50 protein-coding genes, 1 tRNA gene and 1 pseudogene (1 of these 52 only partly in view) are annotated in these 57,671 nt (G+C 62.9%); 19 read left to right on the top strand and 33 right to left on the bottom strand.

From position 1 onward, the window contains the following. Position 1: 1 nt before the first annotated feature. Together QCE73_RS17950 and QCE73_RS17955 are read right to left on the bottom strand one after the other, a co-directional pair. Positions 2–670 carry a haloacid dehalogenase type II gene (locus tag QCE73_RS17950; protein WP_062258951.1) on the bottom strand — a complete coding sequence of 223 codons (669 nt, stop codon included), beginning with the start codon at positions 668–670 and terminating at the stop codon, positions 2–4. Positions 671–878: 208 nt separating this feature from the next. After that, complete coding sequence (locus QCE73_RS17955) at positions 879–2,357, bottom strand: aldehyde dehydrogenase family protein (RefSeq protein WP_309883152.1); 1,479 nt, start codon at positions 2,355–2,357, stop codon at positions 879–881. A 247-nt stretch (positions 2,358–2,604) separates the two neighbouring features. Here QCE73_RS17955 and QCE73_RS17960 point away from each other — a divergent pair, with 247 nt between their 5' ends. Beyond that, entirely contained in the window at positions 2,605–3,477 is an 873-nt protein-coding gene (locus QCE73_RS17960) for a GNAT family N-acetyltransferase (RefSeq protein WP_309882727.1), read from the top strand. A 33-nt stretch (positions 3,478–3,510) separates the two neighbouring features. Here QCE73_RS17960 and QCE73_RS17965 read toward each other — a convergent pair whose 3' ends face one another. Together QCE73_RS17965 and QCE73_RS17970 are read right to left on the bottom strand one after the other, a co-directional pair. Beyond that, positions 3,511–5,088, bottom strand: a complete 1,578-nt coding sequence (locus tag QCE73_RS17965) for an ABC transporter substrate-binding protein (RefSeq protein ID WP_309882729.1) — start codon at positions 5,086–5,088, stop codon at positions 3,511–3,513. Positions 5,089–5,163: 75 nt separating this feature from the next. Further along, entirely contained in the window at positions 5,164–7,191 is a 2,028-nt protein-coding gene (locus QCE73_RS17970) for an FAD-dependent oxidoreductase (protein ID WP_309882731.1), read from the bottom strand. 95 nt (positions 7,192–7,286) lie between these two features. Between QCE73_RS17970 and QCE73_RS17975 the strand changes: the two genes are divergently transcribed. Continuing rightward, entirely contained in the window at positions 7,287–8,261 is a 975-nt protein-coding gene (locus tag QCE73_RS17975; RefSeq protein WP_309882733.1) for a LysR family transcriptional regulator, read from the top strand. Here QCE73_RS17975 and QCE73_RS17980 read toward each other — a convergent pair. Then, a complete protein-coding gene (locus QCE73_RS17980; protein ID WP_035503874.1) occupies positions 8,256–9,458 on the bottom strand; it encodes a mechanosensitive ion channel family protein in 1,203 nt (400 codons plus the stop codon). The genes QCE73_RS17975 and QCE73_RS17980 overlap by 6 nt on opposite strands. Before the next feature lie 145 nt (positions 9,459–9,603). On the opposite strand from QCE73_RS17980, the gene QCE73_RS17985 reads away from it, so the two are divergent. Beyond that, a tRNA-Leu gene (locus tag QCE73_RS17985) sits at positions 9,604–9,688 on the top strand. 151 nt (positions 9,689–9,839) lie between these two features. Here QCE73_RS17985 and QCE73_RS39430 read toward each other — a convergent pair. The 10 genes from QCE73_RS39430 to QCE73_RS18035 all read right to left on the bottom strand — a co-directional run bounded on the left by QCE73_RS39430 (position 9,840) and on the right by QCE73_RS18035 (position 19,193). Next, complete coding sequence (locus tag QCE73_RS39430; RefSeq protein WP_404989783.1) at positions 9,840–10,292, bottom strand: DUF805 domain-containing protein; 453 nt, start codon at positions 10,290–10,292, stop codon at positions 9,840–9,842. A 106-nt stretch (positions 10,293–10,398) separates the two neighbouring features. Continuing rightward, entirely contained in the window at positions 10,399–11,001 is a 603-nt protein-coding gene (locus QCE73_RS17995) for an HAD-IB family hydrolase (RefSeq protein WP_309882734.1), read from the bottom strand. Beyond that, positions 11,001–12,500 (bottom strand): protein kinase domain-containing protein, encoded by a 1,500-nt coding sequence (locus QCE73_RS18000; protein ID WP_309882735.1) that lies wholly within the window; start codon positions 12,498–12,500, stop codon positions 11,001–11,003. Before QCE73_RS18000 ends, QCE73_RS17995 begins: the two co-directional genes overlap by 1 nt. Positions 12,501–12,579: 79 nt before the next feature. Beyond that, positions 12,580–14,430, bottom strand: a complete 1,851-nt coding sequence (locus tag QCE73_RS18005; protein WP_309882737.1) for a protein phosphatase 2C domain-containing protein — start codon at positions 14,428–14,430, stop codon at positions 12,580–12,582. After that, positions 14,378–15,427 (bottom strand): TerY-C metal binding domain-containing protein, encoded by a 1,050-nt coding sequence (locus QCE73_RS18010; protein ID WP_309882738.1) that lies wholly within the window; start codon positions 15,425–15,427, stop codon positions 14,378–14,380. The genes QCE73_RS18005 and QCE73_RS18010 overlap by 53 nt, the downstream gene beginning before the upstream one ends. Before the next feature lie 102 nt (positions 15,428–15,529). Then, positions 15,530–16,168 carry a VWA domain-containing protein gene (locus tag QCE73_RS18015; protein WP_309882740.1) on the bottom strand — a complete coding sequence of 213 codons (639 nt, stop codon included), beginning with the start codon at positions 16,166–16,168 and terminating at the stop codon, positions 15,530–15,532. A gap of 21 nt (positions 16,169–16,189) precedes the next feature. Continuing rightward, a complete protein-coding gene (locus QCE73_RS18020) occupies positions 16,190–16,831 on the bottom strand; it encodes a TerD family protein (RefSeq protein ID WP_309882742.1) in 642 nt (213 codons plus the stop codon). A 12-nt stretch (positions 16,832–16,843) separates the two neighbouring features. Continuing rightward, positions 16,844–17,479: a VWA domain-containing protein gene (locus tag QCE73_RS18025; protein ID WP_309882743.1), complete on the bottom strand. Its 636-nt coding sequence runs from the start codon at positions 17,477–17,479 to the stop codon at positions 16,844–16,846. Positions 17,480–17,519: 40 nt separating this feature from the next. Continuing rightward, the gene (locus tag QCE73_RS18030; protein ID WP_309882745.1) at positions 17,520–18,098 is read right to left on the bottom strand and encodes a TerD family protein; all 579 of its coding nucleotides are present in this window, start codon (positions 18,096–18,098) and stop codon (positions 17,520–17,522) included. A gap of 45 nt (positions 18,099–18,143) precedes the next feature. Then, positions 18,144–19,193 carry a DUF475 domain-containing protein gene (locus tag QCE73_RS18035; protein WP_309882747.1) on the bottom strand — a complete coding sequence of 350 codons (1,050 nt, stop codon included), beginning with the start codon at positions 19,191–19,193 and terminating at the stop codon, positions 18,144–18,146. Between the two features lie 482 nt (positions 19,194–19,675). Here QCE73_RS18035 and QCE73_RS18040 point away from each other — a divergent pair, with 482 nt between their 5' ends. Both QCE73_RS18040 and QCE73_RS18045 read left to right on the top strand, forming a co-directional pair. Continuing rightward, positions 19,676–20,449, top strand: a complete 774-nt coding sequence (locus tag QCE73_RS18040) for a hypothetical protein (RefSeq protein ID WP_309882748.1) — start codon at positions 19,676–19,678, stop codon at positions 20,447–20,449. 11 nt (positions 20,450–20,460) lie between these two features. Then, the gene (locus tag QCE73_RS18045; protein WP_309882750.1) at positions 20,461–20,877 is read left to right on the top strand and encodes a DUF4279 domain-containing protein; all 417 of its coding nucleotides are present in this window, start codon (positions 20,461–20,463) and stop codon (positions 20,875–20,877) included. Between the two features lie 82 nt (positions 20,878–20,959). Here QCE73_RS18045 and QCE73_RS18050 read toward each other — a convergent pair whose 3' ends face one another. Beyond that, positions 20,960–21,961: a LysR family transcriptional regulator gene (locus QCE73_RS18050; RefSeq protein ID WP_309882752.1), complete on the bottom strand. Its 1,002-nt coding sequence runs from the start codon at positions 21,959–21,961 to the stop codon at positions 20,960–20,962. 110 nt (positions 21,962–22,071) lie between these two features. Between QCE73_RS18050 and QCE73_RS18055 the strand changes: the two genes are divergently transcribed. Then, positions 22,072–23,424, top strand: a complete 1,353-nt coding sequence (locus QCE73_RS18055) for an NAD(P)/FAD-dependent oxidoreductase (RefSeq protein WP_309882754.1) — start codon at positions 22,072–22,074, stop codon at positions 23,422–23,424. A 17-nt stretch (positions 23,425–23,441) separates the two neighbouring features. Here QCE73_RS18055 and QCE73_RS18060 read toward each other — a convergent pair whose 3' ends face one another. Next, the gene (locus QCE73_RS18060; RefSeq protein ID WP_309882755.1) at positions 23,442–23,690 is read right to left on the bottom strand and encodes an adhesin; all 249 of its coding nucleotides are present in this window, start codon (positions 23,688–23,690) and stop codon (positions 23,442–23,444) included. 350 nt (positions 23,691–24,040) lie between these two features. Here QCE73_RS18060 and QCE73_RS18065 point away from each other — a divergent pair, with 350 nt between their 5' ends. Then, positions 24,041–25,573: an NADH-quinone oxidoreductase subunit M gene (locus tag QCE73_RS18065; protein ID WP_309882756.1), complete on the top strand. Its 1,533-nt coding sequence runs from the start codon at positions 24,041–24,043 to the stop codon at positions 25,571–25,573. Between the two features lie 5 nt (positions 25,574–25,578). Here the strand turns inward: QCE73_RS18065 and QCE73_RS18070 are convergent, their stop codons facing one another. Further along, on the bottom strand, positions 25,579–26,982 hold the full coding sequence (locus QCE73_RS18070) for an ATP-binding protein (protein ID WP_309882758.1): 1,404 nt from the start codon (positions 26,980–26,982) through the stop codon (positions 25,579–25,581). Further along, the gene (locus QCE73_RS18075) at positions 26,979–28,640 is read right to left on the bottom strand and encodes an FAD-dependent oxidoreductase (protein ID WP_309882760.1); all 1,662 of its coding nucleotides are present in this window, start codon (positions 28,638–28,640) and stop codon (positions 26,979–26,981) included. Before QCE73_RS18075 ends, QCE73_RS18070 begins: the two co-directional genes overlap by 4 nt. Before the next feature lie 296 nt (positions 28,641–28,936). On the opposite strand from QCE73_RS18075, the gene QCE73_RS18080 reads away from it, so the two are divergent. Then, entirely contained in the window at positions 28,937–30,241 is a 1,305-nt protein-coding gene (locus tag QCE73_RS18080; protein ID WP_035503884.1) for a dicarboxylate/amino acid:cation symporter, read from the top strand. Between the two features lie 12 nt (positions 30,242–30,253). After that, positions 30,254–31,201 carry an amino acid ABC transporter substrate-binding protein gene (locus tag QCE73_RS18085; protein WP_309882762.1) on the top strand — a complete coding sequence of 316 codons (948 nt, stop codon included), beginning with the start codon at positions 30,254–30,256 and terminating at the stop codon, positions 31,199–31,201. 10 nt (positions 31,202–31,211) lie between these two features. On the opposite strand, the gene QCE73_RS18090 is transcribed toward QCE73_RS18085, so the two are convergent. From QCE73_RS18090 to QCE73_RS18125, 8 genes and pseudogenes are all read right to left on the bottom strand, one after another. Continuing rightward, positions 31,212–32,864 (bottom strand): response regulator, encoded by a 1,653-nt coding sequence (locus tag QCE73_RS18090; protein ID WP_309882764.1) that lies wholly within the window; start codon positions 32,862–32,864, stop codon positions 31,212–31,214. Positions 32,865–32,977: 113 nt separating this feature from the next. After that, positions 32,978–34,501, bottom strand: a complete 1,524-nt coding sequence (locus tag QCE73_RS18095; protein WP_309882765.1) for a diguanylate cyclase — start codon at positions 34,499–34,501, stop codon at positions 32,978–32,980. A 151-nt stretch (positions 34,502–34,652) separates the two neighbouring features. Then, positions 34,653–34,907, bottom strand: coding sequence for a hypothetical protein (locus QCE73_RS18100; protein WP_309882767.1), 255 nt, complete (start codon positions 34,905–34,907; stop codon positions 34,653–34,655). 13 nt (positions 34,908–34,920) lie between these two features. After that, entirely contained in the window at positions 34,921–35,856 is a 936-nt protein-coding gene (locus QCE73_RS18105; RefSeq protein WP_309882769.1) for an FAD-binding protein, read from the bottom strand. Further along, positions 35,856–36,605: an electron transfer flavoprotein subunit beta/FixA family protein gene (locus tag QCE73_RS18110; protein WP_404989790.1), complete on the bottom strand. Its 750-nt coding sequence runs from the start codon at positions 36,603–36,605 to the stop codon at positions 35,856–35,858. The genes QCE73_RS18105 and QCE73_RS18110 overlap by 1 nt, the downstream gene beginning before the upstream one ends. A gap of 35 nt (positions 36,606–36,640) precedes the next feature. Beyond that, positions 36,641–37,780 (bottom strand): acyl-CoA dehydrogenase family protein, encoded by a 1,140-nt coding sequence (locus tag QCE73_RS18115; protein WP_309882772.1) that lies wholly within the window; start codon positions 37,778–37,780, stop codon positions 36,641–36,643. Between the two features lie 12 nt (positions 37,781–37,792). Then, the gene (locus tag QCE73_RS18120) at positions 37,793–38,971 is read right to left on the bottom strand and encodes an acyl-CoA dehydrogenase family protein (RefSeq protein ID WP_309882775.1); all 1,179 of its coding nucleotides are present in this window, start codon (positions 38,969–38,971) and stop codon (positions 37,793–37,795) included. Between the two features lie 38 nt (positions 38,972–39,009). Then, positions 39,010–40,733, bottom strand: a pseudogene (locus QCE73_RS18125) (enoyl-CoA hydratase-related protein). A gap of 113 nt (positions 40,734–40,846) precedes the next feature. Between QCE73_RS18125 and QCE73_RS18130 the strand changes: the two are divergent. Beyond that, positions 40,847–41,752, top strand: a complete 906-nt coding sequence (locus tag QCE73_RS18130) for a LysR family transcriptional regulator (protein WP_309882777.1) — start codon at positions 40,847–40,849, stop codon at positions 41,750–41,752. A 24-nt stretch (positions 41,753–41,776) separates the two neighbouring features. On the opposite strand, the gene QCE73_RS18135 is transcribed toward QCE73_RS18130, so the two are convergent. Next, on the bottom strand, positions 41,777–42,685 hold the full coding sequence (locus tag QCE73_RS18135; RefSeq protein ID WP_309882779.1) for a DMT family transporter: 909 nt from the start codon (positions 42,683–42,685) through the stop codon (positions 41,777–41,779). 86 nt (positions 42,686–42,771) lie between these two features. Between QCE73_RS18135 and QCE73_RS18140 the strand changes: the two genes are divergently transcribed. Continuing rightward, entirely contained in the window at positions 42,772–43,641 is an 870-nt protein-coding gene (locus QCE73_RS18140) for a LysR substrate-binding domain-containing protein (protein ID WP_309882781.1), read from the top strand. Here the strand turns inward: QCE73_RS18140 and QCE73_RS18145 are convergent. Both QCE73_RS18145 and QCE73_RS18150 read right to left on the bottom strand, forming a co-directional pair. Continuing rightward, positions 43,633–44,619: an FkbO/Hyg5 family chorismatase gene (locus QCE73_RS18145; protein WP_309882783.1), complete on the bottom strand. Its 987-nt coding sequence runs from the start codon at positions 44,617–44,619 to the stop codon at positions 43,633–43,635. The genes QCE73_RS18140 and QCE73_RS18145 overlap by 9 nt on opposite strands. Before the next feature lie 3 nt (positions 44,620–44,622). Continuing rightward, the gene (locus QCE73_RS18150) at positions 44,623–44,886 is read right to left on the bottom strand and encodes a hypothetical protein (protein WP_035510257.1); all 264 of its coding nucleotides are present in this window, start codon (positions 44,884–44,886) and stop codon (positions 44,623–44,625) included. Positions 44,887–45,058: 172 nt separating this feature from the next. On the opposite strand from QCE73_RS18150, the gene QCE73_RS18155 reads away from it, so the two are divergent. After that, positions 45,059–47,245, top strand: coding sequence for a response regulator (locus tag QCE73_RS18155; RefSeq protein ID WP_309882785.1), 2,187 nt, complete (start codon positions 45,059–45,061; stop codon positions 47,243–47,245). Positions 47,246–47,251: 6 nt separating this feature from the next. Here QCE73_RS18155 and QCE73_RS18160 read toward each other — a convergent pair whose 3' ends face one another. Beyond that, positions 47,252–47,845 carry a nitroreductase family protein gene (locus tag QCE73_RS18160; protein ID WP_309882787.1) on the bottom strand — a complete coding sequence of 198 codons (594 nt, stop codon included), beginning with the start codon at positions 47,843–47,845 and terminating at the stop codon, positions 47,252–47,254. 24 nt (positions 47,846–47,869) lie between these two features. Next, on the bottom strand, positions 47,870–49,234 hold the full coding sequence (locus QCE73_RS18165; protein WP_309882789.1) for an LLM class flavin-dependent oxidoreductase: 1,365 nt from the start codon (positions 49,232–49,234) through the stop codon (positions 47,870–47,872). Between QCE73_RS18165 and QCE73_RS18170 the strand changes: the two genes are divergently transcribed. From QCE73_RS18170 to QCE73_RS18200, 7 genes are all read left to right on the top strand, one after another. After that, positions 49,202–49,396, top strand: a complete 195-nt coding sequence (locus QCE73_RS18170; RefSeq protein ID WP_309883164.1) for a hypothetical protein — start codon at positions 49,202–49,204, stop codon at positions 49,394–49,396. The genes QCE73_RS18165 and QCE73_RS18170 overlap by 33 nt on opposite strands. A 144-nt stretch (positions 49,397–49,540) precedes the next feature. Then, complete coding sequence (locus QCE73_RS18175; RefSeq protein WP_309882791.1) at positions 49,541–51,205, top strand: rhodanese-like domain-containing protein; 1,665 nt, start codon at positions 49,541–49,543, stop codon at positions 51,203–51,205. Further along, the gene (locus QCE73_RS18180) at positions 51,202–52,398 is read left to right on the top strand and encodes an LLM class flavin-dependent oxidoreductase (protein WP_309882793.1); all 1,197 of its coding nucleotides are present in this window, start codon (positions 51,202–51,204) and stop codon (positions 52,396–52,398) included. Before QCE73_RS18175 ends, QCE73_RS18180 begins: the two co-directional genes overlap by 4 nt. Next, positions 52,395–53,726 (top strand): LLM class flavin-dependent oxidoreductase, encoded by a 1,332-nt coding sequence (locus tag QCE73_RS18185; RefSeq protein ID WP_309882795.1) that lies wholly within the window; start codon positions 52,395–52,397, stop codon positions 53,724–53,726. The genes QCE73_RS18180 and QCE73_RS18185 overlap by 4 nt, the downstream gene beginning before the upstream one ends. A gap of 1 nt (position 53,727) precedes the next feature. Continuing rightward, entirely contained in the window at positions 53,728–54,930 is a 1,203-nt protein-coding gene (locus tag QCE73_RS18190) for an SfnB family sulfur acquisition oxidoreductase (protein WP_309882797.1), read from the top strand. A 404-nt stretch (positions 54,931–55,334) separates the two neighbouring features. Further along, entirely contained in the window at positions 55,335–55,532 is a 198-nt protein-coding gene (locus tag QCE73_RS18195) for a DUF262 domain-containing protein (RefSeq protein ID WP_309882799.1), read from the top strand. 29 nt (positions 55,533–55,561) lie between these two features. After that, the gene (locus tag QCE73_RS18200; RefSeq protein WP_309882801.1) at positions 55,562–57,574 is read left to right on the top strand and encodes an RNA-binding domain-containing protein; all 2,013 of its coding nucleotides are present in this window, start codon (positions 55,562–55,564) and stop codon (positions 57,572–57,574) included. Positions 57,575–57,615: 41 nt separating this feature from the next. Here the strand turns inward: QCE73_RS18200 and QCE73_RS18205 are convergent, their stop codons facing one another. After that, on the bottom strand, positions 57,616–57,671 hold the 3' end of the coding sequence (locus QCE73_RS18205) for an ABC transporter substrate-binding protein (RefSeq protein WP_309882803.1). 973 nt of this gene lie beyond the right edge of the window; the window shows 56 of its 1,029 coding nt (coding positions 974–1,029); its start codon lies beyond the right edge, outside the window — the gene reads right to left on this strand; its stop codon occupies positions 57,616–57,618.

Consider the following 57,671-nt stretch of genomic DNA (forward strand, 5'->3'; position numbering starts at 1 on the left):
TTTACAGACCGAGTTGCGTGGCGAGATCGCCGATGGTGTCCACTTCGTAATACTCGTAGTACGGCGTGCCCGGCTCATGGCCGCGCTTCACGAACGCCTTGTGCTTGATGCCCATGTCGTGCGCGGTCATCAGGTCGTAACGCAGGCTCGACGACACGTGCAGCACGTCTTCCGGATTGCAGTTCAACTGGTCGAACATGTATTCGAAGCCCTGCATGCGCGGCTTGTACGACTGCGCCTGCTGCGCCGTGAACACGCGATGGAACGGCGCGCCGAGCTTGTCGACGTTGCTCTGGATCTGATCGTTCGATGCGTTCGACAGAATCACGAGCTTGTATTTCGTGGCAAGCCGCGAAAGGCCTTCCGGCACGTCCGGATGCGGGCCCCACGTCGGCACGGCGAGGTAATACTTTTCGGCTTCGGCTTCGTTGAATTCGACGTTCATGCGCTCGCATGCGCGGCGCACCGAGTTGACGATCACGTCGCGATACGGCTTCCACGCGCCAAGCACTTCGTCGCGGCGATAGCCCGCGAAGAACTTGACGAATTGTTCGAGGTCGTCGCCCTGCAGACGGTCGGCGTACATCTCGCGGGCCATATCGGCCATGCGGAATTTCGTCAGCGTGCCGTAGCAGTCGAACGTGATGTACTTCGGCTCGAAATCGATCATGGTGTCAGTCCTGTCGTGTGATGAACCCGTCCGGGAGTTCAGTGGTGAAAACAAGCAACAGCGATGTGTTGAGGAAAATTTAAACAGTGCAAAAATGACTGAGGGCGTCGAATGCGTGCCTCGCGGCGATACAAGTCATGCGTTTTGAGGCATCGCCGCAGCAGAAAATGCGGCGTTGTTTTCGCACGATCGTGCGTCTTGCGTGCGCCTATCCTTCCGTATCGATCAGCACGCTCTTGAAGCGCAGATTGGCTTCATAAGCCTGCCGCCCGAGATCCTTGCCGATGCCCGAGCGCTTGTAGCCGCCCGTCGGCAGCACGAAGTCGCTCGTGCGGCCATAGCGGTTCACCCATACGGTGCCCGCCTCGATGTTGCGCACCATCCGCAGCGCCCGGCCGATATCCGCCGTATGCACGCCGGCGGCAAGGCCGTATTCCGGATGCGCCGCGAGTTCGAGCGCTTCTTCTTCCGTGTCGAACGACTGCACGGTAAGCACCGGGCCGAAGATTTCGCTGCGCACGGCGTCGTTGTCCTGCGTGACATCGCACAGCAGGGTTGGCGAATAGAACGCGCCGGGCGTCGCCGCATCCGCGCGCCTGCCGCCGCAACGCAGGCTCGCGCCGCCCGCGATGCCGCGCTGAACGATCGCATCGATGCGCTGCGCCTGCGGCTCGGAGATGATCGGCGGCAAGGTCGTGCCCGCCGCCCATGTCGCGCCCGCCCTGAGTTCGCCGAAGGCCTGCGCGATGCGATCGGTCAGTTCGCCGGCGATTGCGCGCTGCACGAGCAGCCGCGAACCCGCGACGCACACTTGTCCGGCGTTGCCCGTGATCGAACCCGCGATGCGCCGCGCCACTTCATCGATCCGCGGGGCATCGGCGAACACGATCTGCGGGCTCTTGCCGCCCAGTTCCAGCGTGACCGGCTTCGTGCCGGATTCCGCGCACGCGGCCATGATCGCGGCGCCGGTGCGCGTCGATCCGGTGAAGGTCACCTTGCCGATGCGCGGATGACGCACGAGCGCGTCGCCGGTCGTGCGGCCATCGCCCTGAACGACGTTGAAGATGCCCGGCGGCACGCCCGCTTCCAGCGCCAGTTCGGCGAGACGCAGCGCAGAAAACGGCGTCATCTCCGAAGGCTTCAGAACCACCGCGTTGCCCGCCGCGAGCGCGGGCGCGGTCTTCCATATGCCCATCACGAGCGGAAAATTCCACGGTGCGATTGCACCGATCACGCCATACGGCTCGGCGATCGTCATGCCCAGATGCCGGTGATCGGTCGCCGCGACATCGCCGCCGATCTTGTCGGCGAACTCCGCATAGAAGCGGATGCTTTCGGCGGTGAACGGCACGTCCCAGTTGTACGCGTCGCGCACCGGTCGCGTCGAGCCGAGCGCTTCGAGCGGCGCGAGATTGGCTGCATCGGCGACGACGAGATCGGCGAACCGGCGCAGCACCCGCGCACGTTCGCGCGGCGCGCGGCGCGCCCAGTCGCTATGCCTGAACGCGCTGTAGGCGTTCTGCACGGCGTAGTCGATCATCGCTTCATCGGCGACGGGCACCGATGCATACACGACGCCATCCGACGGCCGCGCGACCTCGATACGCGACGCGCCCGCATCGATCAATTCGCCGCCGATGAAATGCCCGCTCCTGATAACGATGCTGGCAGGATCGAACCGGTCCATATGCGTGAGTCCTCCTCCGTGATGCTGCGTTGACATGGCTTCATCGTAGGTCCGGAGCGCCGGCATATTTCGCCGACAAAATTGCCGATTCAGCACAGCACGCGCGTTCTTGCGGCGATAACTCGCGGTTTTGCGTTGCACCACATGCACGGCCCCATGCACCGCGCGGGACAGGAAGATCGTCCTAGCCATGCGCGCTGCGCAGTGTCAAAGTCACGGTAAATGTCTTCAAGGTCAGGAGGCCGGCGTGCCCGACTCGAACAATAACGATGTGGTCGAATACCGGGCTTTCACGCTCGACGACATTCCCGCGGCGCACGCACTGTCGGCGTCCGTCAAATGGCGGCATCGCGCGGACGACTGGCGCTTCGCGGCGCGTCTCGGCAATGGCTTCGCCGCCGTCGACGAGGCGGGCGCGCTCGTCGGCACGGCGCTCGCGTTTCAGTTCGGCGCGCATGCCGCGACGCTCGGCATGTTCATCGTGTCGCCGGAACGTCAGCGGCGGGGCATCGGGCGCGGGCTGCTCGACCGGCTGATCGCGACGCTCGGCGCGCGCACGCTGCTGATCCACGCATCGAACGAAGGCAGGCCGCTGTGCGAGCAAAAAGGCTTCACGCGCATCGACACGACTCATCAGCATCAGGGCGCGGCGTTCCAGCCGCCGCTGGTCTCGCTGCCGCCGGGCGAACGGCTGCGTCCGATCGGCGCGAAGGACACGCCGCGTCTCGCCGGACTGGCCTCGCGTGCGAGCGGGCTGGATCGCACGGCGCTGCTGCCGCAATTGCTCGACGTCGCGAGCGGCATCGCACTCGATCGCGATGGCGAACTCATCGGCTTCGCGCTCTTCCGGCGTTTCGGCGACGGCCACGTGATCGGTCCGGTGATCGCGCCGGAATCGCCGGACCAGAGCCGCGCCAAGGCGTTGATCAGCTACTGGCTCGCGCTGAACGCGGGCATGTTCGTGCGCATCGACACGCCCTTGCGATACGGGCTTTCGTCGTGGCTCGAAGGGCTCGGGCTGCCGCTCGTCGATACCATCGAGCAGATGGCGAAGAACGGTGCGCCATCCACCGATGCCGCGCTCGCGCAGTTCGCGCTGACGAACCAGGCGGTGTGGTAGCGGCTTGCGCGTGGACATCGGCGAAACCGATGTTCACGCCTTCGCGAGCCACGCGAACTCGGCGAAGCGATAACCCATCACGCGCCCCGACGGCGTGCCCTTCAAGCCGCGCAGGTTCGAGCTTTGCGCGTCGATGAAGTTGATGAACGCGGGGATCACGAGACTGTTCTTCTCGTAGATGATGCCCTGCATGTCGCCGTACATCTGCTTGCGCTTCGCTTCGTCGCGCTCGCGGCGCGCCTGCACCAGCAACTGATCGAACTGTTCGTTCTTCCATCCCGATTCGTTCCAGTTCGCATTCGAACGGAAGAACTGCGTGTACAGCAGATCGAGGGTCGGGCGCGGCAGGATCGAGCCGTAGGTCATCGGGTACTTCATCCAGTAGGTCGTCCAGTAGCCATCGGCGGGCACGCGGCGCACGTTGATATCGACGCCCGCCTGCTTGGCGGCCTGCTGGACCATCATGGCGGAGTCGAGCGCGGTCTCGACCGACGGCGGCGCGATGATCTCCGCGCGCGCGCCCGGCGTGCCCGCCTTCTTGAAGTGGAACTGCGCCTTGTCCGGATCGAAGGTGCGTTGCGGCAAACCCTTCATGAAGTACGGATGCCACTCCGGCACCGGATGATCGTTCGCGAGCGTGCCGTGACCGCGCAGCATCACGTTCACGATGCGCTGCCGGTCGTGCAGATACTTGATGCCCTCGTTGAAGTCCGTGCTCTTCGTAGGCAGCATGTCCTGCCGCAATGCGAGGTCCGAATAAAGCTGCGACGGGCTTTCGAGCACCGTGACCTTGCCCGTCTGCTTCACGCGATCGACATCGCGTGCGGGCAGTGGCGAGATGAGCTGCACGTCGCCCGCGAGCAGCGCATTGGTGCGCGCCGCATCGTCGCCGATGCCGATGATCTCCACTTCGTCGAGATACGGAAGCCCCGGCTTCCAGAAGTTCGGATTGCGCGCGCCAATGCAGCGCTGCGCCGGCGTGAACTCCTTGCATGTGAACGGACCCGTGCCGTTGCCTTTGGAGAAGTCCGTCGTGTTCGCGGCGACGATCACGAGATGCGGAATCGCGAGCAGCGCGGGAAGATCGACGTTCGGCTCGGCCAACGTGATCTCGACCTTCAGCGGGCCGGCCGCCTTGACGGTGCTGATGCCATCCACGATCGACTTCGCCTTCGATGCCGTCGCCGGGTCCTTGTGGCGCATCAGCGAGAACACGACATCGTCGGAGGTGAAGGGCTTGCCGTCGTGGAAATGCACGTTGGGCCGAAGCGTGACGGTCCACTTCACGAAGTCGTCGGATTCGAGCTTTTCCGCGAGCGCGTTCTGCGTCTTGAAGTCGGCGTCGAGTTCGGTGAGGCCGCTATAGAACATGTATGCGCGCGAATAGTCGCCGGTATGCGTGCCCTTCGCGGGATCGAGCGAATCCATCAGCGACTGGTTCGCCAGCGCCACGCGAATGCGTCCGCCGCGTTGTGGCGCAGGTTCCGTCGCGGCGAATGCGAGCGTCGATGCGCCCGGCAGGATGAGCGTTGCCGCGCCCGCGGCGGCCAGCGTCTTCATCGCCCTGCGGCGGCCAGGATCGGCGACTACGAGTTCCTTCGGCAATATCATGGTCAGCCTCGCTCGGTCATGTCGTTATGGCGGATGTTATGGCGGATGTTATGGCGAATACGATGCAACGGGCTTTCACAGCGCCTGACATAGCCTGTAGGCGTCGTAGATGGCCGTGTGAATGTCGCGCGACGCGCTGGCGTCGCCGATGCGGTAAAGACGGAACTGTCCTTCTTCGCCCTCTTGCGCTTGGGGCTGCGGCTTGCCCGTGGCGAATGCTTCGAGATCGGTGTAGCCGTCGTTGACGGAATACATGCGCGCCGCTTCGAAAAGATCATCGACCGCGAGCATGCCGCGCTCGACCACGACATGATCCGCTTCCACCTCCACGAGATCGTTCGTCAGGTGATGACGGAACACGGCGCGGCGCTTGCCGCTATCGGCCGCGCTCACTTCGATCAGCTCGATGTTCGTGCGCACGGGCACGTCCCAGCGCGCGATATTGCGCATCCACACCTGATCGTCGCCGCGTCCGCCGGTTTCCTGCGCCGGCATGCTGTCGATGAGCGCGAGCGATACATCGAGGCCCGCATCGACATAACGCTCCGCACACAGATACGCGTTGTGCCGGCCGGTGCCGTCGTACACGAGCACGCTGCCTGCGCGCGGCGGCGTTTCAGTGAGCGCATCGAACACCGACTTGCATAACTCGCCGCCCGGCAACGCATCGAGATTCGGCAGACCGCCTGTCGCGATGATGACGACATCCGCGCCATGATCGAGCACGTCGCTCAATTCGGCATAGTAGTTGTAGCGCACATCGACGCCGAGCTTTTCGAGCTGCGACACGCGCCAGTCGACAATGCCGATGAGATCGCGCCGCCAGCTTCCCGTCGCGGCCAGCAGCATCTGTCCGCCCGCCGTCGAGTTCGCTTCGAGCACGGTGACATGATGACCGCGCGTCGCGCTGACGCGTGCGGCTTCGAGGCCCGCCGGTCCCGCGCCGACGATGAGCACGCGCTTCTTCTGCGCGGCTTCGGGCAGGTCATGCGTGAGATACGTCTCGCGCGATGTCGCCGGATTATGGATGCACGTCGCGCGGAAGTTGCGGCAGAACGATGCACCGACGCAAGGCCGCGCCTCATCCTCCCTGCCTGCTTCGACGAGCTTCACGAGATGCGGCTCCGCGATATGCGCGCGCGTCATGCCGACCATGTCGAGCAGACCTTCGCGGATCGCATAGCGCGCGGTGGCGAGATCGGCGATCTTCGCTGCGTGAAACACGGGCAGATCGACCGCGCGCTTGAACGCGGCGGCTTTCGGCAGCCACGGCGCAGACGGCACGAACATCCCCGGCATGGAATTGACCGCGAGCGACATCTTCGTGTCCATGCGCCCGAACGTCACGTTGAAGAAATCGAATAGACCCGTGCCCTGCAGAATGCGCGACATCTCCAGCCCTTCCTCGAAGCTGCATCCGTCTTCGAGCGCGAAGCGAAAGCCGACGATGAAGTCATCGCCCACCTGCTTGCGAATCTCCTCGTGAACCTCGATCGCGAAGCGCACGCGATTCGCTGTCGAGCCGCCGTATTTGTCGGTGCGCAGATTCACGGTCGGGTCCATGAACTGACCGATGAGATGACCGCCCGCATGTGTTTCGATGCCGTCGAGCCCGCCATCTCGGCAACGCTTCGCCGCGATGCCGAAGTCGCGGATCACGCGTTTGATGTCCGCGTCGTGGATCGCCTGCGGCATGGCGCGGTGCAGCGTTTCGCGCACGGGCGACGGCGCGATCATCGGCAGCCAGGGCTCCGTGTACGCATCGCCGCGCCGCCCGAGATGCGTGATCTGGCACATCAGCGCCGCGCCGTGCGTATGGATGCGATCGGAGAAGCGCCGCAGATGCGGCACCACGGCATCGGTTCCGACGTTGATCTGCTGGAACGTGTTCGGACTGTCGATGCTGACGTTCGACGACCCGCCGAACATCGTCAGCGCGATACCCCCTTTCGCCTTTTCCTCGTGATACCGTTGATAGACCTCCTGCGGGAATTCGTCGCGCGTCAGACGGCTTGCGTGACTCGTGCTCATCACACGGTTCCTGAGCACGAGATGCTTGAGGGTGAACGGCTGAAGCAACGGGTCCGACGAAGCAGTAGTCATGGCCTGCGAGATGAAGTGACGTCGGACTCAAGGTAAGGAGGTCAATATGCGCCGTCAAATTACAAATCGATGCATGCCCCATAACATGGTGTTGTATGAGTCTGCGACTTCCTTCGCTTCAGGCACTGCTCGTATTCGAAACATCCGCGCGGTTGTTGAGCTTCACCAAGGCAGCCGGCGAACTCAACGTGACGCCCGTCGCGGTGAGCCGCATGGTGGCGCGGCTTGAAGACGCGCTCGGTTTCAAACTCTTCGAGCGCACGAAGCTAGGGCTAACCCTGACCGATCGCGGTGCAACATTGCAGCACGCCGTCGCCTCCGGCTTCGGGCAGATCGGCGATACCATCGAGGAACTCAAGCGCGATCACGCGCAAGGCGAGATCGTCACGCTATCGCTCGCAAGCGGTTTCGCCGCGTTGTGGCTGCTGCCGCGTTATGCCGATTTCCGCCGTGCGTTTCCCTGCATCAATCTGCGCTTGCAGGTGATGGCAGGACGCCTGTACGGACCGCTCGAAGATGCGGACCTCGGCATACGCCTGCATGGTCCGGGTTCGGACAAGGACCCGCTTTTGCTGTGTCCGGAGATCATCGTTCCTGTCTGTAGTCCGAACTATCTTGCCGAGTCGGGCCAACTCGATGCGCCGAGGAGCGCCGAAGGACACGCCTACATTCATCTCGACGTGACCACGCTCTCATGGGCGGATTTTCATCGGGCGACGGGGCTGTCCGACAGAGGCATCGGCGAAGCGGTGCATCACACGGACCCCGGACTCGCGGTGCAATGCGCGATGCTCGGCCAGGGCGTCGTGCTCGGCTGGCTTCTCGCGATCGCGGCGCCGCTCAACGAGGGCAAGGTGATTCCCGCGTGGGATCGCTATATCGAAACGGGCTGCAATTACGTGCTCGAATATCGATCGTCGACGCCTTCGGAGAGCACGCGCGCGGTGGCGCGATGGCTCATCGACGAGATGAAGAAGGAACTCGACGACGCGCGGCGCGTGCTCGCTCCGTTGAAGGCGGTCCCGAAAAATCGTGTCGAGCCCGCGTCGCCGGTCCCGTCGCCATCATGAGGCCGCAGGCGCCGCGCGATCGCGCTGCCAGCAGCGCAGGCCGAAGAGGGGCACGACGCCATATGCATGATCTAGCATGTCCGACTGCAGACTCTCGTATCGCTCCCAACGTATCTCGTCGATGAACACGCAGATCTCCAGCGCAACGATGGGCATCGCCGACTGCACGTGTCGAATCACGAGCGGCATGTCACGGCGCACGGCCGGATGCTCGCGGAAATATCCGCTGAGATAGAGCCTGTATAAACCGAGATTCGTGCGGCGCTCGCCTTCGGGCAACGCGAGCGGCCGTTCGATGGCTTCGCGCAGACGCGCGAGCAAGGCATCGTCGGGAAAACGGATCGTGTCGGCGTCGAAGTGAATCGCGTGGCGCAGACGTCGCGCGCCGGACGCGATCATGCCGCGCCAGTTCTTCACGCTGTTGGTCAGTAGGAGCTGGCTCGGCAGCATGACGATCGTGTTGTCGAAGTTACGCACCTTGATCGTGTTCAACGCGATATCGACCACGATGCCATCGGCGACATAGCCCGGCACTTCGATCCAGTCGCCGACACGCAGCATGTCGTAAGCCGCGAGCTGAATGCTGGCGACGAAGCCGAGGAGCGAGTCGCGGAAGATGATGATGAGCAGCGCGGTGATGGCCGAAAGCCCGGTGAGCAGATAAAGCGGCGAGCGCTCCAGCACCAGCGACACCACCGCGATCAGCGCGACCAGATACACGACGATGGTCGCGATTTGCAGAAAGCTCTTGATCGGCCGCTCGCTCGCGGAGGGGAAATGGCTGTAGCGCTCGTCGATGCTGTCACGCAACGCGAGCGCCGCGCGCACGAGCGTGTAGACCATGTAACAGGCGGCAAGGATGGCCAATGGCCGCCCGAGCGCGGGGATGATCGGGAACGTGAGGCCGGAGAGCAGCGGCGCCGATGCATAGACGATTGCCGCGGGCACGAGCGGCGCGAGCCGGTGAAACACCCGATGACGCTCCGCCGCGATCAGCCACTTGCGGCCTTCCTTGCGTGCGAGCCGGCTGACGATCAGAAGCATGATTGAGCGCGTCACGTAATAGCAGATCACGCTCGCCAGCAGGATCGCCAGCAGCAGCGCGGCCACCAGCAGAGTCGCGACGAGCCAACTCTCGGTGGCGACGTGGACTTGCCAGTCCGGTCCGACTTCGATACGCAAGGTGTTGCCGAACATGGACGCTCCCGATGTGGGCGAAGCGAGAGGATTATTCAGGCGAATCGGACGTGACGCTTGCTCTGTGTGGTTATTGTAGTAGTGGTGCCGGGATGAAAAGGCACTTCGCAATTTTTGAATTTCCCGCTACAATTCGGTCCCCTTTGCCCAGGTGGCGGAATTGGTAGACGCACTATCTTGAGGGGGTAGCGCCGCGAGGCGTGCGGGTTCGAGTCCCGCCCTGGGCACCAAATCATATTCCGGAAACGCCGGGCCGACCGGCCAGGCTCGGAACCTTTTCGATGGCGGCAGACTGTTTTTGCTTGCCACGCCAGCCCGGATAACGCCATCCGCGCGTCCCTCCCCCAGACTACTCCCGGCCGTTTGCCGCCGCCAGAAGCCTCAGCCCCGCTTCGGATCCTGACCGTAATTGTTGCTGCCCTTCTGGCCGTCTTGCACCAAAAAAACGAGGTTCACGAGAGGCAGAAGCAGCCACCAGCCGCTGCGCCCCGTATCGTGCAGCCGCCGCACGCCTGCTGCGATGCTGGGAAGAACAAAGGCGAGGTTGAGAAGCGTGCTCGGTGCGTCGCCCAGACCCAGCAGCCCTTCGATGAACCCGACGACAAACGTGAAGATGCTCACGAACAACGCGAAGAACCAATACTCCTTGCGTCGCGCGCGACCGCCGAACACGGCGTACTTCTTGAGAGCCGCGACAAACCAGCCAAAACCGCTCTTCTCGAATGATACGTCCTTGACGACCTGCGTCGATAACTGCGGCGCGCCGCAATTGGGACAACTCGGCGCAGTCTGGTGAAGCTGCTTCCCGCAGCCAACGCAACTCATCATGTTCATCTCACTTCTCCCTCGAATTGGCGTCGCCGCCCGTTATTTGAATTGGATTGCCCGCGAGGGATACGCTCCGATCATCGTCCGCCGCGGATAAAACCCCATTGCCTGCCTATTTGCGGAAGGGCTTGTAGAACCGATGCATCGCCTGCTGCAACATCTCGGCATCGCCGGCGCTGTCGCCGTATGCATAGACTTCGAAGTCTGCGAGCGGCTTGCCGAGTAACGCTTCGACGCGATTCACCTTCTCGACCGCGCGGCAATTCAGGCCTTTCATGCGCCCGGTCGCCCGCGCGCCGTCGCATTCGATTTGCGTGCAGAGCAGATCATCGAAGCCGAGCCCCTTTGCGATGTGCTCCAGATAGAGATCGAGCGATGCGCTGACCATGATGAGCCGATGCCCGCGCTCCCGATGCCAGCGAATTCGCTCCAGCGCGCCCGGCCGATACCACTTCGTTACATCGATCGCATGGTCGCGTCCGGCCGATTCGAGGCGCGCCCAATCGGCTCGGGCGAAAAGACGGGCGAGCAGGCGCTCCTTGAACCGGTCTCTCGTCGACAGTCCCGAGCAGACCTGTAGCGCCTGCAGGCCGAGCGAAGCGAACGCGAGGTTCACGCGGGCCTTCCCGAACGCCTTGAACAGGTACGGCGCGAACGTGTCCCGGGTGGTGATGGTGCCGTCGAAGTCGAAGATCGCGAGGGTCTGCGTCGTCATCAGGCTTCGACCATCTGAACGACGGCAAGCCGGCCGCCATCGCCTCTAGCAAGAAGGATCCGCTGGCCTTCCTTGAGCTCGAGCTTTGCGCCGATCGGGATATCGGCGTTGGCTGTCACGTCGCGAAGGCCGGGCAGCCGTTCGTTGACGAGCCACCACTTGTTCTGATGGAACACGAAGTAACCCACGCGTGGCTTCTGATCGTCGCTCAAGCGTTCGTTCGGCACGATGAGACTATTCGCGTGCCAAAGGAACAGCGATTGGTTGGTCCAGACCATCAGGCGATGATTGTCCGGACGATAATTGCCTTCCTTTCGCGACGAGTACAGGTTCAGAATCGGCAGCTTGCCCTTAAAGGGCGTGTTGCAGAAGGGGCATTTCGGCTTCGTCGAATTGTCGAAGACGTACCACTTCTGTTCGCAAGCGGCGTTCTGACATGGCTGAATCAGATCGACGGTCTTGACCAGTGCGCCTTCCCAGTCGCCCGCGGATGGACGCTTCGACGGATCGTGGAGGCCATCCACGAAGGCGGCCTTGAAGCAACTGGCGAGATAAGGTCCGGTGATCGTGTAGGGAAGCTTCTCGGTATCGGCCCAGGGCAATTCGGTGGGCCTCATGTTCTTCACCCGAATGCGGTTGCTCGCATCGGTCGGATGTTCCACGAACAACGCGCGTTCGCCCATGGTGAGCGACTCGTCGCGCTGTTCGTCCTGCGTGTCATGCACCTTGCCGCCAAGTAGCGGATGACGGTATAGCAGGTACATGTAGATCAGCACGGCGAGCGCGTGCTGATCCGTCTCGCGTCGTGGCAGGCTGCGTTTCGGATCGTCTTTCGCGAGGTGCGTGGTCTTGACGACTTCAGGCGCGATGAAGTCCTTCGTGCCGACGACGTCGGGTGGATATTTTCCGGGCACGACGAGACCATCGAGGTCGATCACGCATGCACTGCCTCGCGTGGGATTGACGAGCACGTTCTTATACGAAAGGTCGGAATGTGCAAGGCCCGCCATGTGAAGCCGACGTATCGCCCGCGCCATCAGCACACACATTTTGAGGTGTGTCAGCCAGTCCCCGAGCTCCCGTGGATCGAGGTGGCGGTTCCTCAGATTCGCCGCCGCGAACCACTTCCCTTCCTTTTCCTTGCCCTTTATGGAAAACGCGTCGTCGTTCTTCGAACCGTGTTCGAAATAAAACTGCTTGTCGTAGGCTGGAGCAACTATGCCCAGTTTCCCGTCGTGTTCCAGCACTGACGTCGGCCAGCACAGCAGGTTCTTCCAGTACTCGCCGCCGACATTATTGAAGATGCCTTCACGATACTTGCCGGCAATCATCTGCAAACGATCCTTCGCCTGCGCGTCCTGCTTTCCGCGATAAAAAGCGACTACGTACGACTTATCCGGCGAAAAGTAGACGTCCTTGATAGCGCCCGAGCCGATGATCTTGTCGACGAACTCCACGTCCTTTCCGTCAAGCGTCTTGCATTTGACGACCTTGCTCATTCCCATCCCCACAATGTTTTCTCAGCGCGCCGGCCGCCGCGGCGCGGCATTCCAGGCGATACGGGCATCCTTGCGCGTTTCACCACAGCATGGCGATCGTGCGATCGTCGTGATGTCCCTGTTTGAAGAAGTGCAGCCACTCGGCTAGGGCCCCGGACGGATCTTCCTCCCTCAGCAGAGGTGCGAGTTCTTTCCACAGCGCGTTCCATTTCGAAGGATCGGCAAGTCCGTTGTCGGTTTCGAAGTACGGGTCCGACACACCATCCGTCAACAAGATGACCGACGATATGTTCTGGTGACGTCCGATGCTCACCCGCTTGGCGAATCCATCCGCCAGCGTCGCGCGTTCGAGGAAGCGCGTCTGCCCGGCGAATTCACCGCCATCCGGCGTCCCCATCGGCTTGACGGTACCCGGTGGCGGCGCGTAAGCGACGATGGCACCATCGCCTATCCAGAAGGTGGCCAGAAACGTGTTGTCGCCGTCGCGCCTGATAGCTGCCGCGAGTAACGTGGTCGCGAAACTCCGGACCGACGCGCCGCGCGCGCCCGCTTCGTTCTCGATAGCCTCCACCGCCCGCAACGCCATGCGATGGAAGCTGTAGTAAAACTCCTCGAAGATCGTGTTGATGTTGGCCGGGTTGGCGTCCCAGCCGTCGACGAGCGTACCGACCTTCGTACCGAACTCGCCATCGAGGCCGTCGACCAGAAAGCGGCCAGCGGTTTCAACGGCAATGCGCGATCCTTCGCGCGAAAACTCGGCGCTGCCCGCCCCGTCAGCGACGATGAGCACGGCCCAGCCGTTGTCCTGCGTCGCCGCGACGAAGAAATCGTCGTCGCGGAAGGTGCCGCCGTGTTCGTGCGAGCGGCCTCGCCGGCTCGCCGCGGCTATATCGAAGGAACCCGCGCGGATCAGTTGGTGATCCAGATGCTTCTTCGGATACGGCAGCGAGCTATCCGGCTCCGTCACTTTCCACAGCGAGCGTGGATCGGGATTCGACGTCAGCCGGCATTCGCCAGACCGTACGCTGAGGAATCCCGGGAAACGCCATTGCAAGTTCAGCCCGTACTCGCCGGACAGCGTGGGTACGCCACTGGCCATTTGCGTCGCCGGGTCGAAGCTGAGCCCGAATTTCTCGGGGAACGTGAGATCGACAATTTCCAGCTCCCGTCCCCATGCGTCTCTGCCCTTGATGCGCGCCGCGTACTCCGCGCCGACGTTGCAGTTGGGCAAGACGAAGGTTGGCTGCGAGGCGGAAGTGGGTGTGGGTGTGGGTGCAGCACGAGAGATCGACATTACCGGTGCACTCGTCGCGAAAGACGCATCGCTGGTCGCGCTGTCGTCCGCGCGAGCGACGGGCGATTCGACCGGACGCTGTTCGCCGAGCGGGGAAGCAGTCGTGACTTCGGCGGTCTGGTCGGTCTGTGTCTGCGTCTGTGGCAGTTCGGCGGGCACCCATGGCAACGAGCCGATCTGCACGACGTTATTCGAATCGGTTGCAGGCGAAGCGGGCACAGAAGCAGTGGATTGCGTCGGTGCAAGATCGTTGACAGAGGGAGCGGGAGATGCCGGCGTCGCCTGTTGCAATACGAGGCTCTGCTGCGGCACGACCATGATGTTTTGCGGACGCGCAGTCACGGCATCGGGATAAGACGTCTTGATCAATTCACGCAGATCCCCGACGAACTTACGCAAGAGTTCGAACACGTCATCCGATCCGGCGAACCGCTCGAGCTCGCCGTCCTGAAGTCCAGTTAGCTGAAAGATCTGGTGCTTGCTGTCGTTGCTGAAAAGCCCCTCGACGAGACTCTGCAGAACGGGTCCATAGCTGGCTCTCAGTTCAGCCACGCTCAGCCCTGCTGTTTCTATGCTCATCTGCTCACCCCTGTCCACGCAACACATCGAAACCGCCATCGTCTTCAGACGACGCATACCCGAACACGACATTTTTCGCGCACCACGGACAGCGCGCTTCACCCGGCCCGCCGACGCACAACAATTTTCTGCACGCGCACGCGGCAAAAGCCGTCGCATTGCCGCAATGCGGACAGCTCGGCGAGCCGTACAGCATGGACGTGTTGACTTCGGCCTCGGCGCTTTCCGTGCCGGACCACTGGAAGTAGTCCTCGCCGATCGGATAGCAGCCGCTCAGCCGATATCCCGACACGTCGAACGCAAAGGCACGCGTGTTCACGGCGCCCGATTCCCGGTCGTACTTGACCAGATACGGCGCTCGACTCTTCTGGCAACGCCCAACCAGCGTCACGCAGGCATCGTCGGCGGCGGGCACGGCCTCTTTCACTATCTGCAGAATCTTTTCGTCGAGGATGGGCACGGCGTCGGACTGCACGCCATCGCCGGCGCTCTTGCTGTGCGCCATCACCGACGACGAGACCCACTTCACGAACTTCGAGAAGGCCTCTACTTGCGCGTCATCGAACAGCAGCACGTGCTCGGTTAGTTCCCTGAGCACCGACAAGTCCGCATTCGCGCCGATACCCACCGCGATCAGCGTCGCGCGGTGCGCATAGTCGGCGTTCCAGCGCGAGATCGCGGCCCGGAACCGGTCGGTGGGACGGCCATCGGTGAAGAGATAGACGATCGGTTTCCAATCGCCTTTTCTGTCGGCGGTCGTGCGCACCACCGAGCGGCCCATCTCGTCCATGAGCGCCGTCAGGGCTGCGCCCAACGCCGTGCCGCCGCCCAGCGGAAGCTTCGGCGGATAAAACGACACCACTTCGACGAGCGGCACGATGGTCTTCGCCACGCCGGCGAAGGCAAGCACCGAGACATGCACGGTTTCGAGCGCGTGCGGATCGGTCCGCAGGTTCCGCACGATGGATTGCAGGCCGGACTCCATTTTTGCAATCTTGTCCCCCGCCATGGATTCCGAACAATCCAGAACGAAGAACACGGGTAATCGGCGCATCGAAGCTCTCCTGAATATAAGGGTGTTTTCAATGGCGAATCACGAACGGCCTACGCCCCACGACACGCAGTCGCGAGCGGCATCGGACGTCCGTGGCTGCGATCAGAGAACGAGTTGAACTTCGGGCGGCGGCGGTGGAAGCGATACCTGCCCGGACATTCCAGCGCTGCTCGAACCCGCCGAGACCGAAGCCGACACCCACTGGAAGAAAGCGGAAAACGCAGACGCGTCCATCGTGTCGAGCAGGACGACGCGATCGGTCAGTTCTCGCAGCACGTCCTGTTTCGCCTTAGGCCCCGCCGCGCACGCGATGATCGAACCGAAGTTGCGCGACTTGATCACCGGAACGGCCTGACGGAACGCGTGGAGGTCTGACGGACTGCCATCGGTCATGACGAAGAGCAGAGGCCTCCAGTCGCCCTTGCTCGCGGCGGTCGTCCTCTTCACATCGCGATTGACACGCTCGATCAGCAATTCGAGCGCTGCGCCCATGAATGTGGCGCCAGCGTCGGGAGCCGTGATTTCGCCGAGGCTCACCTGATCCAGCGGCGTGAGCGGCAGATACTCGCGAGCCTCGATGTCGAAGGTGATGATGGAGACGTGAACGCTCTCCAGCGCGAAGGGATCTTGCCGAAGCGCGCCGATCATCGCCTGCATCCCGACATTCACCGAGAGAATGGGCTCGCCGCGCATGGAACCGGACGTGTCGAGAAGGATGTAGACAGGAAGCCGCCTGCTCATGATGTCGCTCGCCGGTTACGCTCAGAGATACTTCTTCAGCCAGGTCACGAACGTGTCGGACTGGTCGGGGCTGCCGATCGCAACGAACTTCCAGCCGTTCGTCTCGCGCTTGAGTTCTGCGAACAGCATGGAGCGGCAGTCGCTGAAAGCCGCGCCGCCCGAGAGGTCGAAGCGCACCATCTCCTTGCTCTTGCCGTCTTCCGCGCGGATATACGCGTTGCGCACCTTGTCGAAGCTCTGCTCGCGCTTCGCGCCTTCATAGATCTGGACGACGAAGACGATCTTTTCGTACACATCGGGCAGATCGTTCAGCTTGACGATGATCTGCTCGTCGTCGCCATTGCCTGAACCCGTGCGATTGTCGCCGGTCAGCCAGATGGTGCCCGTCCTGTGATGCAAGCTGTTGAAAAACACCACATCCCCGCCGACGAGCGTCGGACGGCCTTCCTTCAGTTCGCCCAGATGATGGACCTTGCCGTCTTTCTGGCAAAGGAATGCGATGACATCGAGGTCGTATTCCTCCGCCTTCTTTCCGAACAGACTGCCGAGAAAACCGGTGCTGCTTTCGTTGATATCCCAGCCGAGCCCGATGGTGACCATCGACAGATCGTATTCGTTCTTCTTCAGGCTGACGCCCTGGCCTTTTTTTAGAGTGACTGCCATTTGATGATCCCGTTACAGCACCACGTTGACTTCCGGCGGCGGCGGCGGAAGATCGCCGAGACCGCTGACTTCCTTGCGCTGGTCGACCTTCTGGCTGCCCGTCGACACCGACGCCGACACCCACTTGAAGAACGCCTTGATCGTGCTCGAATCCGCCGTGTCCAGTGCGACGACGACTTCAGTGATCTGCTTGAGGACGGCTGTGTCCGCGCCCTGCCCCGCCGCGCACGCGACGATCACGCCCGTGCGAACCTTGCGCAGCTTGTCCAGACCGCGCGCCCAGTCATCGGTCGGAACGCCGTCGGTCATGATGAAGACGAGCGGCTTCCAGTCGCCCTTGACTTCGGCGGTGGTCTTGTTCACTTCCGCATCGATACGGACGGCCAGCAACGCGAGCGCGTCGCCCAGCGCGGTCGTCCCGCTTGCCGCGAGGTTAGGCGTCTGGAAAGCGGACAACTCGGTCAGCGGTACGGCCTGGCGCGCCGAGCTATCGAAGGTGATCACCGAAAGATGCGCCGTTTCGAGCGCGTACGGATCCTGGCGCAGCGTCGAGACCAGAATCTGCACGCCGTTCTTGAGGGCCTCGATGGGCTCGCCGCTCATGGAACCCGACGTGTCCAGCAGCAAATAGACAGGGAGTCTTCTCATATCTTCCTAGTATTCTTTGATCTTTTGCCGGCGATTGCGATTACGCGACCTGCACGCCGAACTGCCCGCACAGCGCTTCGAGACCGCCCGCGTAGCCCTGGCCGATGGCCTTGAATTTCCATTCGTCGTTGTAGCGATACACCTCGCCGAAGATCATCGCGGTTTCGGTGCTGTAGTCTTCCGACAGATCGAAGCGGGCGATTTCGACGTCGTTATCGAGATTCACGATGCGCATGAATGCGCCCGACACCTGGCCGAAGTTCTGACGGCGCGCCTCGGCTTCGTCGATGGTCACGCACACGACGATGCGCTTCACGTGATTCGGGACGAGCGTGAGGTCGATCTGCAGCGCTTCGTCGTCGCCCGCGCCCGCGCCGGTGCGGTCATCGCCGGTGTGCTCGACGGACCCGCAATGCGAGCTCAGCTGGTTGTAGAAGATGAAGTCTTCATCGCTGCGCACTTTGCCGCTTTCGGCGACCATGAATGCGCTGGCGTCGAGATCGTAGTCGTCGCCGTCCGTCACGCGGGCTTCCCAGCCAAGACCGACGAGAATGCGCGACAGCGAAGGCGCGGACTTCGACAGCGAGATGTTCCCGCCTTTGGATAAAGAAACTGCCATGACTCTTCCTTGCGACAAAAACGAGGAGGTTGAAGGGTGAGCGCGTCAGTTCGCTTCGGCGTTCGGACGTGAGTTGTTCTTACGGTGAATCAGCGACGACGCCATGGCCGCCACGATAAACGCCACGCCGATAAAACCGGTCACCACTTCGCTGACGTGCCAGACGATGCTGCCGAGCATGATGAGCGCGAGCGCGCCGATCGCGTAGTGCGCGCCGTGCTCGAGGAACACGTATTCATCGAGCGTGCCTTTCTCGACCAGATAGACAGTCAGCGAACGCACGAACATGGCGCCGACCGCGAGACCGAGCATGATGATCACCACATCGCGAGTGATGGCGAACGCGCCGATCACACCGTCGAACGAGAACGATGCATCGAGCACTTCGAGGTAGAGGAAACCCATGACGCCCGAACGCTTCGCGACGCGGCCTGCGGCGTCGGCCTGTTCGTCGTCTTCGAAAAAGACACCGAGGCTATCGACGAGCGCATACAGGAAGATGCCGCCGACGCCGCCGACCATGACGGAGATGCGCGACGCCGTATCGAGGGGAAAGAACGCTTGGATCAGCAGGAGGATGGCGAGCGCGAAGATGGTGCCCGTGGAGCCGAGCTTGCCAAGACCAGCGAGCTTCGCTTCCATCGCACCGAGCCAGTGAAGTTCTTTCTCGTCATCGAAAAGAAACGACGCGAAGACCAGAAAGAGAAAGATGCCGCCGAACGCCGCGATGCCGGTGTGAGCGCTCGCGAGATAGGCGGAGTACTGATCGGGCGCCTGCAGCGCCATTTGCGCGACGCTGAGCAGGCCCTGACCGGTTGCCACGGCGACGACGAGAATCGGGAACAGCAGGCGCATGCCGAACACCGCGACGAGAATGCCGACGGTCAGAAATAGCTGGCGCCACTTCGGGTCCATATCCTTCAGGATCGACGCATTGACCACTGCGTTGTCGAACGACAGGCTGATCTCCATCACGCCCAGCAACAACACCAGCGCGACGGCTGCAATGCCATTGCCTGTCGATGACTCTCCCCATAGGAAGCCTGAGATGAGGCAAATTAGAGTGAAGAGGATCGAATAACGAAAGTAACGCATTGGGAATACCTTGGATGTTTTTTTATGAGCCTACGAGTTGTCTCGTTGGCTACTTCTTATTTATGCGATTCGGTTCGCATAACTATGCATTATCTGCACGTGCACTCAAATTCTGCTCTGGGCATCAGATGAAGCGGCTTTACTATGCGCAGCGAACTAAGGAAATTTGTGACATTAACGCGCCGATATTGTTCGATGACTTGGCTTGGCGAGTTTATCTTTTAGCTATACTGAACACCTATACGCCATCATTTTAAGCGGATGGTTACATATAGAAAAGAGTTTGTAAATTGCACTTCCGCACGGGAACCCGAACGTTGGATCGATGCAACTAGCGACCATCTTTGACACTATCGAATTTCAGATCGTTTATAAGAAGTACTGAAAACGTTCGTATTCGCGCTATCTGGTTGGGATTTCAACCGTTTTCGCCAGCAGCAGCTACCAATATCCTCCCTCATACACAGAAAGAGAGGAAGAAGTTGATCCAAGAAATTCGGCTGACGAACCGGTCACTGACGCTGCGTCGGGGGCGCGACGTTCATTTCACCAACAGGGCCGAAGAGCAGCGCGCCGAAAAAAGCGGTCGAGAGTTTCTCGCTGGCTCGTTCGAATGGATGCGCGATCAGGCGTTCATGTCGAAGGTGAAAGAACTTCTGAGCATTGACGAGTCCAACCCCTCGAATGTGCGCTGGAGAGTGCAACGCGCCTTCGAACTGGGCGAAGTCGTGGCGATTCCGGATCCGTCGAGCAATGGGCTACATGGCGAACGCGACGACGATGCACCTAGGCCGCGCGTAGCCACCTTCACACCGTCGCAGCTCTTCAAGGGCGCCCCGCGCATGGCACGCACTGGCTCATACTATGACCGCCCGGTTCAACCACGACTCTTCGCTGACGATTGCATGGCGGCTTGGCTCGCAAAGCCCGGCGACTTGCTACCCGACGGCGGTAGCGGCGCGATACTGAAGAGCTTCGGTGACTCCGACCAGGGCGGCTCTTTGCTTGATGAAGCGCAGCCGTTCGACTATCAGCCCGATATACCGGATGGTGATTCAGAAGAACTGGCTGGGACAACGAACGAGCGATACGCGGCGAAAATGCTGGGCTATGACAGCTCTACTTTCCGCGAAATGATTCACAGATTCAAGAGGATCAACGGCGTCGGGCCAAAGGACGACCTTGAATTCGAAACGAACGGCGACGTGTCGCTCGATGGCGAATACATCGACAACTTCCACGACTATGGCAATTAACCGGGGCGACTATGACTAATCACGCGCTTGCGTCTGCGAGTTTCACGATTACAGGCGATCGCGTCACGCCGGATTGGTGGACACAGTACTTCGGCATACAGCCAGATGTGGCAGTAACAAAGGGAGAGCCGCTCAAGGACCGGACAGGACAAGGCCGCACGTTCGCACGGCGAACCGGGGTGTGGGGCATTGACAGCGAAAAGGCCGTTCGAAGCGATCAGTTGGCGCCCCATCTGCGTTATCTGGTCCGGGTTCTGAAACTGCCGCGATCTGATCTGAAAGCGCATATCGAAAGCGCCGGAGCAAAGGTGCGCTTTTTCTGCTATTGGGTGAACGAGGCAGGGGACCGCGTGCCCGATGTGCCCGACGATATCCGCACCATGATGGAGTCGCTGGGCGGAACCGTCGAGATTGACGAGTATCGGTAGGAAGAGCCTCGATTTCAGCGGCCGCCGTCGCGCAGGTCGTCTGCGTGTCGAATCGAGCGCGCGCTTCGATCTTCGATGCCAATCACACCTTCCGACGCGCACCACTCCCATCCCCAACTTCCATCTTCTTCCTCTCCCCCCGCCCCGAACGCGCCTTATGCATCTCCGGCGGCGCAGTCAACCCCGCCACCGCCGCTCCCGACTGCATCAAAAATTCCCTGAACGCATTGGCGACCTGAGGCAGACGCCGCTCCGACATATGCACCACATGCCACGCCCGCTCGATCGGCGTCGATGGCACGGGAAGCGTCGCGAGCAAGCCCGCCTGCATCTCCAGCGCGCACGCGTGCAGCGAAAGAAACGCGACGCCCAATCCCGCTTCGACGAGCTGCTTGATCGCTTCGTTGCTCGATAGCTCCGACGCCGCATGCAGCTTCAACCCCGCCTCCTTGAAAAGCCCCTCGATCGCGACGCGCGTGCCCGAGCCACGCTCCCTCACGAGCAGATTCGCCGATTCGAGATCGGGCAGGCTCAGGCGCTTCGCATGCATGAGCGGATGCGACGGCGCGGCGACGAACGCCATCGGATGCTTCGCGAATGCCGCCGCGTTCGTGCGCAATTCGCGCGGCTGCCGTCCCATGATCGCGAGATCGATTTCATTCGTCGCGAGCATGCGCACGATGTCATCGCGATTACCGATGCGGAACTGCAGCTTCACGCCGGGCCGTTCTTTCGTGAAGCGCACGAGCAACGGCGGCACGAGATACTCCGCCGTCGTGATCGCGCCGATGCGCAACGTGCCGCCCAGCTCGCCGCGCAGCGCCGCCACTTCCTCGCCCGCCTCGTTCCACAGACTCAGAATCTCGTTCGCATAACGCGCCATCACCTCGCCCGCGGCCGTGAGTTGCACTTCACGCCCCACTCTGCGCAAAAGCGGCGTGCCCGCCGCCTCGCCCAGCAGCGAAATTTGCAGCGATACCGCGGGCTGCGTGAGATGCAGCTCGTCGGCGGCGCCCGAGATGCTGCCCACGCGCGCAACGGTCTGCAGCGTGCGCAATTGCCGGAAGGTCGTCGTCTTTAACATTAGTAAAAACTTATGGGTCGGTGATAAATACTAAATAGCGCAAATTTTTTCGCGACCTTATATTTTTTCCAACGAGGTCGTCAAGCATCCAACAGCACTCCGGGAGATCCATGATGTTGAATCCTTATGCGCAACACCAGGTCGATTCGCCCCATCGCATCGTTATCGTGGGCGGCGGCGCCGCAGGGCTCGAGCTCGCGACGCGTCTCGGCAATGGCGTCGGCAAGCGCCGCCGCGCCGAAGTGATCCTCATCGACCGTTTCCCGACGCACTTCTGGAAGCCGCTCCTGCACGAAGTCGCTTCAGGCCAGATCGATGCGTCGAGCCATCAGATCGATTACGCCGCGCACGCGAAGTGGAATCACTTCCGCTTCGAGCAGGGCGCGCTCGCGAGCATCGATCGTGGCCGCCGCGAGATCGTCATCGACGAGACGACCGATATCGACGGACGTCCGCTCCTGCCGAAAAGAACGCTCGCATTCGATACGCTCGTGCTCGCGCTCGGCAGCGTGACCAATTTCTTCTCGATTCCCGGCGCGGAACAGCACGCGTTGACGCTGGAGACGGTGGAGCAGGCGGAGACGTTCAGGCGGCGTCTGCTGTCGAGCCTGCTGCGTTCGAGTCACGCACGGCAAGCAACGCCCGGCGCGGCCGCGACGCCCGTTTCCGTAACCGTGATCGGCGGTGGCGCGACCGGCGTCGAACTGGCCGCCGCGCTGCGCGGATCGGCGGAAATGCTGCGCGACTATCACCTCGCGTCGCTCGATCCGGCCAGCGATATCCGGATTCGTCTGCTGGAAGGGGCGCCGCGCGTGCTGCCCGCGCTGCCCGAGCGCATCTCGACGCGCGCTCAGGACGTGCTCGCCGGACTCGGCGTCGAGGTTCGGCTCGGCTGCCGGGTGCGCGCGGTGGACGCGAATGCCGTATCGACCGTGGATGGCGAAACGCTCGCCAGCGACATCACGATCTGGGCCGCGGGCGTGGAAGGGCCGCCCGTGTTGCGCACGCTCGACGGTTTGCCGCTGAACCGGCTCGGACAGGTCATCGTCGATGGAACGCTGCAGATCGAACCGGGTTCGGGCATCTACGCGATGGGCGACTGCGCCGCGTGCGCCGCATCGAAAGGGGAAGCGCTCGTGCCGCCGCGCGCGCAGGCCGCGTGGCAGCAGGCCGTCTATCTCGCCGATGCCCTCGCGCGCCGTCTCGACGATCGCGCCGTGCCGCTCTTCTCATATCGCGATCAGGGCACGCTCATTTCGTTCGGACGCGCGGGGGCGGCGGGCGCGCTGATGAGCGAACTGCTGCGGCAGCCGCTTTTCATCGACGGATGGTTCGCGGCCTCGTGCTACCGGCATCTGTATCGCCGGCACATCATGGGCCTCACGGGCGTCAAGCGAGCGGTGATGTACGCCGCGAGCCAATGGCTTCGCGAACGCGTGCGGCCGACGGTGAAGGTGAACTGACGCAGCGACGCGGATGCTTAGCGCATCGCCATTGCCTCGGCGGGCTGCGCGTGGCCCGATACGAGGCATTGCGATCTGAAAGCGTCGCGCTGGCTGCTCGCGGCGGCATGACTGAAACCCTTGCCCAGCGCATCGAATTCGACTTGCGCGGCGCTCTGGGCGCACGAGGCCGCGCCGATATCGCGGCCCTGCGCGTGGAGCATCGCGCGATCGGCGACGAGATATGCGACGAGCGCGAACACGACGGCCCTGAAAGCTTTTTTCATGCTTGTCTCCTTGCGTTCTAGGCTAAGGGCCAGCCGGCTCCGGGCAAATCAGGGCAACCCCGAACCGAACGTATGATTTATTCGATGCGACGGCCGCACGACCTGTCACCGGTAAAAATGTCAACGCCATCCGACGCAATGAATTTGATACGCCGCAATTCCCCAAAATCTTTTCTTTTCGGTTATGCTCGTTAACCCTTAGGAATACGCCCCAGCGTATTCGGGTTGCGCTTCCGGATCCAAACCTCCGCGCATCTCGTCCTGCCTTACATTCCACTGTCACCGCGCGTTTCCAGCGAGCACGTTCGTCGCGTGCTGGCCGTGCTTTGCGCCTGATTCAAGCCAAGCTTATGCATCTGCCGTCCGTTCTCAGCTTTCTCATCTGGATTCCCGTGGTGTCGGGCATCTTCGTGCTGACCTTCAGCGCGTCGGCCACGCTCTCGCGCGCCGCCGCGCTGTTCGGCGCGATCCTCGGCCTGCTGCCGGTCGTGCCGCTGCTGTCGCGTTTCGATGCGTCGTCGAGCGCGATGCAGTTCGTCGAGCGCGTCGAGTGGCTGCCGCAGTTCGGCATCTCGTACCATCTGGGCGTCGACGGCATTTCGCTGTGGTTCACGGTGCTCACGGCGGTGACGACGCTCATCATCTTCATCGCGTCGTGGCAGTCGGTCACGAAGCAGGTCGCGCAGTACTACGGCGCCTTTCTCGTGCTCTCGGGCTGCATGCAGGGCGTGTTCGCGTCGCTCGACGGCATGCTGTTCTTCGTGTTCTTCGAGGCGTCGCTGATTCCGCTGTATCTGCTGATCGGCACATGGGGCGGCGAGCGGCGCGTGTATGCGGCCATCCGCTTCTTCTTTTTCTCGCTGCTCGGCTCGCTCGCGATGCTGGCCGCGCTGATCTATCTCTGGACGCAGGCGCATACCTTCGATATCGACGCATGGCGTCATCTGAAGCTCGGCTTCACGCCGCAGATCGTCGTCTTCGTCTGTTTCCTCGCGGCTTTCTCGGTCAAGGTGCCGATGTTCCCGGTTCACACGTGGCTCCCCGACGTGAACTCGGAAGGCCCGACGGGCGCGGCGGTGCTGCTCGGCATGCTCAAGATCGGCGGCTACGGCATGTTGCGCTATGTATTGCCGATCGTGCCCGACGCCTCCCACTTCTTCGCCCCGGCGATGATCGCGCTGTCGCTCGTCGCCGTGATCTACGGCAGCCTCGTCGCGCTCGCACAGACGGACATGCGCAAGCTGCTCGCCTACTCAGCGGTCGCGCACATGGGTCTCGTGACGCTCGGCCTCTTCACCTTCGACCGCATGGGCACCGAAGGCGCGGTCGTGCAGATGCTGTCGTACGGCATCGTGTCCGGCGCGATGCTGCTGTGCACGGGCGTGCTCGTCGAGCGCACGAAAAACGGTTCGATCGATGCCTACGGCGGCGTCGCCAACACGATGCCCCGCTTCGCCGTCTGCGCGATGCTGTTCTCGATGGCCAATGTCGGCCTGCCCGGCACGTCGTGTTTCGTCGGCGAATTTCTGGTGCTGATGGGCGCCATCCGGCTGAACTTCTGGATCGGCGCGGCGGCGGCATCGTCGCTGATCCTGAGCGCGGCCTACACGCTGTGGATGGTCAAGCGCGTGATCTTCGGTGCGGTGAAGAACGAGCGTGTGGCCGGCCTGCGCGATCTCGGCAAACGCGAACTCGCGCTGTTCGGCGCGATGGCCGTGCTGGTGCTCGGGATCGGCGTACATCCGAAGACGTTCACGGACGCGATGGGTCCGTCCGTCGAGAACTTGATGTCGGCGGTGCAGGGCTCCACATTGCCCGACGATGCCAGCGCGCCTTCGTACAACGCGCGTCGTGAAGCGGTATCGGAACGCACGCCGGGCTGACGCCGTCAACCGGGCGCGGCATGCCGATGCACGAGCGGCAGCCGCACCTGGAACGTGGTCCCGCCTTCGTTCGCGACCACGGTGAGCCTGCCGTCATGCCGATGTACCACGGTCCGGTACGCGATGTGCAATCCAAGGCCGTTGCCCTTTCCGGGAGGCTTGGTCGTGAAAAACGGCTCGAAGAGCCGGGGCATGACATCCTCCGCGATGCCGGGTCCGGTATCCGAGATTTCGATCACCGCGCAGTTGCCTTCCCGATGCGAGCGGATCGTGAGTTCGCCGCTTTCGTCCATCGCATCGACGGCGTTGTCGATCAGATTGGTCCACACCTGATTCAGCTCGCTGCCGTACACCGGCACGGGCGGCAGCGCGCGATCGTAGTCGCGCGTGACGGTGACGCCATGCTTCAGACGATGCTGCATGATGGTCAACGTATCCTCGATCCCGTTGTGGATATCGACCACCTGCAACGGCGCCTGATCCATGTAGGAGTACGACTTCATCGCCTTCACGATTTCCGAGATGCGCCCCGCGCCGAGCCAGGTCTGCTCGGACAGAAAGCGCATTTCGAACGTCGCGGCGAGCCAGCCGATAGCCGCGCCGAATTGCTCGCGGCTCACGCGTGACGCAACGGCATCGAGTTCGTCCGGCGCGAAGCCGGCCGCCACGAGCCGCGGCGCGATCAGCCAGGGCTTCTCCAGTCCGTGCGACGAGAGCCACTGCGCGAAATGGTCTTCGGCTTCGCTTTGCCGCAATGCGCCCTGAGGCGTGGCATCGACGGCGGGCGGCGCGCGGCTCGCCCATTCATCGAGCGTATCCATGATGCCGGCGGGCAGCGCGCTGAGGACGAGCGCGCGTGTCGCCCGGTGCAGGCTGTCGAGCGCATCGCGCATGCCGTCCGCCGCGCGCGCCACGGCCGCCGCCGGATTGTTCAGCTCGTGCGCCAGCCCCGCCGACAGCCGGCCGAGCGCGGCAAGCTTCTCGCCGCTGAGAATGAACATGTCGTAGGCGCTGATGCGGCCGTACATCGACCGGAAAATCTGGCTGCTGAAGGACTCGCATTCGTTCATCAGCGTGCGCACGACGCTCTCTGTCAGCGAGACGAGATAGCAGTCGGTGCTTGCGGTGAAGGTCAGTGGCAGCGGCATCTGCGCGAGCAGCGACGCCTCCGCGATCGAAACCGGCGCGGCACGCGTGTCGTCGATCACCTGCCGGCCCGCGACACGCTTTTCCGTCAGCAGCTCGCCTTCGAGCAGGACGAAATGATGCGTGACCGTCTGCCCTTCGCGCATCAGAATCTCGCCGCGCTTCAGATGAAGCTCGCTCAGATTCGCGAGCAGCCATTGCTTGCGCCCGGCGGAGAGCCCGGCGAAGAGCGGCATATCGAAGAGCATCGATGGATCGCTCATGGATTCGCGAGATATTGATGAATGAAGTGCACGGCGATCGAGCCTTCGCCCACCGCGGCCGCGACGCGCTTGACGGAATCGGCGCGCACGTCGCCCGCCGCGAAGATGCCGGGCACGCTCGTTTCGAGCAGGAACGGATCGCGGCCGGGCTGCCATCCGGCGGGCGCGCGGCCGCCTTTGACGAGCGCGCGGCCCGTCAGCAGAAAACCGTGTTCGTCGCGTTCGACGACGCCGCGCAGCCATTCCGTGCACGGCGCCGCACCGATGAACACGAAGAGGCCGCTCGCCGGGACCGTTTCCGAACGCCCGGTCTGCACGTCGTGCAACGTGATCTCCGCGAGGTGGCCGTCGCCGCTCACGCTCTCGACTTCGGTATGCGGCCGCACGCGAATCGTCTCGGTCTCGTGAATCTGTTCGACGAGATAATGCGACATGCCCACGCTCAGCGATGGTCCGCGACAGAGAATCGTCACCGAGCGCGCGTACTTCGACAGGAACATCGCGCCCTGACCCGCCGAATTCGCGCCGCCCACGATGTAGAGATCCTGATTCGAGCAGGCGACCGCTTCGACCAGCGCCGCGCCGTAATACACGCCGGCGCCGGTGAGTTCCTGCACGCCGCGTGCTTCGAGCTTGCGGTATGACACGCCGCTCGCGACCATCAGCGCGAGACAGCTCACTTCCGATCCATCGGAGAGCCGGACGAACTTGTACGGCGGCTCGATGCGCAGCCCTACCGCGTGCTGCGTGAGGATCATCTCCGCGCCGAAGCGCCGCGCCTGTGCGAGCGCGCGCCGCGACAGGTCCGCGCCGCTCACGCCCGATGGAAAGCCGAGATAGTTGTCGATGTGCGAGCTCGTGCCCGCCTGCCCGCCGGGCGCATCGCATTCGATGATCGCGACATGCAGCCCTTCCGATGCGCCGTACACGGCCGCCGCCAGTCCCGCCGGCCCGCCGCCGACGATGACGAGGTCATAGAACGGCGTCGTCGAGCGCGTATGCAGTCCGACTTTCTCGGCGATCTGCGCGATCGTCGGGCGGCTCGTGACGGTGCCGTCCTCGAACACGACCACGGGCAACTGACGCTGACCGGGAGCGAGCGCGTTCAGGAGCGGATCGGCCTCGGCGTGCCGTTCGACGTCGAACCAGCGAAACGGAATGTGATTACGCGCCATGAAGTCGCGCAACTGATGCCCTTGCGGCGACCAGCGATGATCGAGAATCCTGATGCCCTGAAACGCCGAGCGCGAGGACGCGTGCCAGTCGGCGAGCAGATCGTCGAGCGCGGGATAAAAATTCTGCTCGGGCGGATGCCAGGGCTTGAGCAGATACTGATCGAGATGCACCGTGTTGATCGCGCGGATGGCGGCATCGGTGTCGGCGTAAGCGGTCAGCAGCACGCGCTTCGCTTCGGGAAACAGTTCGATGGCCTGTTCGAGGAACTCGATGCCGCTCATCTTCGGCATGCGCTGATCCGCGATGAACAGCGCCACGGAACGATTCTGCAGCCGCAAATGCTGCGCCGCTTCCAATGCCGCCGGACCCGAATTCATGCGCACGATCTGATAGTGCTCGCCATAGGCGACCTGCAGATCGCGCGCGACCGCGCCGGCCACGATCGGGTCGTCGTCCACGGCGAGTATCACGGGCTTGTCCATGATGGTTCGTGCGCCCATGCGTGCGGCGCGGCTTCCGTTGCAGACATTGTAGACGCTGCGGTGAGGAGCACCCGTAACGCGAAGCCACGTCCCCAATCACGCCGAAAGGCTTATGATAAGCACCTGCCGCCGTCCGCATCCACGCCCGCAAAACGTGGAAACGCGCCGCACTCGGCAAGGATCGAGAAGCACGCTAACATCTGATCATACGCGGACCGCACGCCCGCCTTGCATCGCCTGCTCCACCCGAAATTTGAAATGCAATCGTTCGATATGCAGTCAATGGAGGCCTGGACATGAAGAAGAATTCCGCCGCCGTCTGGATCCTGGTCGCGATGGTCATCGGCATCGGGGTCGGCTACATGATCTACACGAGCTTCCCCGACAAGAAGACCGCCACCGAAGTCGCCGGCTACATCGCGCTCGTGTCGGACGTCTTTCTGCGGCTCATCAAGATGCTGATCGGGCCGCTCGTGTTTTCCACGCTGGTCGTAGGCATCGCGCACATGGGCGATGCGGCCTCCGTCGGGCGTGTGTTCGCCAAGGCGCTGGGCTGGTTCATCACCGCGTCCCTCGTTTCCCTGCTGCTCGGCCTGCTGATGTCGAATCTGCTCAGACCCGGCGACAACCTGGGCTTGCCATTGCCCGACATCGGCGCATCGGCGAATCTCGCGACCTCGAAATTCACGCTGAAGGACTTCGTCGGCCACATGGTGCCGCGCTCGTTCGCCGAAGCGATGGCCAATAACGAGATCCTGCAGATCGTCGTTTTCTCGATGTTCTTCGGCGTCGCGCTCGCCGCGCTCGGCGATAAAGGCAAGGTCCTGCTCGCCGCGATCGATCAGCTCTCGCACGTGATGCTGAAGATCACCGGCTACGTGATGAAGCTTGCGCCGCTCGCCGTGCTCTCCGCGATGGCGGCCACCGTCGCGGTCAACGGGCTGACCATCCTGCTGAAGTTCGCCGTCTTCATGGCGGATTTCTATCTCAGCCTGTTTCTGCTGTGGGGCCTCCTGGTGCTCGCGGGCTTCGCGTTTCTGCGGCGCCGCGTCTTCAGGCTGCTGTCGCTCATCAAGGAAGCGTTCATGCTTTCGTTCGCGACCGCGAGTTCCGAAGCCGCGTATCCGAAGATCCTCGACGCGCTCGACCGCTTCGGCGTAAAGCGCAAGATCTCCAGCTTCGTGATGCCGATGGGCTACTCGTTCAACCTCGACGGCTCGATGATGTACTGCACCTTCGCGACGCTCTTCATCGCGCAGGCGTACAACATCCATCTGTCGCTCAGCACGCAGATCACGATGCTGCTGATCCTGATGCTGACGTCGAAGGGCATGGCCGGCGTGCCGCGCGCGTCGCTGGTCGTGATCGCGGCCACGCTCAATCACTTCAACATTCCCGAGGCGGGGCTGCTGCTGATCCTCGGCGTGGATACCTTCCTCGACATGGGCCGCTCCGCCACGAACGCGGTCGGCAATTCCATCGCGAGCGCGGTGGTCGCCAAGTGGGAAGGCGAGCTGTTGTCGGAACGGGACGCGGCAGCCAATGCGGCGCGCATCGAAGCCGAACAGGAAGCCTCGCTGGCGCATCCGGCGCAGGTCTGAAGGAGGCGAGCCATGAAGACGCAGCGCTTCTGGGCGGCGCTGGCTCTGGCCAGCCTGCTCGCCGTGGCCTTCGTCGCGCGCGCGGCCGACGACGTGCAGACGCCGCCGCCGAACAACGACGCCTACGCGCCCGCAACCTTGTCGGGCACGCTCGCGAAGGCGCGCGACACGGGCACGATCGCGCTCGGCTATCGCGAATCGTCGGTGCCGTTTTCCTATCTCAATGCGCGCAAGGAGCCGATCGGCTATTCCATCGAACTGTGCAAGGCGCTCGTCGCGGCGGTCGGCAACGCGGTCCACAAGACCCTGAAGATTCAGTGGGTGCCGGTGACGCCGGAGAATCGTATCGATGCAGTCGCCGATGGCCGCGTCGATCTCGAATGCGGCTCGACCACGAGCAACGTCGAGCGCCAAAAGCGCGTGGCCTTCTCGCCGATCTTCTTCGTGGCCGGCACCAAGGTGATGGTCAAAAAAGGCTCGCCGATCCGGTCGTTTCGCGATCTGGCGGGAAAGAAGGTCGCGGTGACGGCAGGCACCACCAACGAAAAGGCGCTGCGCGACATCGACAAAAAGTTCGGCCTCGGCATTCAGTTGCAGGTCGTGCCGGACCACGCGGAAGGCTTCGCGCGCGTGGCGAACGGTCAGGCCGATGCATTCGCCACCGACGACGTGCTGCTGTACGGCCTCATCGCGGAGAACGCGGCGAAGGGCGGCGCGTATCAGGTAGTCGGCGATTATCTGTCGTATGACCCGTACGGCATCATGTATCGCAAGAACGATCCGCAACTCGCGCAAGTGGTGAGGGACACGTTCCAGGAACTCGCGGCGGACGGCGAAATCGAGCGGCAGTACAAGCGCTGGTTCCTGCAACGTCTGCCGTCGGGCACGAGCCTCGACATGCCGATGAGCGCGCAGCTCGAAAGCATCATCGAGACGATGGCGGGCGGCGAGGCGCAGTGAGCGCGCGCCGCTATTCGTCCACGAGCTGGCGCACGCGCGCGGCGAGCGTTTCGATCGCGAACGGCTTGGTCAGCACCTGCATGCCGGGCTCCAGACGGCCGTTGCCGATCACCGAGTTTTCCGCGTAGCCGGTGATGAAAAGCACCTTCAGATCGGGACGCGTCTGCCGCGCGGCATCGGCCATCTGGCGGCCGTTCATGCCGCCGGGAAGCCCGACATCGCTGATGAGCAAATCGATCCTGACATTCGACTGCAACAGCTTCAGGCCCGCCACGCTGTCGGCGGCTTCGATCACCTGATAGCCGGCCTCTTCGAGGACATCGACGATCAGCATGCGCACGCTCGGTTCATCGTCGACGATCAGCACCGTTTCGCCCGCCTCCGCGCCCGAAATGGGCGACGCGGCGTGATCGGCGGCGTCGCCATCGACACCGCCATAGAAACGCGGCAGATAGATGCACACCGTCGTGCCCTGCCCGGCTTCCGAATAGATCCGCACCTGACCGCCCGATTGTCTCGCGAAGCCGTAGATCATCGAGAGACCGAGGCCGGTGCCCATGCCGATCGGCTTGGTGGTGAAGAACGGATCGAACGCCTTCGCGATCACGTCGGGGGTCATGCCGGTTCCGGTATCCGTCACGCATAGCGACAGGAACTGGCCTTCGGGCATGTCGTGGGTCTGGGCCGCGCGCCGGTCGATCCATCTGTTGGCGGTTTCGATCGTGATGCGCCCGCCGTCGGGCATCGCGTCTCTCGCATTGAGGCACAGGTTCAGGAGCGCGTTTTCGAGCTGCCCCGAATCGACCAGCGCGGGCCACAGACCCGCCGCGCCGACAGCCTCGACCCTGATGCCCGGCCCGGCCGTGCGCTGAATCAGATCGGTCATGCCGTTCACGAGCGCGTTGACATCCGTGGGCCGCGGATCGAGCGTTTGCCGCCGCGAAAACGCGAGCAGCCGGTGCGTCAGCGCCGCCGCGCGCCGCACCGCGCCTTGTGCCGCGACCACGTACTTGTCGACTTCGGCGATGCGTCCCTGGCTCAGCCGGATGCTCAGCAACTGCAGCGAGCCCGACACGCCCGCCAGCAGATTGTTGAAGTCGTGCGCGAGGCCGCCGGTGAGCTGGCCGACGGCTTCCATCTTCTGGGCCTGCCGCAGTTGCTCTTCCGCGCGCATCAGCTCCGCCGTGCGCTCCGCGACCCGCTGTTCGAGCGTTTCATTGAGCGAGCGCAGCGACGCGTCCGCGCGATCGCGTTCCTCCTCTGCATGCTTGCGCGCCGAGATATCGCGAAACAGCACCGATACCTGCCGCAGGCTTGCCGGTTCGACGCGCGCCGCCGACACCTCGATGTGCCGTCCCGCTGTCAGAAAGTAGCGCTCGAATCGGGTTGGGACGCCGGTGCGCAGCACGGTGCCGTAGAGTTCGATCCAGTGGTCGGCCTCGGTCGGATCGATCTCGCGCAGGGTTTTGCCCATTACGTCCGGAATGCCCGTGTGCCGCTCGTATCCCGAGTTCGCTTCGACGTGAACATAGTCGCTGAGCAGTCCATGCGGGCCGTCGAAGAACTCGATGATGCAGAAGCCATCGTCGATTGCGTTGAAGAGCGCGCGATAGCGCGCCACGGCGGAGAGACGATGTGCGTCGGAATCGGGGACTTGGGTCATCGGAGGAAATACGGTTGATCGCGCGGCGAGAGCTACGGCAACCCTAGCACACGGCGCACCCGATAAAAACGTCCGTGCGCGCGACGAACTTTCGTCCAGTCTTCCGCGGCGTTTCAGGCGGCGCTTGCCAGCATCACCCGATTGCGGCCGCGTGCCTTCGCGTCGTAGAGCGCCTCGTCGGCGGCGCGGATGAGCGCGCTCACGTCGTCATTGCGCTCGGGCCGCCAGCTCGCGAGGCCGATGCTCGCCGTGACGCGGCCGAACTCGCTGCCCGCGTGCTCGATCGACAGATCGCTGATGGCCGCGCGAATCTTCTCCGCGATTTTCGCGGCGCCATCGGCGGGGGTGTCGGGCAGCACGACGACGAATTCCTCGCCGCCATAGCGCGCCGCGGTGTCGCCGGGCCGCCGGATGTTGTCGCCGATGCAGCGCGCGACGGCGGCGAGCGCGTCGTCGCCGGCCTGATGGCCGTAGGCATCGTTGAACGCCTTGAAGCGATCGATATCGACGAACAGCAGGGAAAAGAGACTGCGCGTGCGACACGCCCTGCGCCATTCCTGATCGAGAATCTCGCCCAGCGTGCGGCGATTGTGCAACCCGGTCAGTCCATCGGTGCGCGCGAGCAATTGCAGTTCCGATTCCGCGCGCATGCGCCGTCTGAATTGCGCGGCGAGCACGAACGACAACGCGATGAAGCCGGCCGCGAGCACGCCCATCGTCGAACCGATGATGAGCGCGCGCCGCCGCCACGCCGCGTAGATGTCCTCTTCCCCTTCGGCCACCATGATGATCAGCGGCAGGCTCGGAAAGTTGCGGAAATAGTAGAGGCGGCGCCGGCCGTCGATCGACGATGTCTCCGTGAAACTGCCCTGCTCGGCCGCGCGGAAGTGCCTGAAGGTGTCGGCCTTGCTGATGTCGCGGCCGATCACGAGCGGGTCGAAGGGTTGACGCATGATCATCTCGCCGTCGCGATTGATCAACGACACGGCGCCGTGCGGTCCGAGCGAAAGCCCCGCGAAGAGATTGCGAAAGTATTCGAGGTTGATGGAGAGCATCGCGACGCCCGCGAACGAGCCGTCGGGATGCGACAGCCGGCGGCTGAGCGCGATGCTGGGCGCGCCGCCGCGCAGCCGCGATGTGTAAGGGCTGCTGAGATAAAGCCCGGTGTCGGGATTGTCGCGCTGCACCGTGAAGTAACGGCGGTCGGCAAAGTTACCTGCTCTGGGCGGCAGGCTGCCGGAATCGATGACGATTTTGCCGGTCTCGTCGAGCACGAGGATCGAGCCCAGATCGCGGGCGGTCGCGGCCCGGTCGAACAGCACGTCGTTGCGCAGGCGGGGCGGCAGGCTGATCACATCGTCGCGCTGTACGCCCTCGACGACCGCTTGCAGCGACAGCTCGTACAACTCGAAATTACGCTCGATATCGCGCTCGGCGAGCAGCGCCAGATTGCGCGACGTGTCGCGTGCGCGATCGAGCGCATCGACTCTGCCCTGATACAGAACCAGCGCGCAAAGCCCCATCATGACGAGCGCGATGAGCGTGCCGCACAGCACGATGACGTGCGGCGTCGATGTTCGCGCGCGCGGCGGCGGCTGCGCGTTGAGACTCGGGTTGTAGATTTTTTCGGTTGCCACTATTTGGGGGTCCCCGGAATCCTGCATCGCGAGTTTTTCTTTGCTCTGAACGGTCCTCGGTCAGCGAGCCAGGTCGTTATTCTCTCCTATTTGTCTGATTTGGGTATGGGGAAGGGATTTTGGACGCATCGCAATGCAAACCAACGCTGTCTCAACGACGCCCCTCCGCTCGCTTGAGCCTGCCGCTGTAATACCGCTCGCGCGAAACGCGGATCGCCGTGTCGAAGTCCGGTTCCGTTGCGAGATGCTTGTGATCCACGCTGACGAGCCATCCTTGCGCGGAACGGCACCAGCGGATTCGCCCTTCGTCATAGAGTTCGGAGAACCAGCGCCAGAGCGTGGCGTCCTCCTTGTCGGCGAGCTTGGCCGCGTCGCTTCGCACCTTGTCTTCAATGATCGCCAGCATGGTTGTCGTGGCCTCAGGCCAGTTCGTTCGCGAGTTCCGGTACGACCGTGAAGAGATCGCCGACGAGACCGTAATCGGCCACGCTGAAGATCGGCGCTTCCGGGTCTTTGTTGATCGCGACGATGACCTTCGAATCCTTCATGCCCGCGAGATGCTGAATCGCGCCCGAGATGCCGACAGCCACATACAGTTGCGGCGCGACGATCTTGCCGGTTTGACCGACCTGATAATCGTTCGGCACGTAGCCGGCATCGACTGCCGCGCGCGATGCGCCCAGCGCCGCATTGAGTTTGTCCGCGAGCGGTTCAAGCGTCTTCGTATAGTTCTCGCCGCTGCCCAGCCCACGTCCGCCCGACACGATGATATTTGCACTCGTCAGTTCCGGACGATCCAGCTTCGTCACTTCACGGCTCACGAACTGCGAGATGCCTGCGTCGGCTGCGGCTTCGATCTTTTCAACCGCAGCACTGCCGCCGTCTGCTGCAACCGGATCGAAGCCCGTCGCGCGAACGGTGATGACCTTGATCGGATCGCTCGATTGCACCGTCGCAATGGCGTTGCCCGCGTAGATCGGACGCTCGAAGGTATCGGCGCTATCGACGGCGGTGATATCGCTGATTTGCGCGACATCGAGATGCGCGGCGATACGCGGCGCGATGTTCTTACCGTAAGCCGTTGCCGGCGCGAAGATATGCGAATAGTCCTTCGCGATGTTCAGCACCGTGCCTTCGACATTCTCCGCGAGGCCGTCGGCGAGTTGAGGCGCATCGGCGAGCAGCACCTTTGCGACGCCCGCGATCTTCGCCGCCGCATCCGCCGCGCGCTGCGCGTTCGAACCTGCGATAAGCACATGCACATCGCCGCCGATCTTCAACGCAGCCGCAATCGTGTTCAACGTCGCTGCCTTGATCGACGCGTTATCGTGTTCCGCAATAACTAAAGTCGTCATCAGATTACCTTCGCTTCGTTCTTCAGTTTCTCGACCAGCGTCTTCACGTCCGGCACCGTAATGCCCGCGCTGCGCTTCGGCGGCTCGACAACTTTCAATGTCTTCAGACGCGGCGTAACGTCGACGCCCAGATCGGCGGGCTTCACCGTCGTCAAAGGCTTCTTCTTCGCCTTCATGATGTTCGGCAGCGTCACATAGCGCGGTTCGTTCAGGCGTAGGTCGGTGGTGACCACAGCGGGAAGCTTCAAAGAAAGCGTTTCCGCGCCGCCATCGACTTCACGCGAAACAGTCGCCTTGCCATCCGCGACTACGACCTTCGATGCGAACGTCGCCTGCGGCAAGCCAGCGAGCGCCGCAAGCATCTGACCGGTCTGATTCGAATCGTCGTCGATAGCCTGCTTGCCGAGGATGATCAAATCAGGCTTCTCCTGATCGACGAGCGCCTTCAACAACTTCGCGACGGCCAAAGGCTGCAAGTCCTCCGACGTTTCCACCAGCACAGCACGATCCGCGCCGATGGCCAGCGCGGTACGCAACGTCTCCTGACACTGCGTCACGCCGCACGACACCGCGATAACTTCCGTCGCAACGCCCGCTTCCTTCAACCGCACCGCTTCTTCGACAGCGATTTCATCGAACGGATTCATCGACATCTTCACGTTGGCGATATCGACGCCCGTGTTATCCGACTTCACCCGGACCTTCACGTTGTAATCGACCACACGCTTTACAGGCACAAGTATCTTCAAATCCATCTCCCGGTTCGTTTTTGCCTGACGCGCGCTCAAGCCAGCGAAGCGCGCCCAAGTTCGATACATCGAGCGAGATGATGATCTTCATCGCCCAGTTGATGATCGATCATCACGAGCCGCTTCGCGTAATGAGCGAGCGGCAGCTCCCACGTCATACCGATCCCGCCATGCATCTGAATGGACTCTTCCGCGACGCGCGCGCCGATGCGCCCGATCGAATACTTCGCCGCCGACAAGGCGCGTTCACGCGCAATGCCCGATTCACCGACCGCCGCCGCCGCATTGATCGCCGCCGAGCGCGCCTGCTCGATTTCGAGCAGAACATCGGCCATGCGATGCTGCAGCGCCTGAAACGCGCCGATGGGCACGCCGAACTGCTTACGCGTGCGCAGATATTCGAGCGTGTGTTCCTTCGCGACATCCATCGCGCCGACCGCTTCCGACACGAGCGCGACGAGTCCATAGCCGAGCGCATGCGTGAGCACCGCGTAGCCATCGCCTTCCGTACCGACGAGGGCATCGGCTTCGAGTCTGACGTTATCGAGCGACACCTCGGCGGCCCGTCCGCCATCGATCTTGCGATAGCCGCGCACATCGACGCCCGCTGCATCGCGCGGCACCACGAAGAGCGAAATGCCCGCTTCGTCATGATCGCCGCCCGATGTGCGCGCCGACACGAGCAACACATCCGCATGTTCGCCCTGCTGCACGACGCCCTTCGCGCCGTTCAGCACCCAGCCGTCGCCGAGCCGCGTGGCGCGTGTGCTCACGCGTGCACGTTCGTAGTGCGAGCCGGGTTCGTCGTGCGCGAACGCGGCGATCGTCGCGCCTTCGATCATCTTGGCGATGATCTCGCGCTGCATATCGCTGCCGGCATATGCGAGCGCACGTCCGACGATCAGCGCATCGAGAAACGGTTCGACGACGAGCCCTCGCCCAAGCGCCTCGAATACGATGCTCACATCGAAGCCATCGCCGCCGAAGCCGCCGGCCGCTTCATCGAAGAAGGCGCCGATGATGCCGAGCTCGCAAAACCGCAGCCACATATCGCGGCTATATCCTTCTTCGGAACGCGCGATCCTGTCTCGCGCATCGAACCGATATTGCTCGGCGATGAAGCGGTTCAGCGAATCCGCGAGCATCCGCCGGTCTTCCGTGTGCTGGAAATTCATCGTGCGACTCCTTTAAAGCCCGAGCATCATCTTCGAGATGATGTTCTTCTGTATTTCGTTGGAGCCGCCGAAGATCGACAGCTTGCGATTGTTGAAGTACTGCGCCGCCGCGTTGGACGCTTCATCGTCGCAATCGTCTTCGATGAATTGCTGCGCATACGGACCCATCGCGCGACGCATCAGCGACGAAATCTCCTGACGAATTTCCGTGCCGCGAATCTTGAGCATCGAGCTTTCCGCGCCCGGCACGCCGCCGCCCGCAACCGCCGCGAGCACGCGCAGATTCGTCGTCTTCATGTTCTCCAGATCGATCTCGACACGCGCGAGCCGCGCGGCGAATAACGGATCGTCGATGAGCGCGCGGCCATTGCCTTGCAGCTTGCTCGCCGCCGCCTTGAGCCGGCCCAGCGCCGCCACCGAGAAGCCCACGCCCGCGATGTTCGTGCGCTCGTACGTCAGCAGATACTTCGCATAGGTCCAGCCCTTGTTCTCCTCGCCGACGAGATTGGCGGCAGGCACGCGCACATCGGTGAAGAACACTTCATTGACTTCGTGCTCGCCATCGAGCGTGATGATCGGACGCACTTCGACGCCCGGCGTGTTCATGTCGATCAACAGGAAACTGATGCCTTCCTGCTTGCGCACATCCTGCGCCGTGCGCACGAGGCAGAAGATCATGTTCGCGTAGTGCGCGAGCGTGGTCCACGTCTTCTGTCCATTGACGATGTAATACGTCTCGCCGTTCTCGATCGTGCGCACGGCTGTCGTGCGCACCGACGCCAGATCCGAGCCCGCGCCCGGTTCCGAATAACCCTGACACCACCAGTCGGAGCCATCGAGAATGCGCGGCAGCCAGTGACGCTTTTGCGCTTCGCTGCCGTACTTGATGAGCACCGGCCCGAGCATGTTCACGCCGAAGGGCACGATACGCGGCGCGCCCGCAATCGCGCATTCGTTCTCGAAGATGAACTTCTGTATCGCGGTCCAGCCGGGTCCGCCGTATTCTTTCGGCCAGTGATTCGCGAGCCAGCCCTTCGCGTTGAGAATGCCGTGCCATTGCGCCATGTCGTCACGCGTGAGGCGCTTGCCCGTATGCACTTTTTGCGCGATGTCTTCCGGCAAGGACGTGAGCAGGAAGTCCAGCACTTCCGTGCGAAACGCCTCTTCGTCTGCGGTGAATTTCAGATCCATGACTGCGGTTCCATGATGAGTTTGACGAAGCCCACGGCTCAGGCCGCCTGATTGAGGCTCGCGAAGTTCTTGCCGCGCGCGACCAGATCGACGATCAATGGCGACGCGCGCCAGAAGAGCGGATCTTCCTTCGCGAATTCGCGGATATCGGCGAGGACGTTATCGAGGCCGACGCTATCGGCGTAATGCATCGGGCCGCCGCGATAACGCGGAAAGCCGAAGCCGTGCATCAACGTGGCGTCGACATCGAGCGGACGCTGCGCGATACCTTCATGCACGATATTCGCGCCTTCGTTGATCATCGCGGCCATGTAGCGGCGCACGATCTGCTCGTCGTCGAACGTGCGCGGCTTGACGCCCGCACGCACGCGCTCGGCGTCGATGATCGCTTCGACTTCCGCATCCGGCGTGCCGGTACGCGCGCCGTCTTCGTAGCGATAGAAGCCGCGTCCCGTCTTCTGGCCGAACCAGCCGCGCTCGCATAGCTCGTCGCCGATGCGCACGTAGCGCGCATTCGGATCGCGCGTCGCGGCGCGGCGCTTGCGTGCGGCCCAGCCGATATCGCCGCCGGCGAGATCGATGACCTGATACGGTCCCATCGGAAAACCGAAGTCGCGCACGGCCTCGTCGCATCGTAGGTCGTGTCGCCTTTGAAGCGCTGCAACGCGCCCGCCTTCGTTTCGCGTGTCATGCGGCCTTTCGCGATCAGGCCGTCGTAGACCTTTTCGACATGCGCGCGGCCGCGTTCGAGCGATGCGCCGTCGCGTTCGATCATCGTCACCGCAAGACCCGCGTCCAGCAGCGCCACCGCGATGCCCGCGCCCATCGTCCCGCCGCCGATCACGCCGACTACGCGAATCGCACGCGGTTTCGCATCGCGCGTTTCGGGCGACTTCTGCGCCTCGCGCTCGGCGAAAAAGGCATGCACGAGCCCGGCGCGCTGCGGGCTTTCACGGCATTCGAGGAATCGCTCGCGCTCGAACCGCAGGCCTTCGTCGAACGGCAGATTCAAGGCCGCTTCCACGCAGTCGACGATCTTCAGCGGCGACAACAACCCCCGCGATTTCTTCTGCGTGTCGGCGCGCGCGGCGGCGATCGCGGCGGCGCTGGCTTCCTTGTCCACGAGACCGTGCGCGTTCTTCGTGCGGCGCGGCGCGGCGTGCGTCGCGATCAGTTCGTGCGTGTAGGCGAGGCCTTCGGCGAATACGTCATCGCTCTGGCCGACGCGATCGACGAGACCGAGGCGCAACGCTTCCTGCGCGCCGGCATGACGGCCGCTCAGCATCAGCGACAACGCCGCCTGCGCGCCGATCAGACGCGCCGAGCGCTGCGTGCCGCCCGCGCCGGGCAAAAGGCCCAGTTGCACTTCGGGCAGACCGAGCTTCGCGCCCTCGACGGCGATCCGGTAATGCGACGCCAGCGCGACCTCCAGCCCGCCGCCGAGCGCCGCGCCGTGAATCGCCGCGACGACCGGCTTGCTGCAAGCCTCGATGCGATTGCACACCTCGGGCAGCGAGGGCGGCACCGCGGGCTTGCCGAACTCGCGGATATCCGCGCCGGCGATGAAGTTGCGGCCCGCGCCCACGATCAGCACCGCGCGCACGGCGGCGTTCGCGTCGGCGGTTTCGATCGCATCGATGAGGCCGCGCCGCACGTCGGCATTGAGCGCGTTGACGGGCGCGTGATCGATCGTCACGACGAGGACGCTGCCACGCAATGCGTGCTGGACAGCTACGGTTTCGGGCGCGCTCGAAAGCGTCATGGATGGCGACTCCGGTTTGAGTATGTGCAAGCATTCTCGCGGGGACAAGCTTCCTTGACAATTACAGCGACCGTTGACAGACTGTCAAATCGCATTTGACAATCGGACGTACCGTGGACGTCAACGAACTCACGCTGCTGGTCGAAATCCTCGATGCGGGCAATCTCAGCGAAGCGGCGCGACGCCTGAAAATGAGCCGCGCCAATGTCAGCTATCACCTGAATCAGCTTGAAAAGTCCGTCGGCCTGCAGCTCGTGCGGCGGACCACGCGCCGCGTCGAGGCGACCGAACTCGGCCTCGAACTCTACGAGCATGGCAGGTCGATCCGGAACGCGCTGCTCGCGGCGCAGGAATCGGTGTCGACATTGGGGCAACGGCTACAGGGGCGCGTGCGGCTATCGGTGCCGAGCGGCTACGGGCAACTCGTGATGTCGGAATGGCTGATCGCGTTCAAGCGCGAGTATCCGGATATCGTGCTCGACGTGATGTTCGAGAATCGCGTCGAGGATCTGCTGCGCGATGAAGTCGACATCGCCGTGCGCGTGATGCCGGAGCCGCCGCCGAGTCTCGTCGCGCGCGACATGGGGCCGGTGCGCTACGTCGCGTGCGCATCGTCCGGTTATGCGGAGGCGCACGGCATGCCGACGCGGCTCGAAGAGCTGGGCGTCGTGCCGGTGATCACCGCGTCGGTGGTCGGCAAGCAGACGCGCGTCGCCGCCTATCTCGACGACGAACGTCACGAAGTGCTGCTGGAGCCGAGCGTGATCTCGGAGAACTTTCTGTTTCTGCGCGATGCGATTCTCGCGGGCCTGGGTGTCGGAATCGTGCCGGATTACGTCGTGGCGGAAGACATGCGGCGCGGCGAGGTCGTCACGGCGTTGGATGAATGGCGGCTCAGCATCTTCGGCACGCATATGTACATGCTGTATATGCCGAACCGGCATCACACGCGCGCGACGCTGGCGTTTATCGAGTTCATGCTGGATCGGTCGCGGAAGGCGGGACGCGGGCGGCTTTGAAGGAAGCGTTCGCATGGTGCCCCGTCACCCATGCCGCCCCCGCTCCGCGAACCATATCGCCACCGACATCAACGCAATCCCCGCCATCTGCACGCCGCTCAGACGCTCGTCGAAAACCAGCCAGTCGATGACGATCGCCACCGCCGGATAGACGAACTGAAACACCGCGATGCGCGCCGTATCGAGCCGCGCCATGCCGATATACATCAGCGTGTACGCGAGGCCCGTGTGGATCAGCCCGAGGCCCGCCAGCCACGCCCACGACATGCCCCACGCGGGCCAGCCATGCTGCGTCGGCCAGAGCCACAGCAGCATCGTGCCGACAGCGCACTGCCACCACGCGAGAATGCCGGCGGGCATGTCGCGCAGACGTTTCGCGATGATGGTCACGCACGCCATGCACAGCGAGCCCGCCAGACACGCGGCAACGCCCAGCCAGTATCCCGGCTGAAGCGCGCCGCCCGCCGCGTGCTCGACGATGCCCGTCGCCAGCACGAGCCCGCACATCGCAAGCGAAACCGCAGCGACGCGCTGCCCGCCGATCGCCTCTTTCAGCCACAACGCGGCGAATAACAGTACCCACATCGGCTGCACATGGAACAGCACGATCGCGACGCCCGCCGATATCCGCTCGACCGCGCCGAAGAACAAGGCCCAGCTCAGGACCATCAGCACGCTGGCCGCCAGCACCCACGGACCGTTGGCTCGCGTGAGAAACAGAGCGCGGGTTTGCCGCCGAGCGATCACCCACGCGCTCATGCCCAACAGGCCGAATGCGCAGCGAAACCACGTCGCGGTCAGCGGATCGGCTTTGGCCTCGTGCAGAAACACGCCGATCGTGCCGAGCAGCGCGCAGCCGGCGATAAACGGCCACGCGCCTGCCGTGCGTCGAGCCTCGCCCTGCGCAACGAAAGAGGATGAGTTGGTGTTCATGACCGCAGTGTGTGCCGCGACGCATCGAACGAAAAGCGCATAATTCGAACTTCATCCATTCGATTTTCGAAAGCGACTTTAAGCCGATGAAACATCACGATCTGCAAACCGACTGGCTCAAGTGCTTCGTCGCCGTCGTCGACGCGGGGTCGCTGTCGAGCGCGGCCAGTGAAGTGCACCGCTCGCAATCGGCGGTGAGCATGCAGTTGAAGAAACTCGAAAGCGCGCTGGGGCTGCGGCTCGTCGAGCGCGGCTCGCGCACGCTCGCGCTGACTCACGACGGACAGACGCTGCTCGGCTATGCGCGGCGCATCCTCGATCTGCACGCCGAAGCTCAGATCGCGCTACAGGGCGAGCAACTCACCGGCCGCGTGCGGCTCGGCGTGCCCGACGACTACGCCGCAAAGTATCTGACGCCCGTGCTCAAACGCTTTGCGCCGCGCCACAGCGGCGTCGAAATCGAGCTGATCTGCGAACAATCGACGTCGCTCATTCCGCGTGTCGCGAATGGCGAGCTCGACATCGCGCTCGTGTCGCGCGACCACGGCCGGCGTGGCACGTCGCTCTTTCATGAGCCGTTGGTCTGGGTCGGCGCCGCGCAGTTCGAGTTATGGCGGCGCGATCCGTTGCCGATCGCCGTCTACGAAAGCACGAGCCTCGCGCGGCGCAGTGCGATTCATTCGCTCGCGCAACAAGGACGCCGATACAAGGTGGTCTATAACAGTTCGAGTCTCGCCGGACAGATCGCCGCAGTGGAAAGCGGCCTGGCCGTGGCGGCACTGACGCAATGCAGCGCGCCCGAACATCTGCGGATTCTGGGCCGCGAAGAAGGTCTCGGGCCGCTCGAACCGATGGAAGTCGCCGTGTACCGCAGCCGCGATTCGCGCGGCTCCAAAGCCGTCGATAGTCTGCACAGCCTGCTCGTGAAGACGCTGCGGCAATCCGCGTCAGTCTGAGCGATGCCGATGTGACGCGATGCCCTCGATCTCGACGAGCAGATCGCTGCGGCAAATATCGACCTTCAGATAGCGAACGCTCGCGTCCGGATGAAACGTGGCCTGCGCCAGCTTCATCACGCGCGGCAGATCCGCCGCATGCCGGTAGTACACCTTGATCTGGTCGAGTTCGCGCAGCGTATATCCGCCTCGCGAACCCTGCGCTTGCAGATTCTCCGCGCCGATCAGGTGCGCGATATTGCCGGTCGCCACGCTCCACTGCTTGTCGAGATCGCCTTCGTGCACGGTCTCGTGTCCGAGAATGCTGGCCGTGCCGGATACGAAGAGCGTGTCGCCCAATTGCGTGCCGCGCGCGAAGCTCGGCGATTTCGGACCGTAACGCTGCGGATATTCGTAAGCGGGTGTCTGTCGCGAGTTCTCGATATGCCGCATCGGACTCTCGCGGCACGCCAGAAAATGGAAGCCGACGCCATCGCCCCATGTACCGATGCCCGTCGCCGCCGGCATGCCCGACGCGTGAGCATAGTCCTGCTCGAATGCGACAGCGCGCCCACGGCAGAAATCGCGATACACCTCGAGCCCTTCCTGATTCGCGCCGTTGATGTGCGGAATGAAGTTCCACATGCGGAAAATCTTCGGGAACGCCAGTTCGCCAACGAGCGCGAACGCATCGCCGTAGGCCTCGCGCGTGGCTTCGGTGTAGCGGTCGGAAACGGGGATGAAGCCCGCGCAAAACAGGAACTCGTCGTCGTGCGCGAAGACGAGATCGTTGAAGCTGCCGCTGCGGATCGGTCCGGCGCTCGTCCAGATTTCGGCGAAGCCGTCGCGCGCGTCATCGCACATCCTGAGGCGCAGCGTGGGCACGCCGTTCTCGATGCACGGCGCGCCGCTCGTATCGCCGAAGACGATGCGAGCGAGTACGTCGTTGCCACATGGCGCGTCGGCGGCGATGAAGCGGGACGCGATCGTCGCGGTCATCGATTATTCATCGGCCTGATCGCCGAACAGGTCCGCGGTCGCGACCCGATCCTGCAAGGGCGGCAACGCGCCGCTGCGCACCTGTTCGAGGACGGCCGGCGGCAGCCAGGTTTCTTCCATGGCGCTGATGCCGTTCTCGATCATCTGCTGGAGGAAGAACGATTGCTTGCGCCCCGTCACTTCCGCCAAGAGTCGCAGCCGTTGCTCGAATTGTGGATCGACCCGCACTGCGACCACCTTCAGCTTGTTTTCGGCGGTCCTTCTCACTGCATGCTCCTGTCACGTTCGTTGCGCGCCGCAAGCGGGCGCGCGCATGCGGTGCTTATACCACAGCTCATCTACGGCACGACCGTGCGCGGCGATGAAGCACGTGCGTGCTACCATCGAAACGGCGTATCGCTCGCGTCCGACGAGGCCCGCGCACGCCTTACACTGCGTCATGAACGAATCAGAAGAACACTCCGGACTCGGCACCGCAGAGCCGTTGCCTTCCCTTCCTCCGCTCGACTTTCGCGCCGCGCGCAGGCGGCTCTTCGCCGCGCTCATCGCGTCCATCGTCATCCCGTTCGCGTTTTTCTGTCTGTACGGCTACTACACCTATGAACGCGCGCTCAGCGAAACGGGCCAGTCGCTCGAACGGCTGGTGCGCATCATCGACGAAAAGGCGAACACGGTGCTCAGCATCAACCGCGAGCTGATTGCGCGTATCGAAGAGATGCTCCGCAGCGGCGACGAGGACTTCATCGCGCGCAGCCAGCCCGAGCTGCACGACAAGCTCGCGCGTCTCGCACAGAGCCATGCGCAGATCGCCGCGCTGTCCGTGCTCGACAGTCACGGCAGGCTCATCCTAAGCAGCCGATTTTTTCCGGCGCCGAACGTGTCCATCGCTGATCGCGCCGATTTCATCGCGACGCGCGACACGCACGCGACGTTCCACGTCTCCATGCCCGAGCGCGGGCGCGTGAAAAACACCGACATCATCAATACGCTGAGCGCGCGCTTCGCGAACGACGGGCGCTTTCTCGGCGAGATTTCGATCTCCGTGCGGCGCGATTATCTGATCGGCTTCTATCGCGAACTCGCCGCGCGCGATCCGGCTCTCACGCTCGCGCTGCATCGCGACGACGGCGCCGTGCTCGCGCGTTATCCGCCGGCGTCCGTGCCCAATCCGCCCGATCGCCATCTCGTGCTCGCCGACGCGTTCGCGCAAGGCAAGCCCGCGGGCCTCATGCGTTACGTGTCGCCGCTCGATAACGACGAAAAGCTCTCCGCCTGGCGGCGCGTCGGCGATTATCCGGTCTATGCCGCCGCGGGCTTTTCCATTCACGACATACGGCTCGCATGGTGGCGGCGCGATGTATCGATTGCATCGATCGGGCTGATTCCGTGCATCGCGCTGTGGGTGCTGATCGGCTTCTCTCTGCGCCGCCTCAAGGCCGAAGAAGCGGCGTGGCATAACTGGCGCGGCGAGCTTGCGCTGCGCCGCTCGGCAATCGCCGCGACGAGGCGATTGCAGCGCATGGGCGCGCTCGGCACGCTGGTTGCGAACGTCGCGCACGACTTCAATAACCTGCTGATGGTCGTCACGGCCAACATGGAGATGGCGCGGCGCAAGGGCTTCAATGACCTAGAAAAAGAGGTCAGCGCAGTGGAGCGCGCATCGACCAATGCGCAATCGCTCGCGCGGCGTCTCCTGAGCGTCGCGCGCCGTCAGCCGTTGCAGATGCAGGTCATACGGCTCGATCGCTGGATGGCGGAATCGGAGCCGCTCGTGCGCGCGTCCGTGGGCGACAAGGTGACGCTCGGCACGCGTGTACCGGATGCGACGTGGCCCGTTCGCGTCGATGCGACCGAACTGACATCGGCGCTCATCAATATCGCCGTGAATGCGAAAGACGCGATGCCCAATGGCGGCGATTTTCAGATCGCATGCAGCAACGTGCGCTACGCGGAAACGCAGGACGGCCTCGGCGCAGGCGAATATGTCGTGATCTCGTGCAGGGACAGCGGCATGGGTATGCGGCCCGATGTCGCGAGGCAGGCCTTCGAGCCGCTTTTCACCACCAAGGGCGCGGGCGCCGGCACGGGGCTCGGCCTCGCGCAAGTGCTGGCGATGGCCGAACAGGCGGGCGGCACCGCGCGCGCGAACTCGGCGTGGGGCTTCGGCACGACCATCGATATTTATTTGCCGCACTGGACCGGCGAAGCCGAAGCGCTCGCGGACGCGCCGCCTGTCGAAGCCATCGAACACGCTGCGCTTTCGTCCACCGTGCTCCTCGTGGAAGACAACGAGGAAGTCGCGGCCGGACTATGCGCCGTGCTCGACGTGCTCGGCTGGCAGACGCGTCACGCAGCATCCGGCGATGTCGCGAAGCAGATGCTCGAAGCGGGAAACGCGTTCGATCTCGTGCTCTCCGACATCCAGATGCCCGGCAATTACGACGGCATCAAGCTCGCGGAATGGATCAAGACGACGCGCCCGAAGCAGCCCGTCACGCTGATGACGGGCTACGCCGATCAGCTCGACGAAGCGCGCCGCACGGGCTTTGCGATTCTCGCGAAGCCCTTCAACATCGACGATCTTCAGCGGCTGCTCAACGGTCTCTCGATGCGCGCCGCGAAGTGAGTTCGATCATCGCGTTTCGCGCCACGCGCCGAATTGCGCGATATCTTCGAGCGACAGGCGCGCACGCGGCGCAAGCTCACGCTCGGCCAGCGACGCAGGCAGCGCGCGGGCGTCGCCATGATGCGCAATGGATATGACCGAGAGCGCCGTGAAGCGCTCCGGGATATCGAACGTTTGTTTGAGGCCGTTCGCATCGAATCCGCCCATCGCGTGCGCGGCGAGTCCCTGCGCGTGCGCCTGAAGCAAGAGCGCCATCGCGGCGGCGCCCGCATCGTAGGCCGCGCTCGCGTTGATCTCGCCTTTCGCATTCAGCGTGTCCGCGAGCACCGCGATCAACACTTGCGCATTCGCATTCCATGATCGATTGAACGGCACGAGCAATTCGAATGCGCGCGCGAAGGCATCGGCATCCTGCGCCTTCTCGAACACGATGAAGCGCCAGGGCTGCACGTTATACGCCGACGGCGCCCAGCGCGCCCCTTCCAGCAACGCGACCACCTGCGCATGCGCGACGGCGCGATCCGCATAAGCGCGCGGGCTCCATCGTCCCGCGATCAGCGGATGAATGGCGATATCGGTCGGAGCGGGTCGATGTGTCATGAATGAAATCTAATAATAATCAAGTCATAAAACGCGATGACGCGCGCCCGGATGCGTTTCGTGAAGACGCGGCCCGCGCCCGGCGAAGAGCTTTTCGCGCAACGTGCCCTCGGCATATTCGGTGCGATAACGTCCGCGATTTTGCAACTCGGGCACGACGAGATCGACGACCGATTGCAGGCTTTCCGGCATCACGAGCCTTCGCAGATTGAAACCATCGACGCCGGTTTCATCGGCCCACGCGATCAGTTGATCCGCGACCTCGCGCGGATCGCCGACGATGAACGGCCCGCGCCCGCCGATCTGATCGAAGCGCGTCATGTCGCGCGGCGTGATCGGGCGGCCCGCGCGTTTCGTGAGATTCTCGACCGTCGATTGCAGCGCGTTGCTCTTCACATAGCGAATCGGCTCGTCGATGCCGAGCGCCGCGAAGTCGATGCCCGTCCATCCCGAGACGAGCGTGAGTTGCCCGAGCACATCGACATATTCAGCGTATTCGGCGTGCAGTTCGCGCGCCTCCTTCGACGTGCGCGCGACGACCACCGTCGCGCCGAGATACAGCAGGATGTCGTCGGCGGCGCGGCCGGCATCGAGCGCATGTTGACGGATATCGCGCGCGGCCTGCGCGACGATTGCGGGCGTCTGTCCTTCGAGGAACACGCATTCGGCGTGCTTGCCCGCGAACGCCTTGCCACGTCCCGACGCGCCCGCCTGATACAGCACCGGCGTGCGCTGCGGCGACGGATCGGCGAGATTGAAGCCATCGACGCGGTAATACGGCCCCTCGTGCCGCACACGGCGAATGCGCGACGGATCGGTGTACTGACCCGTGCGCCTGTCTCGCACGACGGCGCCATCGGCCCAGCTTCCTTCCCATAGCTTGTACACGGCTTCCAGAAAGTCCTCGCCCGCCGCATAGCGTTCGTCGTGCTCGCGTGCCGTATCGAGGCCCATGCCGCGCGCCGCGCTCTCCAGATAACCGGTGACGACGTTCCATCCCGCGCGCCCGCCGGTCAGATGATCGAGCGTCGAAAAGCGCCGCGCGAACTGATACGGATGCTCATAAGTGAGGTTCGCCGTCACGCCGAAGCCGAGATGTTTCGTCGCGTACGCCATTGCGGGCACGGTCAGCATCGGATCGTGCGATGGCGATTGTGCGGCGGAATGGTGCGTCGCATCGGTGTTGCCGCCGTAGACATCGTAGATGCCGAATACATCGGCGAGAAACACGCCATCGAAGAGACCGCGCTCGGCAGTCTGCGCGAGATCGACCCAGTAGCCAAGCGTATTGTGCTCCGTCGAGCGGTCTCGCGGATGCCGCCAGAAGCCCGCCCACGAATGCGCAGGCGCGTTCATATGAAACGCGTTGAAGTGGATGTGCCTGCTCATGTGCGCAATGCGTCGCCGGATGTGCCGAAGAAAAATCATAAGAGCGATGTGCTTCGGCACAAACCAATTTACGCTGCTAAGCAAATGAACACGTTTCGCACATACGCAGCTATTCAAAGCATCGAATCGTTCGAAAGCATCGCTGAAATGATCGGTTTGTAACGACTGTGCGCGCGACGAAGATGAGCGTCTTTCCTCTGACGACGACGCGCGCGTCGTCACCGGTACGCGGCTTTATGTCGACGGCGGCGGGCCGCCCTACGCCTGATGCCATCTTCCCGACTACGCATAAAGGATTCATCGCTCATGCCTCGCTTCGTTTCTGCCGCGCAATTGCGCACACTCATCGCTCAACGTTCCGAACTCGCCGTGCTCGACGTGCGCGAGGAAGGCGTGTCGGCAAGAAGGCGTCTTTTCTATTCGTCGGTCGCGCCGGTCGGCCGGCTCGGGCTCTTGATCGAACGGCTCGTGCCACGTCGCGGCACGCCCGTCGTCCTCGTCGATACGAATGGCGAGCACACGACGCGCGCCGCCGCCCTGCTCGCGCGCTGGGGCTATACGGATGTGTCGATACTCGAAGGCGGCGTCGATGGCTGGGCGAGCGCAGGCTATGAAGTCTTCAGCGGCACCAATGTGCCCGGCAAGGCGTTCGGCGAAGCGATCGAACACGAACTCCATACACCGAACATCGACGCGGAAACACTGAAGGCGCGCCAGGACGCGGGCGACGATCTCGTCGTGCTCGACTCGCGTCCGTTCGGCGAATTCAACACGATGAACATTCCGGGCGGCATCGACTGCGCGGGCGCGGAGCTCGTCTATCGCGCGCTCGCGGCAGCGCCTTCGCCGGAGACGTTGATCGTCGTGAATTGCGCGGGCCGCACGCGCAGCATTCTCGGCGCGCAATCGCTCATCAACGCGGGCGTGCCGAATCCGGTCGCGGCGCTGACGGGCGGCTCGATGTCGTGGCTGCTCGCGGGACTCGAACTCGAACATGGCGAAATCCGCACCGCGCCGCGTCCCGACGCCGCCACGCTCGCCGCCGCGCGCGAGCTTGCAATCGCGGCCGCGCGCAAGGCCGACGTGCCGATCATCAATCGCGAGACGCTCGCCACGCTGGAGCGCGAAAAGGGCGAACGCACACTGTATCGCTTCGACGTGCGCGATCCGCTCGAATACGAAGCGGGCCATCCGCCGGGCTGGCGTTCTGCGCCGGGCGGCCAGCTCGTGCAGGCGACCGACGAATACATCGGCACATTGCACGCGCGCGTGGTGCTGCGCGACGACGATGGCGTGCGCGCCCGCATGACCGCGTCGTGGCTCAGGCAACTCGGCTATCTCGACGTGCGCGTACTCGACGACGATGCAAGCGCAGCGCTCGGCGCCGATGCCTTCGAAGCCGGTCCCGAGCCGCTCGCCGTGCGTCCGCATGGCGCGCGCACGCGCTGGATCGAGGCGGATCAGCTGCGCAAGTCGATCGAAGAAGGCACGGCGCAAGCGATCGATATCGACAATAGTCTCGCGTTCAGGCGCGGCCACGTGACGGGCGCGCGCTTCGTCGCGGCGAGCGAACTGCTCGCGCATCTCGACGACTTCCCGAACGACAAGCAACTCGTGCTCACTTCGGACGATGGCGTGCTCGCGGCTCTGGTCGCCGCCGAGCTTGCGCGCGAGAAGCCGCACATCGCCGCGCTGATCGGCGGCACGCGTCGCTGGAACGCGCTCGGGCTGCCGCTCGAATCGGGCGACGACAACAACCTCACCGGCGACGACGACGCCTGGTACAGCCCGTATCACGCCGCACCGGACCGCGTCGCCGGGCAGATGAACGCATACCTCGAATGGGAACTGCAACTCGTCGCGCAACTGGAGCGCGACGCGATCGCATCGATCGACGTGCTCGACTTCGAGACCGCCACCGCGGCGCGCAGCCACGAGCGTTTGAGCGCGCTGAAGGAGAGCGTACTGTGACGCCTGCGTTCGACGGCACGACGAGCCCCGCCGACATCGCCGGAAGCCCGCTGCACGCGGCATTTCAGCAGCCCTTGATGCTCGGCCTCTTCCTGCCGATCCAGAACGGCGGCTGGTCCATCTCGACGCTGCCGCGCGGCACCGACTGGCGCTTCGATTACAACGCGCGTCTAACGCAAAAGGCCGAAGCGCTCGGCTTCGATCTCGTGTTCGGTCTTGCGCAATGGCTCGGCAAGAACGGGCACGGCGGCACGCTCAAGTATCGCGAGCAATCGCTCGATGCGTTCATCGCGACGAGCGCGCTCGCCGCGATCACCGAGCGCATCCTGCTCATCTCGACGGTGCATGCGCTCTATGGTCCGTGGCATCCGCTGCATCTCGCGAAGTTCGGCGCGACGCTCGATCACATTTCGAACGGGCGCTGGGGCATCAATCTCGTGACCGGGCACATGGCAAACGAATGGGCGATGTTCGGCCAGCCGATGATCGAGCACGACGAGCGCTATGTGCGCGCGGCGGAGTTCGTCGGCGTGCTCGACACGCTCTGGCGCAGCGACGCGAACCTCCACATCAGGACGAAGCACTGGCAACTGAACGATGCGTTCGTGAGTCCGCGTCCGCGCTTTCATCGGCCCGTGCTGGTGAACGCGACGGGCTCGGCGGCGGGCATCGATTACGCCGTGCGGCATTCGGATCTCATCTTCATCACGAGCCCGGCGGGCGCGGATTTCAACGATGCCATCGGCGCATTGCCCGCGCATACCGCGACGATTCGCGAAGCCGCGCAACACGTGAACCGGCGCGTGCGCACGCTGATCAATCCGACCATCGTGTGCCGGCCGACCGAGCGCGAGGCGCGCGCGTATCACGATGCGATCGTCGCCCATGCCGACGAAGGCGCGCTCGATGGCTTCGTCGGCCTGCACGCGCGCAGCGATGCGAAAGCGTGGGCGAAGCACAAACGCGAGCAGCGCATTCTCGGCGGCAATCTGCATCTGATCGGTTCGCCCGAACAGATCGTCGAGCAATTGCTTGCGTTGAAGCATGCCGGATGCGACGGCGTGCAGCTCACCTTCTTCGACTTCGAACCCGATCTCGCGTATTTCGGCGATGCCGTATTGCCGCTGCTCGTCGAGGCGGGCTTGCGCAATCCGGCTTCCGCTCATCAACCGCTTCTTCATACGACATCATGAGCCACACGCGACAACTGCATCTGAACACCAACATCACCGGTGTCGGACGTCATCCCGCAGGATGGCGCACGCTCGACAATCCACGCTCGATCATCGATCTGAATTTCTTCAAGGAGATCGCCGCGACCGCCGAGCGCGGCAAGCTCGATGCCGTGTTTCTCTCCGATCTGCTCGCGCTGCGCAATCACGCCGAAGGACCGTCGCAGGCGCTGGAGCCGACCGTACTGCTGACCGCGCTCGCGGGCGCGACGAAGCATATCGGCCTGATCGGCACGGCATCGACGACCTTCAACGATCCGTTCAATCTCGCGCGGCGCTTTGCATCGGTCGATCATCTGAGCGGCGGGCGCATCGCCTTCAATGCGGTCACGACCTACGATGCCGCCGCCGCCGCGAACTTCAGCCACGACGTGCCGCTCACGACCGAGGAGCGCTATGCGCGCGCGCAGGAGTTCGTCGAAGTGGTGACGAAGCTGTGGGATAGCTGGGAAGACGAAGCCGTCATCGCCGATCAAAAGACGGGCCGCTATGCCGATCCATCCCGCGTGCATGCGATCGAGCATCGCGGGACTTACTTCTCGGTGCGCGGGCCGCTCACCGTGCCGCGCAGTCCGCAAGGGCGGCCCGTGCTCGTGCAGGCGGGCTCCTCGGAAGGAGGCCGTGCGCTTGCCGCGCGCTTCGCCGATGCCGTGTTCACCGCGCAGACGACCTTGCCCACGGCGCAGGCGTTCTATGCCGAGATGAAGGAGCGCGTGCGGGTGCATGGACGCAATCCCGATCACTTCCTGCTGTTGCCCGGCTTGTATCCGGTGATCGGCGGCACGGAGCGTGAAGCGCGCGAACGCAAGGCCGAACTCGATGCGCTGCTCGATACCGATCGTGAAGTCGCGCGTCTTGCGGGCGCGCTCGGCCTCGCGCCGGATGATCTTCATATCGATGCGCCTTTGCCTTATGAGCTCATCGCGAAGGTGAAACGTCCGGATCTCTCGCGCGGCTTCATCGATTCGACCGTTGCGCTCGCGAAGAGCGAAAGCCTCACGGTGCGCGGTCTGCTGGATCGCAATCCGGGCGCGCACCGGATCATCGTCGGCACGCCGGAGCAGATCGCCGACGATATCGCGCTCTGGTTCAACGAGCGCGGCGCGGATGGCTTCAATCTCAACGCGGACGTCTTTCCTTCCGGACTTGCGGCATTCGTCGATCATGTCGTGCCGTTGTTGCAGAAGAAGGGCATCTTCCGGCGCGACTACGAAGGCACGACTTTGCGCGAGCATCTGGGCTTGCCACGGCCCGAGAGTCAATATGCGCGCGCGGCGCGGGCGGCGTGACATGCATATCGATCTTATCCGGTCGGACAATGAAGCACGCGAAATCGCGCGCCGTCTTGCGAGCGAATTCGCCATCGATGCGCCGCGCCGTGATCGCGAGCGCCATCTGCCTTCGAACGAGGTCGAAACGTTCAGCGCGTCGGGACTGTGGGGCATCAACGTGCCGCGTGCGTTCGGCGGCGCGGATGTTTCGGTTGGCACGATCGTCGATGTGTTCGAGATCATATCGGCGGCCGATTCGTCGCTTGGACAAATTCCGCAGAATCATTTCGCCACGCTCGAACGGTTGAGGCATGACGGCACACCGAACCAGCAGGACTTCTTCTTTTCGCGCGCGCTTGCGGGAGAGCGCTTCGGCAATGCGACCGCGGAACCGGGCGACAAGCTGCCGTCGGAGCATGAGACGCGCGTGCGCCGCAGCGGAAGCGGATTCGTGCTGTCGGGGCGCAAGGTCTACTCGACGGGCGCGCTCTTCGCGCACTGGATACCGGTGGCCGCGCGTGATGACGATGGCTTGACTGTCACCGCATTCGTCGCTCGGCATGCGCGTGGCGTCGAGGTTATCGATGACTGGTCCGGCTTTGGGCAGCGCACGACGGCGAGCGGTCAGGTGCGGCTCGATAATGTCGAACTGGACGAGCTGCAGATCGTGAAGCGCGGCCGCCGTGCGAATATCGATGCGGCCAACGCGGTCTCGCAATTGATTCATGCCGCGATCGATCTGGGAATCGGACACGCGGCGCTCGACGATACGAAGCGGTTTCTGAAAGAGTTATCGCATCCGGCGCGTGGAAGCGCCGTGACCCGCGCGGTCGATGATCCGTTCTCGCTGCGTGATATCGGCGCGCTGACGGTTGAATATCATGCGGCGCAGGCGTTGACGATGCGTGCGGCGGCGCTTATCGATACGGCGCGTAGCGAAGCGGAGCGGCGCGATGTGGCTGCGGCTATCGTCGCGACGGCTGAGGCCAAGATACTCACTACGCAATTCGCGCTCGATGCGTCGAGCAAGCTTTTCGAATTGGCGGGAACGCAATCGACGCTGGAAAAGCATAACCTCGATCGGCACTGGCGCAATGCGAGAACGCATACGCTGCATGATAGCGTGCGGTGGAAGTATCACGCGGTGGGGCAGTTTGCGTTGAATGAGTTGCTTTGTGATCCGTTTAGTTATGCGCATCCGTACACGAATTTGAGTTCGTAGCGATTTTCTACGGATCACTTCTTTTCGCGTCAACAACGCCAATCGCGCAAGCTCCCTTGCGACGATCTTCTCACTCCCTTCTTTTGTTCGCCGCCTGAAAGCTGCGCGAGCCTCGAAATATCGGGCGGACGGCTTGACAAAACTCATCAGGCAATCATTGCCCAAAGCCGTCCGTTCCGCCAAAATGGCGCAGTAAAAACCAGCGACGAGTAAGTCATCTGCGAAGTAAATCGGCTGAAGACAAGCGCCTGAGAATCAGCAGGCGATGCCTTGTCTCGTTTCCGCTTCGCTCAAAACAAACAGAACCCGTCGCGATGGTGATGTCGATACGCACATGGAGATCTCGTGCGTGTTCGATCCGACCTCAAACAGCCATTACAAATTCCGAGGCAATCGCTCACATTATGACAATTTTCACCACCAGTAATATCCCGATTGTGTCGCTCATCGAAGATATCGACACGGGAAAAATCGGCCTGCCTGAGTTGCAGCGTCCGTTCGTCTGGCCGAATGTCAACGTTCGAGATCTGCTCGATTCGCTATACCGCGGTTATCCCGCTGGCTTTCTCTTGTTCGGGAAACCGGCGCGTCCGATAGCCTGAAGAACATCGGCACAGGACAAAAACAGGCAGTGCCAGATCAGGCGATCGTTGACGGTCAGCAGAGACTTACTTCGCTCTATGCGGTAATCAAGGGCGCGGAAGTGCTCCGTGCCAACTTCAAAAAGGAAAGAATCTACATCGCGTTCAACCCGCTTTCCGGCCGTTTCGACGTGACGGACGCAGCGATTCGAAAGGATCGCAACTATATTCCCGACATCTGTGCTCTCTGGACGCCAGATTTCAAATCGGGGGCATTTCGAAAGGCGTTTCTCAAGCAGCTTTCCGAAATCCGCGAACTCACCGAGGACGAGGAAGCGAAAATAGAGGACGCCATCGATCATTTGCGAAACCTTCCAAACTATCAGTTCGTAGCCCTCACACTTGCGTCATCGGTAAACGAAGAAACGATCGCTGAAGTCTTCGTTCGAATCAATGGCACGGGCAAGCCACTGAATCAGGCCGACTTCATCATGACGCTGATGTCGGTCTTCTGGGATGAAGGCCGCGCGGAACTGGAGAATTTCGCTCTGCATGCGAGTCTGCCGAGCGATGGACAGTCTTCCCCGTTCAATCACTTCATCAAGCCTTCACCGGATCAGATGCTTCGTGCAACCGTAGGCGTCGCGCTCAAGCGCGCTCGACTCGAAAATGTCTACAGTGCGCTGCGCGGCCGGGACGCCGCAACCGGCGAAGACAATCCAGAGAAACGCGATAGTCAGTTTGCGCTGATGAAGGAAGCGCAGAAGGCCGTTTTGAATCTTGGTAATTGGCATCACTTCCTTGACGCGCTCAAACTAGCAGGGTATCGCGGGCAAAAGATGATCAGCTCGGAGACCGCAATCATCTATTGCTATGTTTTGTATCTGATCGGCATCCGCGACTATGGCATCGAACGCACGGCGGTCCGCCAGGCAATCGCCGAATTCTTCTTCATGGCGGCGATGACTGGCCGCTATACCAATTCGCCCGAGACGCGTTTCGAGGCAGATCTATCGATGGTCCGGGATCTATCCGACGGTGAAGCCTTCCTCGCTCGTCTACGAGAAATTTGCCGCACGACTCTCACCAATGATTACTGGGACATCACGCTTCCGAGCCAGCTCGCGACGTCTGCCGCGCGCAGTCCCTCACTCTTCGCCTATCAAGCGGCACTCATCAAGCTCGATGCACCGGTTCTATTCAGCCCCATGAAATTGGCCGCCATGATAGATCCCGCGGTCAAAGGGTCGAAGGCCTCGCTGGAACAGCATCATCTCTTCCCCCGTGGATATCTGGAAGACGAAGGAGTCAAAGACCTCAAGCTGATCAATCAGATCGCGAATTTCGCACCTGTCGAGTGGCCGGATAACATCAAAATCGGCAAGAAGCCGCCTTCCGATTATGTTCCCGCGTTGGATGCGGCAATGTCAGGCGAACTGCGTACACGCGCCTACAAGCTTCATGCACTTCCGCCGCTATGGTGGCAAATGCCCTATAACGATTTCCTCGTCGGTCGCCGGCTCAGGATGGCGCAGGTCGTGCGTGAAGCCTGGGAATCGCTTTGCGGAACTGCGAAATCGGAGCCTGTCTCCTTGCCTTCGGTTGCCGATCTCGTCGCCGGCGGCGAAACCGGAGCGGTCGAGTTCAAGTCGACACTGCGCACTAATCTTCATACCGGGCAGGTCGACGAGAAGATTCAGTTGTCGATACTCAAGACCATTGCAGGGTTTCTGAATGCCAACGGCGGAACGTTGCTCATCGGAGTCGCAGACAATGGGGATGTTCTCGGAACGGCAGTCGATGGCTTCCCCAGCGAGGACAAGATGGGGCTGCATCTCGTGAATCTCATCAAAGATCGCATAGGCGATATCTTTCTCCCGTATGTTCACCCGCACTTCGAAGAGCAGGACGGCGAAAGTGTTCTGTCGGTCCGTTGCGAGCGCGGCCCCAAGCCAGCTTTCGTCAAGGATGGCAATCAAGCGAAGTTCTTCGTACGTGGAGGCAACGCAACTGCGGAATTAGCGGGCAACTCGATCACGGATTACGTCGCACAGCGCTTTTAGGCACGAACAAGGGCGCGCCACACGGCGCGCCCTTTTTACGATCACTTCGCCGCCACCGCCTGCGCATCGAACACCGGATTGAACTCCACATCGACCT

The organism is Caballeronia sp. LZ029 (genome assembly GCF_031451275.1).
In the GTDB taxonomy this organism is placed as follows: Bacteria; Pseudomonadota; Gammaproteobacteria; order Burkholderiales; family Burkholderiaceae; genus Caballeronia; species Caballeronia jiangsuensis.

Excerpts from the sequence above, each read along its gene's own strand:
- QCE73_RS17965 (WP_309882729.1), bottom strand. The coding sequence starts at position 5,088 with ATGATATTGCCGAAGGAACTCGTAGTCGCCGATCCTGGCCGCCGCAGG.
- QCE73_RS17955 (WP_309883152.1), bottom strand. The coding sequence starts at position 2,357 with ATGGACCGGTTCGATCCTGCCAGCATCGTTATCAGGAGCGGGCATTTC.
- QCE73_RS18185 (WP_309882795.1), top strand. The coding sequence starts at position 52,395 with ATGAGCCACACGCGACAACTGCATCTGAACACCAACATCACCGGTGTC.
- QCE73_RS17980 (WP_035503874.1), bottom strand. The coding sequence starts at position 9,458 with ATGTTCGGCAACACCTTGCGTATCGAAGTCGGACCGGACTGGCAAGTC.
- QCE73_RS18005 (WP_309882737.1), bottom strand. The coding sequence starts at position 14,430 with ATGCGTCGTCTGAAGACGATGGCGGTTTCGATGTGTTGCGTGGACAGG.
- QCE73_RS18060 (WP_309882755.1), bottom strand. The coding sequence starts at position 23,690 with ATGAAAAAAGCTTTCAGGGCCGTCGTGTTCGCGCTCGTCGCATATCTC.
- QCE73_RS18020 (WP_309882742.1), bottom strand. The coding sequence starts at position 16,831 with ATGGCAGTCACTCTAAAAAAAGGCCAGGGCGTCAGCCTGAAGAAGAAC.
- QCE73_RS18090 (WP_309882764.1), bottom strand. The coding sequence starts at position 32,864 with ATGACCCAAGTCCCCGATTCCGACGCACATCGTCTCTCCGCCGTGGCG.
- QCE73_RS18000 (WP_309882735.1), bottom strand. The coding sequence starts at position 12,500 with ATGAGCAAGGTCGTCAAATGCAAGACGCTTGACGGAAAGGACGTGGAG.
- QCE73_RS18030 (WP_309882745.1), bottom strand. The coding sequence starts at position 18,098 with ATGGCAGTTTCTTTATCCAAAGGCGGGAACATCTCGCTGTCGAAGTCC.
- QCE73_RS18170 (WP_309883164.1), top strand. The coding sequence starts at position 49,202 with ATGAAACGCGTTGAAGTGGATGTGCCTGCTCATGTGCGCAATGCGTCG.
- QCE73_RS18160 (WP_309882787.1), bottom strand. The coding sequence starts at position 47,845 with ATGACACATCGACCCGCTCCGACCGATATCGCCATTCATCCGCTGATC.
- QCE73_RS18035 (WP_309882747.1), bottom strand. The coding sequence starts at position 19,193 with ATGCGTTACTTTCGTTATTCGATCCTCTTCACTCTAATTTGCCTCATC.
- QCE73_RS18195 (WP_309882799.1), top strand. The coding sequence starts at position 55,335 with ATGACAATTTTCACCACCAGTAATATCCCGATTGTGTCGCTCATCGAA.
- QCE73_RS18115 (WP_309882772.1), bottom strand. The coding sequence starts at position 37,780 with ATGAATTTCCAGCACACGGAAGACCGGCGGATGCTCGCGGATTCGCTG.
- QCE73_RS18065 (WP_309882756.1), top strand. The coding sequence starts at position 24,041 with ATGCATCTGCCGTCCGTTCTCAGCTTTCTCATCTGGATTCCCGTGGTG.
- QCE73_RS18085 (WP_309882762.1), top strand. The coding sequence starts at position 30,254 with ATGAAGACGCAGCGCTTCTGGGCGGCGCTGGCTCTGGCCAGCCTGCTC.
- QCE73_RS18070 (WP_309882758.1), bottom strand. The coding sequence starts at position 26,982 with ATGAGCGATCCATCGATGCTCTTCGATATGCCGCTCTTCGCCGGGCTC.
- QCE73_RS18120 (WP_309882775.1), bottom strand. The coding sequence starts at position 38,971 with ATGGATCTGAAATTCACCGCAGACGAAGAGGCGTTTCGCACGGAAGTG.
- QCE73_RS18105 (WP_309882769.1), bottom strand. The coding sequence starts at position 35,856 with ATGACGACTTTAGTTATTGCGGAACACGATAACGCGTCGATCAAGGCA.
- QCE73_RS17975 (WP_309882733.1), top strand. The coding sequence starts at position 7,287 with ATGAGTCTGCGACTTCCTTCGCTTCAGGCACTGCTCGTATTCGAAACA.
- QCE73_RS18050 (WP_309882752.1), bottom strand. The coding sequence starts at position 21,961 with ATGTTAAAGACGACGACCTTCCGGCAATTGCGCACGCTGCAGACCGTT.
- QCE73_RS18135 (WP_309882779.1), bottom strand. The coding sequence starts at position 42,685 with ATGAACACCAACTCATCCTCTTTCGTTGCGCAGGGCGAGGCTCGACGC.
- QCE73_RS39430 (WP_404989783.1), bottom strand. The coding sequence starts at position 10,292 with ATGAACATGATGAGTTGCGTTGGCTGCGGGAAGCAGCTTCACCAGACT.
- QCE73_RS17950 (WP_062258951.1), bottom strand. The coding sequence starts at position 670 with ATGATCGATTTCGAGCCGAAGTACATCACGTTCGACTGCTACGGCACG.
- QCE73_RS18015 (WP_309882740.1), bottom strand. The coding sequence starts at position 16,168 with ATGAGCAGGCGGCTTCCTGTCTACATCCTTCTCGACACGTCCGGTTCC.
- QCE73_RS18100 (WP_309882767.1), bottom strand. The coding sequence starts at position 34,907 with ATGCTGGCGATCATTGAAGACAAGGTGCGAAGCGACGCGGCCAAGCTC.
- QCE73_RS18055 (WP_309882754.1), top strand. The coding sequence starts at position 22,072 with ATGATGTTGAATCCTTATGCGCAACACCAGGTCGATTCGCCCCATCGC.
- QCE73_RS18190 (WP_309882797.1), top strand. The coding sequence starts at position 53,728 with ATGCATATCGATCTTATCCGGTCGGACAATGAAGCACGCGAAATCGCG.
- QCE73_RS18145 (WP_309882783.1), bottom strand. The coding sequence starts at position 44,619 with ATGACCGCGACGATCGCGTCCCGCTTCATCGCCGCCGACGCGCCATGT.
- QCE73_RS18155 (WP_309882785.1), top strand. The coding sequence starts at position 45,059 with ATGAACGAATCAGAAGAACACTCCGGACTCGGCACCGCAGAGCCGTTG.
- QCE73_RS18165 (WP_309882789.1), bottom strand. The coding sequence starts at position 49,234 with ATGAGCAGGCACATCCACTTCAACGCGTTTCATATGAACGCGCCTGCG.
- QCE73_RS18010 (WP_309882738.1), bottom strand. The coding sequence starts at position 15,427 with ATGCGCCGATTACCCGTGTTCTTCGTTCTGGATTGTTCGGAATCCATG.
- QCE73_RS18080 (WP_035503884.1), top strand. The coding sequence starts at position 28,937 with ATGAAGAAGAATTCCGCCGCCGTCTGGATCCTGGTCGCGATGGTCATC.
- QCE73_RS17970 (WP_309882731.1), bottom strand. The coding sequence starts at position 7,191 with ATGACTACTGCTTCGTCGGACCCGTTGCTTCAGCCGTTCACCCTCAAG.
- QCE73_RS17995 (WP_309882734.1), bottom strand. The coding sequence starts at position 11,001 with ATGACGACGCAGACCCTCGCGATCTTCGACTTCGACGGCACCATCACC.
- QCE73_RS18075 (WP_309882760.1), bottom strand. The coding sequence starts at position 28,640 with ATGGACAAGCCCGTGATACTCGCCGTGGACGACGACCCGATCGTGGCC.
- QCE73_RS18175 (WP_309882791.1), top strand. The coding sequence starts at position 49,541 with ATGCCTCGCTTCGTTTCTGCCGCGCAATTGCGCACACTCATCGCTCAA.
- QCE73_RS18045 (WP_309882750.1), top strand. The coding sequence starts at position 20,461 with ATGACTAATCACGCGCTTGCGTCTGCGAGTTTCACGATTACAGGCGAT.
- QCE73_RS18140 (WP_309882781.1), top strand. The coding sequence starts at position 42,772 with ATGAAACATCACGATCTGCAAACCGACTGGCTCAAGTGCTTCGTCGCC.
- QCE73_RS18025 (WP_309882743.1), bottom strand. The coding sequence starts at position 17,479 with ATGAGAAGACTCCCTGTCTATTTGCTGCTGGACACGTCGGGTTCCATG.